This is a genomic window from Providencia sp. 2024EL-00732, from assembly GCF_044006275.1.
Taxonomy (GTDB): domain Bacteria; phylum Pseudomonadota; class Gammaproteobacteria; order Enterobacterales; family Enterobacteriaceae; genus Providencia; species Providencia huashanensis.
This window is the reverse complement of the sequence record NZ_JBIPDG010000014.1, coordinates 57,672-109,005: the sequence shown is the minus strand read 5'-3', so window position 1 is coordinate 109,005 and position 51,334 is coordinate 57,672. Positions and strand designations below refer to the sequence as shown.

Here is a 51,334-nt window from a genome sequence, read left to right as displayed (position 1 = left end):
CTTGCCGCCTTCTTGCAACTCGAATTATTTAGAGTAATTCGAGTAAGTTAAAAATTATGCTTTAAGGTGATTGCAGCGAGGCAAGGCGCACTAAAGCAAGGAGTACAACAAGCTGCAAGTGTGTTGGCCGCGCTTCGCCACCCAAGTCACATACTGGTGTATGCTCCTTGGGATAGCTCAGCTTGCCGCCTTCTTGCAACTCGAATTATTTAGAGTAATTCGAGTAAGTTAAAAATTATGCTTTAAGGTGATTGCAGCGAGGCAAGGCGCACTAAAGCAAGGAGTACAACAAGCTGCAAGTGTGTTGGTCGCGCTTCGCTACCCAAGTCACATACTGGTGTATGCTCCTTGGGATAGCTCAGCTTGCCGCCCGAATTATTTAAAGTAATACAGCGCTAAGTTGGCGCGTTGGCAAATTACCCTTTAGAATAATTACGGTGTATTTTACAGCAAGCGGCAGTGTGTTGAGTTTGTGTATAGTTGTAATGAATATAATTAATTAGGCATAAATAATATTTACGGATAAGGAATACTTTTGGACAGCCAGCTTGAAGTGACTGCAAAGAACTCGAAGATCGTGAGAATTTTACAAGTTACGGATACGCATCTTTTTGCTAACACTGAGAACACCCTTTTAGGTGTAAATACTTATGATAGCTATCAAGCAGTGCTTAGCGCTATTGCAAAAGAAAATCTCCCAATTGATTTGATTGTTGCGACAGGGGATCTGGTTCAAGACCAATCGCCACAAGCTTATCAACATTTTGCAGATGGTATTGAGCGTATTCCTGCGCCTTGTGTTTGGCTTCCTGGAAACCATGATTATCCGCCAGCCATGGTTGAAACCCTCAGGGTGGCTGGTATCTCAAGCGCTAAACAAATTTTAATTGGCGATGAATGGCAAATTCTAATGTTAGATAGCCAATTGCAAGACGTCCCCCATGGTGAACTTTCTGAGCAACAATTAGAATGGATGAAGCAGAGCTTAGATGCGCAACCTGACCGTACAACGTTAGTAATGCTACACCATCATCCATTGCCTTCGGGCTGTACATGGCTAGATCAACACAGCTTAAGAAATTCGCACATATTAGCGGATTACCTAAAAAGCTATCCAAATGTTAAAACCATGCTGTGTGGGCATATTCATCAAGAAATGGATGTGCTTTGGCATGGAATACGTTTGTTAGCCACGCCTTCAACTTGCGTGCAATTCAAACCACATTGTACTAACTTTGCGCTAGATACCGTAGCACCCGGTTGGCGCTATTTGGAACTCAGTGTGGATGAACAAGGGCATAGGCATATCAAAACGAGTGTGCATCGTTTAGAGACGAGAGAATTCAGCCCTGATTTAGACTCCGACGGTTATTAATCACCTTATGTCTACTTTACTTTATATTCACGGTTTTAATAGCTCACCTTTATCAGCTAAAGCAAATAGCTTAAAGAAATGGGTTGATGCAAACTACCCACATATCAATATGGTTGTGCCGCAATTACCGAATTTTCCTCGGCAAGCTCAAGCCATGTTAGAAGATATTGTCTTACAACATAAACAGGGGAAGATTGGCCTAGTAGGTTCCTCCCTTGGAGGGTATTTTTCTCTTTGGCTCAGTGAGCGTTATCAACTTCCTGCAGTGGTGGTCAACCCTGCTGTAAGACCCTTTGACTTACTACAAGACTATTTAGGGGAGAATACAAACCCCTATACTTACGAAAAATATGTGTTGGAAAACAAACATATTCATGAGCTAAAATCCTTATACATTGAAAAGTTAACATCTCCTCATCTTATTTGGTTACTACAGCAAATGGGGGATGAGGTACTTGATTATCGTGAAGCTGTTACCTATCTTTCTAAGTGTAAACAGACTGTAGAACCTGACGGTAATCATGCATTTGTTGGTTTTGAAGCATACTTTCCTCAAATTGTTCATTTTTTACAATTGGCAGAGAAATAGTGTCAAAACACATGAACACTGTTATTATCAACAGTAACTCACTGATTGAATAGTTCAATTAGCCACCTATTTACCGCAGAATGACAACATGACTCAATCTAGTTATAACGCAGAGGCCATTGAAGTCCTCAGTGGTTTGGAGCCTGTTCGCCGTCGTCCGGGGATGTATACTGATACCAGCCGACCGAACCATTTGGCTCAAGAAGTAATTGATAATAGTGTCGACGAAGCCCTTGCTGGGCATGCGGGGCACATCGAAGTTATTTTACATGCCGATCAATCCCTTGAGGTGATCGATGATGGGCGTGGTATGCCTGTTGATATCCACCCTGAAATGAAAGTGCCAGCCGTAGAGTTAATTTTAGGGCAGCTGCACGCGGGGGGGAAATTCTCCAATAAAAGTTACCAGTTTTCCGGGGGCCTACACGGGGTAGGTATTTCCGTAGTCAATGCGTTATCAAAACGTATTGAAGTTACAGTGCGTCGCGATAGCCAAGTGTATCAAATTGCCTTTGAAAACGGCGATAAAGTAGAAGATTTGCATGTAATCGGTACCTGTGGCAAGCGTAACACAGGGACTAGCGTGCATTTTTGGCCAGATGAAAGCTATTTTGATAGCCCAAAATTTTCAGTTTCGCGTTTAACTCATAATTTAAAAGCCAAAGCCGTTTTATGTCCTGGCGTGAAAATCACGTTTAAGGACAAGCTCAATAATACAGAGCAAAGCTGGTGTTACAGTGATGGGTTAACTGATTACTTAATGGAATCCATAGACGGGCTAGAAGCATTACCCGCAAAACCTTTCACTGGGGAGTTCTCAGGGGAAACTGAAGGTGCTCAGTGGGCGCTGTTATGGTTACCTGAAGGCGGTGAATTGTTAACTGAAAGCTATGTAAACCTTATTCCAACCGCGCAAGGTGGAACCCACGTTAATGGTTTACGCCAAGGGTTATTGGACGCGATGCGTGAATTTTGTGAATTCCGCAATATTTTACCTCGTGGTGTTAAGCTTTCGGCGGATGATATCTGGGAACGCTGTACGTATGTACTTTCCGTAAAAATGCAAGACCCTCAATTTGCAGGGCAAACGAAAGAACGCCTTTCATCGCGTCAATGTTCTGCATTTGTTTCCGGTGTTGTTAAAGATGCCTTTAGCCTGTGGTTAAACCAAAATGTGCAAGTGGCTGAGCAACTGGCGGAAATGGCAATATCGAGCGCACAACGCCGGATGCGTGCGGCGAAAAAAGTAGTGCGTAAGAAGCTAACCAGTGGCCCTGCATTGCCGGGTAAACTGGCAGATTGCAGCTCGCAAGACCTTAGCATGACAGAACTCTTCCTTGTCGAAGGGGATTCGGCGGGTGGGTCAGCAAAACAAGCCCGCGACCGTGAATACCAAGCTATCATGCCATTACGTGGTAAAATCCTAAACACATGGGAAGTGTCTTCTGACGAAGTTTTAGCTTCCCAAGAGGTACATGATATCTCCGTGGCAATTGGTATTGACCCTGATAGCGAAGACCTCAGCCAACTACGTTACGGTAAAATTTGTATTCTTGCGGATGCGGATTCCGATGGTTTACATATCGCAACGTTATTGTGTGCTTTATTTGTGCGCCATTTCCCGACTTTAGTCAAAGCGGGGCATGTATATATGGCAATGCCGCCGTTGTACCGTATCGATTTAGGCAAAGAAACTTTCTATGCCCTTGATGAAAGCGAAAAAAATGCGGTGCTAGAGCGTCTTAGCCGTAAGCGTGGTAAACCGAATGTTCAACGGTTTAAAGGGTTGGGTGAAATGAACCCACCACAATTACGCGAAACCACATTAGATCCAAATACTCGTCGCCTTGTTCAGTTAACCATCGATGATGAAAACTACCAAGAAACGCTTGCCGTTATGGATATGCTTCTAGCGAAGAAACGCTCTGAAGACCGCCGTAATTGGTTACAAGAAAAAGGCGATATGGCTGAAATTGATGTCTAACATCCGAATTGCGATGAGAAAGCGTAAGGAATTAATTAAATGAGTGAAATTACTCATGATGGTGTGGAGCGCCTACCGCTTCATGCCTTTACTGAAAATGCCTATCTAAACTATTCGATGTACGTCATCATGGATAGGGCATTACCTTTTATTGGCGATGGGCTTAAACCTGTTCAGCGCCGCATTGTGTATGCCATGTCAGAACTTGGTTTGAGCAACACAGCAAAATATAAGAAATCAGCAAGAACTGTCGGTGACGTACTAGGTAAATACCATCCACATGGTGACAGTGCGTGTTATGAAGCGATGGTATTAATGGCTCAACCGTTTTCTTACCGTTACCCACTAGTGGACGGGCAAGGGAACTGGGGGGCACCGGATGACCCTAAATCGTTTGCAGCAATGCGTTATACCGAATCGCGCTTATCAAAGTATGCGGAAGTTTTGCTGAGCGAGTTAGCTCATGGCACGGTTGATTGGGTACCTAACTTTGATGGTACGTTAAACGAACCTAAAATGTTACCGGCGCGTCTGCCAAATATTTTATTAAATGGCACAACGGGCATTGCAGTTGGGATGGCGACAGACATTCCGCCTCATAACGCCCGAGAAGTGGCAAATGCGCTAGTGGCATTGTTGGAGAAACCAACACTGGGTCTTGACGATATCATGGCGTTCGTTCCTGGTCCTGATTACCCGACCGAAGCTGAAATTATTTCTTCACAAAGTGATATCCGTAAAATTTACCAAAACGGCCGTGGTTCTGTTCGTATGCGTGCTGTGTGGGAAAAAGAAGACGGCAATGCAGTGATAACAGCGTTGCCTCATCAAGTTTCTGGCGCGAAAGTATTAGAGCAAATTGCTAGCCAAATGCGCGCGAAAAAGCTACCCATGGTTGAAGATTTACGTGATGAATCTGACCACGAAAACCCAACTCGTTTGGTTATTGTTCCGCGTAGTAATCGTGTTGATATTGACCAAGTGATGACGCATTTATTTGCGACTACCGACTTAGAAAGAAGTTATCGTGTTAACCTGAATATGATTGGCTTAGACAATCGTCCTTCAGTTAAAGGGTTAGTTGAAATTTTAACTGAGTGGATTACTTATCGTCGCCAAACAGTTCGTAATCGATTAAATCACCGTTTAGACAAAGTGTTAAGGCGTTTACATATTTTAGATGGTTTATTAATCGCTTACCTTAACATTGATGAAGTTATTGAAATTATTCGTACAGAGGACGAGCCAAAGGCTGTCCTAATGTCTCGCTTTAATATTACGGATACACAAGCAGAAGCTATTTTAGAGTTAAAACTACGTCATTTAGCGAAGCTTGAAGAAATGAAGATCCGTGGTGAGCAAGATGAATTAGCAAAAGAACGTGATGAGTTACAAGGTATCTTAGGGTCAGAGCGTAAATTAAATACCTTAATTAAAAAAGAAATTCAGGCTGATGCTAAAGCTTATGGCGATGATCGCCGCTCACCATTACATGAGCGTGAAGAAGCTAAGGCCATGAGTGAGCATGAAATTCTCCCTTCAGAGCCTATTACCGTTGTGCTTTCTGATATGGGCTGGGTACGTAGTGCTAAGGGCCATGATATAGAGCCGACGAACCTCAATTACAAAGCTGGCGATGGTTTTAAAGGCGCAGCTCGAGGCAAATCGAACCAAGCCGCAGTATTCCTTGATTCAACAGGGCGTAGTTATTCTGTTGACCCGCTTGAACTACCATCAGCGCGTAGTCAAGGCGAGCCATTAACAGGAAAACTGTCATTGCCACCAGGTGCAACCATTGAACATGTGTTAATGGCACCTGAAGAGCAAAAATATTTGATGGCGTCTGATGCTGGTTACGGCTTTATTTGTACTTTCAATGACCTAGTAACCAAAAACAAAGCAGGTAAGGCTTTAATTTCGTTACCAGATAACGCAAAAGTGTTAGCCCCCATTGAGCTACATAATGAACAAGAAGATTTGCTGTTGGCAATAACCAAAGCAGGGCGTATGTTAATATTCCCTGTTTCAGATTTACCACAGCTGTCGAAAGGTAAAGGGAATAAAATTATCAACATAGCTGGCGCTCAAGCTGCAAGTGGTGATGATTTGTTGACTTGGCTTATGATTTTACCTACAGGTGCATCAATGACTTTGCATTTTGGTAAGCGAAAATTGAAATTTAAAGCTGAAGATCTGCAAAAATATCGTTCAGAGCGCGGCCGCAAAGGGACCTCCTTGCCGCGAGGAATGCACAATATTGAACGTATTGATATTGAGCCTTTAGGTGCTGAATAATTAGTTAAGTAATAAATTCCTATTTATTCACTGCTCAGTCAGATTTGATTGGTGAATAAGTGGGTGATATTAATAGATTGGGGCTGTATGGCCCCGTTGAATTTGGGGTTAGTATGTTAGCGCTGATTAGAGCGATTATAGTTATTATCTACACGCTTGCTGTTTGTATCGGGGGCGGTATTTACTGTCTATTTAGCCCACGCAATCCAAAACATGTGATGACGTTTGGCCATATGTTTGGTCGGTTATCTGTAGTTTTTGGGATTAACGTGATCAACCGTGTCCCTGAAAAAGCCAAAGGCTATGGCCCAAGCATTTATATTGGTAATCATCAAAACAATTACGATATGGTGACCATGTCAAATGGTGTGCAGCCAAGAACGGTAACAGTGGGCAAAAAAAGTTTAGTTTATATTCCATTTTTCGGTTTTTTATATTGGATCACTGGCAATATTCTAATTGACCGCGCTAATCGTTCTAAAGCACATAATACGATTACTCAAGTGGCGGATCAGATAAAAAAACGTAAAATTTCAGTGTGGATGTTTCCAGAAGGGACGCGCAGCCGTGGGCGCGGTCTATTGCCTTTTAAAACGGGGGCATTTCATGCTGCTATCGCTGCTGGGGTACCTATCGTGCCAGTCTGTGTTTCTAGTACGCAAGGCAAGATTAAACTAAACCGTTGGAATAACGGCAATGTGATCATTGAGATGCTAGACCCTATCGATACGTCAGTGTATAGCCGTGAACAGGTTCGCGAACTGTCAGAACTCTGCCATTCCTTAATGGAAGCTAAAATAAAAGAGTTAGATTTAGAAGTCGCTGAAATGGCGAAGCAATCCCAAAAATAGTGCGTTATTAAGCCTAATATTCAATAATGCGGTCAGTAAAAATTATTGCCCGCATTATTATCCAAAACCGAGTTTGCTCATCAAACTTGAATCGCATTTCGTATAATTTTTTCCTTTTTAATTAATTAACCCTACTACTTGTAAAGCTATTAATTATATTTTTATATATTAGAAGATATTTTTAGAATTTCCCCTTTTTTCGCGATATCATGGCTGACATAATATTACGGTACTATATTGTTGTATCTAAGTAGTTATTTTACTAGCGCCAATCCAAAATTAGCCGCGTTATTGGCTGAGAGTTTCTAATATTAAATAATAAAATGCGCTGGAATTTTTGTTTAGCGGAGAATTTATGTCATTCAATCGATGCCAAACCCTTGTAGCGGCAGGGTTGGCTCTATGTATGTCCTATGTGCCAATGAATGTAAGCGCAGAGGGGGCGATAGCTTTACCTGTGCCACCGTTATTAGAATCTCGGTCTGGTCAGCCACTCTTTTTGACATTACAAAAAATCCATTGGTCTTTTGATGGGAAATACTCAGCCGATATTTGGGGAATCAATGGTTCTTCACCAGGACCAACGGTAAGAGTCAAAAATGGTGATGATTTAAAGCTAATTTATAGCAATAGATTACCTGAAGCTGTTTCAATGACCATCAGTGGGTTACAAATCCCGGGGACTCAGATCGGTGGGGCTGCAAGGCTGATTTCACCAAATGCAGATTGGTCCCCCGTGATCCCTATTCGTCAAAATGCAGCGACACTTTGGTATCATGCAAATACCCAAGGAAAAATGGGTGAACAAGTCCACAATGGGTTATTAGGCATGTGGATCATAGAAGATGATGTGACTAAAAATTTGCGTTTGCCTAAGCACTATGGTGTCGATGATTTTCCTATTATTATTCAAGACAAGCGGCTAGATAACTTTGGTGTGCCTGAATATAAAGCGAGCGAAGACGGTTTTCTTGGCGATACCTTATTAGTTAATGGTGTTCAGGACCCGTATGTCGAAGTTTCTCGCGGATGGGTGCGTTTACGGTTGTTAAATGCATCGAATTCACGTCATTATGTAATGAAAATTAGTGATGGTCGCCCATTTTCGATGATCGCATCAGACCAAGGCTTACTCACTGTGCCTGTTAATGTTCAAGCATTACCACTCGCCCCAGGTGAAAGGCGAGAAGTGCTGATTGACATGGCGAAAACTCAAGAGTTGACCATCACAGCAGGCGAGTCTGCAACATTTATGGACCGAGTAAAAGGGTTATTTGAGCCGTCAAATAGCCTAATCTCTACTAATGTGTTGACGATTAAAGCCACAGGCTTAATGTCGTTAGTGACTGATGGCTTACCAACGCAATTAGCTGAAGACAAAACGCAAGTTACATCCAGTATAATGCAACGTGAAATCCACCTTAATGACGGCTTTGGTATTAATAATGCGGTTCTTGATACTAATAGAGTCGATATGACAAGCCGTCAAGGAAATTGGGAACGTTGGGTTATTACAACAAATGTTCCGCAAGCGTTTCATATTGAAGGTGTGAGGTTTAAAGTGCTGAACCGCAATGGTCAACCGACTCCGCCTGAAGATTATGGTTGGAAAGACACCGTATGGGTAGATGGTCGTACCGAGTTGTTAGTTCAAATGATGCAACCTTCGTATAACCATTTTCCATTCTTATTCTATAGCCAAAATTTGGAAAAAGCGGATTTAGGTTCAGCGGGTCAGTTGGTGGTTTCACCACAAGAGTAGTTAAATGAAATAGCAATGTTATCAATAAGAACTATTAAGGAGGTTATTATGCCAAACACAAGAGCTAGAGCGTTAAATTGTATAATAATCATTAGTTAGAGAGGTATTTGCTTCTCTAACACTAGGAGAAGTTAATGGTAACATTGGTTGTTTTAACCCCTGAAAATTGGGAAGAGTGCGCAGATTTACAGGTTTCACCAGCGCAATCCGCATTTATTGCGTCGAACCTTTATTCTATTGCTGAAGTGCAATTTCTAACGGGGTTTGTCGTGAAAGGGATATGCCATCGTGATGAGATGATTGGGATGTTAATGTATGGTATTGACCACGATGATGGTAATTACTGGATTTATCGTTTTATGATTGATGAAAAACATCAAGGTAAGGGCTATGCAAAGCAGGCAATGGCTTTGTTGATAGCGGATATTCAGCAGGAAAATACAGCGAATATTCCCTTTTTGATGGTTGGTTATCATTCAGAAAATAATACTGCGCACTATTTTTATCAAAGCACAGGGTTTGTTTCCCAAGGCTTAGCAGATTGGGGGGAGAATTTAGCTCAATATTGCTTAGTTTAAAAATCAGCGAGCCGCATGGAAATTGCGGCTCTTTTTTATCTTGAACTATCAAAGAATAATTTATTCGGTAACACAAAGTTATGCCGTTTTAATAGTACGAAGGGTCTCCCACTCTATTAAATAGAGTGGAAGTCATCAGAAATTGAATTTGTGTTCCTTTGAAAAAGGAAAGGAATTTATAAGCTATCGTTAATCAATAAACAGTATAGACAGATAAATTAGGCTATTGTTTTTTGCATTTTATCTTAATGAACTAACTAAGCGCTACGCGGACTCCAAAAGCAATTAAAATAACCCCCAGCACTTTATCAACATATTTTTGCACTTTCGCTAACCCTTTTCTAACTGGGGCACTTTGAATTAAAAAGACTAAAATTGGCCAATAAATAACGGCGAGCCCCCAAATAATAAAAGCAAACCATAGTTTTTCGCCAACAGTTGAATTGATGTCCAATACTTGAGTAAACACAGCAAGGAAGAAAAGGGTTGCTTTCGGGTTCAGGACATTACAGAGAAAGCCTTGCATAAAGGCTTTTTTGAACGAGACAATCTCATGTTTACGAGTATTTAAATCAACTAAATGACTTGAATGTGGCAGTAGGCTTTTAATACCAATCCAAATTAAGTACGCTGCACCTGCATACTTTAAAATGTTAAATAACCAAGGGGTGGTGGTAATGAGCACTGCAAGGCCTGCGACACAGTAAGTCATATGTAATGCAATTGCAGCAATAACACCAAAGGCTGTCATGAGAGCCGCTGAACGTTGGTATCGTGCGGCATTTTTAACAATTAAAAAGAAGTCAGGACCTGGCGATAGCATCCCTAGGGTTGCTATGGTGGCAATCATAATACTAGTTTCGTACATGGGATATTCTCTTTTCTATAGCCCCTTACTAACCCAATTTTTAGAATTTGCAATACCTTGCTAAATACCCGTAAATTGAGGCAGGATGAGGTATCTCTTTTGTTTTTAAATGTTATTTTTAGTCCTAAATTTATCAATTCGAGTATAAGTGATTCAAACCTGTTTAAGGAAGCTTAAATTTAGTCGACGAAGCAATTCTCTTTCCGTATAGTGTGCTCAATTTTTATATTAGTTTCTAAGGTGAGTAGATGAATATTAGCTTAATCGCAGCAATGGCGATCGATCAGGTTATCGGCATGGAAAAAGCGATGCCTTGGAATTTGCCCGGTGATCTTGCGTGGTTCAAACGAAATACGTTAAATAGGCCCGTTATTATGGGGCGTGTCACCTATGAATCAATCGGGCGTCCATTACCACAACGCGTCAACATCGTATTAACTAGCCAGCCAGGGGCAGACTCTAACGTTGTTTGGGTGACCTCTATGGAAGAAGCGCTAGCTGCTGCACAAGCGGTAGAGAATGTTGAGGAAATCATGGTGATTGGTGGCGGTAAGGTTTACCAGCAGTTTTTACCTCTAGCGAATAAATTATACCTGACTCATGTTGATGCAGAAGTCATTGGGGATACTCATTTCCCAGTTTATGAGCCAGATGAATGGGATTCGATTTTTACCGAATATCACGAAGCGGATGAAAACAATACGCACGGCTATTGTTTTGAGATACTAACCAAAAGAGTTTAAATTTTCATTTCACAAAAATGGCGCTTAATGCGCCATTTTGTTTTTAATAGAGCCAAAACTATTCTTTACGGCTTTTTTGGTGTGATTTTTGGCGATAAAATTGTTTTGTTTCCCAGTGGTATAAGGTTAGGTCACCACCCCAGCAACAGCCAGTATCTAAAGCATAAACGTTATCTGGTGTGCATTTACCTTCAAGGGATGCCCAATGGCCAAAGAACACCGAATAATCCTCAGGAATTTGACTTGGTAAATCAAACCAAGGTTTTAATGGTGCGGGCGCTTTTTTAGGGTTTTCTTTGCAAATCATATCAAGCTGCCCATTCGGGAAGCAGTAGCGTAAACGTGTGAGAGCATTGGTACTAAAACGTAAGCGTGCTAACCCCATTAAACTACTCGACCAATTATTTGGCATATCGCCATACATTGAATCGATAAATAGCGGGTAAGCATCACTGGAAAGGACGGCTTCGACTTCCCTAGCGCACATCCGTGCGGTTTCAATATCCCACTGTGGCGTTATACCTGCATGCGTCATCACTATTTTTCTTTCTTCATCAATTTGCAATAAAGGTTGACGACGTAGCCAATTGATTAGTTCGTCTAGATCAGGGGCATGCAATAATTCATCAAGGTGATCTTTAGGTTTATTACGACTGATTTTACAGTAGATCCCGAGAAGATGGAGATCATGGTTACCGAGAACCAAACGCACCGCGGGACCTAAACTTTTAACATAACGTAAAACTTGCAGTGACCCAGAACCTCGGGCAACCAAGTCACCAGTAAGCCATAATGTGTCTTGGTTTGGATCAAAATTGACCCTGTCCATTAGTTCACGAAGTTCACGATAGCAACCGTGGATATCACCTACTAAATATGTCGACATAATTAATTAATCAATGTTGGAATTGCAAGACGAAAAGCGGGGATATCAACGTGAAAATGGTCCCCTTGAGTGCTTAGCATCACGTAATAACCTTCCATCGTTCCCATTGGTGTTTCAAGAATTGCACCACTGGTGTAACGATATTCTTTTCCAGGAGGAATGACGGGTTGTTCACCCACCACGCCTTCACCTTGAACTTCAGTTTTATGGCCATCACTGTTAGTAATGAGCCAATAGCGGCTCATTAATTGGATGGGTTCTCGCCCTAAATTGCGAATACAGATGGTATAAGCGAACACATACCTTGCAATATCGGGTTGAGATTGGCTTTCGATGTAGACACTCTGAACTTGGATGCTTACATTTGGTTCATTAAGCATAGTGCCTCCTTCAACAGACTATTCTGACCGGGTAGAAAGATAGTTTGCCATTTTGCAATATTGTTCAACAGAAATATTTTCTGCACGGGTACCTAAGTCAACACCCAAATTGGTTAACTCTTCAACACTAAATAAATCCCCTAAGCTATTGCGGATCGTTTTACGGCGTTGGTTAAAAGCTTGGGTAGTAATACGACTTAAGAATTTAATATCTTTTACTGGATAAGGGTTTTCACGATGAGGGATTAACCTCACAATCGCAGAATCTACTTTTGGTGCTGGAGTAAATGCTGTTGGCGGCACTTCGAGTACTGGAACCACATGGCAATAATATTGCGCCATGACACTTAAACGACCATAAGCCTTACTCCCAGGGCCTGCTACCAGCCGATTAACCACTTCTTTTTGCAGCATGAAATTCATATCTGCAATCGAGTTAGTAAAGGTAAATAGGTGGAACATCAATGGGGTAGAAATATTGTAGGGTAAGTTACCAAATACCCGCAGGGGTTGACCTGCTTGTTTTGCTAGCTCGCCGAAATCCACAGTCATCGCATCTTGCTGAATGATAGTGAGTTTATCTTTTAGTTGCGGATGGACGTGTAACCGTGCCGCGAGGTCACGGTCGAGTTCAACGACGGTCATTTTGTCGATTCGGCTACCAACCGGTTCTGTTAAGGCACCTAAGCCAGGGCCAATTTCGACAATGGATTGGCCCGGTTTCGGGTTCATTGCATCTACGATGCTGTCAATAATAAACTGGTCAGTTAAAAAGTTCTGCCCGAAACGTTTGCGGGCAAAGTGCCCCTGATGGACTCGATTATTCATGTATTTTTAGATGTCATTTGGATAGCTAACTTTAATGCGGTGATAAAACTCCCCGCATCAGCATGACCCGTCCCCGCGAGTTCAAGCGCAGTGCCATGATCGACAGAGGTACGGATAAAAGGCAGACCGAGGGTAATATTCACCGCTCTGCCGAAACCTTGGTATTTTAACACAGGAAGACCCTGATCATGATACATTGCTAAAACTGCATCTGCGTGATCTAAATACTTAGGTTGGAAAAGGGTATCCGCGGGTAATGGCCCAACGAGATGAACCCCCTCTACACGTAAGCTTTCAAGTGCGGGTTCGATGGTGTCAATTTCTTCGGTACCCATATGGCCACCTTCACCTGCATGTGGGTTTAAGCCACAAACATAGATTGTAGGTTTTTCAATACCGAATTTTGTTTGTAAATCATGATGTAAGATGGTGATCACTTCACGTAGACTTTGTTGCGTGATGGCACCTGAAACATCTTTAAGTGGTAGGTGTGTGGTGGCTAAGGCAACACGAAGCTCTTCGGTTGCTAGCATCATAACGACCCGCTCACAACCACTACGTTCTGCAAAAAACTCGGTGTGACCACTAAAGGGAACACCGGCATCATTAATAATGCCCTTATGCACTGGCCCCGTTACAATCGCTGAAAATTCACCCTTTAAACAGCCATCACAGGCTTGTGCTAATGTGTTAACCACATAGCTACCATTGGCCACATTGAGTACGCCTGCTTTCGCCGGGGTATTTAAGTCAACGGGTATAATGGATAGATGACCTGGAGTATGGGCTTTTACTGCCTTACTTGATTCATATTCGGTCAGAGTGAGTGGTAAGTTTAACGTTTTAGCGCGTTCAAGAAGTAAGTTTGGATCAGCGCATGCAACTAACTCAACAGGCCATGCCTGCTGAGCGAGTTGGATTAGCAAATCTGGACCAACCCCGGCAGGTTCACCGGGGGTGATAACAATAGGCTTAATTAGATTTTTCATCATTAGATTGGTTGTCACGACCATCGATGACTTTTACGTAAGCAGAAGCCCGCTGCTCTTGCATCCAGCTTTGCGCTTCTTCATTAAATTTACGGTTAAACAGTAGGCGGTACGCTTGGTCTTTTTGTGCCGCATCTGTTTTATCTACCTTACGTGTATCTTCTAATTGAATTAAGTGCCAGCCAAAACTTGAAGGAACAGGTTGGCTTAATTCACCTTTGTTTAATTTCATCAGAGCATCACGGAATGCTGGGTCATAGATATCCGGCATGTTCCAACCCAATTCACCGCCTTTTAAGGCGCTACCTGGGTCTTCTGAATTCTCTTTTGCCGCATCTTCAAATGTGATTGCGCCAGAACGGATATCTTGGGCTATTTTCACTAGTTTCTGTCTAGCTTGAGTATCATCCATAATTGGAGATGATTTAATCAAAATATGGCGTGCTTTTACTTCTGTTACAGAAATCGGTTGGCTACCACCACTGACATCATTTACGCGCAAAATATGGAAACCAACACCAGAGCGAATTGGGCCGACAATATTGCCTTTTTTCGCATTTTTTAATTGTTCAGCAAAGACAACTGGCAATTCTTGTAAACGTGACCAACCCATATTGCCGCCTTTCAGCGCTTGCGGGTCTGCTGAGTAGGCAATCGCTAATTTACCAAAATCCCCACCTTTTTTCAGTTCAGTTAAGATTTTGTCTACTAACGCTTCCGCTGTTTTTAACTGTTCTTGAGTTGGGTTCTCGGATAATGGGATTAAGATATGGCTGAGATTAACCCCCATTTCGTAGTTTGCTTGTGAGCTCATTTGTTCAGCAAGAGAATCAACTTCTTGCGGTAAAATTGTCACACGGCGGCGTACTTCATTATTACGCACTTCAGCGATCAGCATCTCTTTACGAATTTCACTGCGATATTGAGCCATATTGATGCCATCAGCAGTTAAACGCTTTTGCATTTGCTCCAGAGTTAAACCGTTCTGGCGAGCAATATCAGCGATGGTCGCATTCACGGCTTCTTCTGGAATGTTTATCTGCATCTGGTTAGCCATCTGCAAGATGATGTTATCCATAACTAGACGCTCAAGGATCTGATGACGCAGGGTTTGATCATCAGGCACCTGTTGGCGTGCGTTCTGAGCGTTCACTTTTACCGTATTGATCATATTCTGGACGTCACTTTCCAGCACAACTCCGTTGTTGACGACCGCAGCCACTTTATCCATTTGCTGCGGCGCAGCCAAGGCAGCAGAGCTTGCGAACATCAGTCCCAGAATAAGCGTTCTCCAATTCTTCATAATGGTCCTATAATATTGACTTTGATTCCGCAAAATGCGGGCTAATACGTGTTTACTCGCCATACTTCGAGTTGCAGTGTTGTTGACTGCACCTCGAAGTATTTAGAGTAAATGCATCTCAAATTATTCAGAATAAACGATGCTATTTGTTATCAGAAAGCACGTTGATAAGGCATAATACCTCGGCTCAACATTTCCTGACTACCTAAACTATGATTGTTATTTAGGCCTCTAAGTTCCACATTGATTGACCATTTATTATCATATTCGCTGCTGAACTTTTCTTTTTGCCAACCGACAATCTTACGTTCATAGCCAAGGTTGACTGCCCAACAACAGGTATTATATTGCAACCCAACCAGTTGGCTCGCGGATTGTTTTTGTTTTGTATCATAATAATATGAGCCGACAAAACCCCAGCGATCATTCAATGGCCAACTAACAACCGTACCTACCTGTGAAATACCTTGTTGATATTCAGGTAGGGTATAGGTGTAGCCACCATTTGCCACATCATCACGACGGAAGGTTGCTTGAATATAATCGCGGTCAACAAAACGGTAGTTCAACTGAACTAATCTATCTGCATCTAAACGATATTCTGCAACAGCGTTCCCCATAGTGACATTGCCTAGACGACGGTCATACTGTAAACCACCGCGCATTCCCCAATTATCATTGATGCGCCACATGGTATCAGTGGCCCATAATAAGGAACCGGTATTACTTTTATCATCAATTGGGCGGTTAGAGTCACCCGCACGAGGGCGTTCGAAATAATAAATTTGCCCAACGGAGAAATTAAAGCGCTCAGCTAAACTATCATCATAGAGGCGAGTTGTAACACCCGTAGTGAGCTGATTTGCTGAGGCTATACGGTCAAGACCACTGTATATTCTGTCACGGAACAAACCGCTGTAATCCGATTGTAATAATGAGGAATCGAAGTTATTGATATTGTCCTGATCTTTATACGGAATATACAGGTACTGTACGCGTGGCTCTAATGTTTGTATAAAATCGCTTCCTTGGTAGAGGTCGCGCTCAAAAACGACTTTTGCGTCACTTTTGAACATTGGGAGAACACGGCTTACATTTTTCTCTAAATTTTTATCAGTATTAGAGCGGGGTATGTCTTGGTCGTAATGGGTAGCATACAATTTAATGCTATTGTTCATATTTGCCCAGCCATTTGATAATGGCAGGTTCACCTCAGGTTCGAAGTGTAAACGTGTTGCATCAGGGTTGTTTTTACCCACACTAGTAAAACGAGCCGCTTGCGCATAGGTATGAAAATCGAAAGCGCCTAAATTATTTTTATAATAATTAAAGTCAACTTGCGGCTCCGCTTTATATGCGCGTTTGTTTGGGTTATCAGCAAAGATCTGGAACTGCTTATGGGTAACTTTAGCATTCCAGTTAGTATCTGAATAACCGGCACTGAATTTTTGGGTGGCATAACCATCAGTGGTACTACCGTATTGGGAACTAAAATCTGTAAAGTAGCTTGGGTCGCTTACTTTGGTATAGTCTGAGCTAAAATTCCAATGCCCTGCATAGGTACCTGAATGGCGCCAGTAGAATAACCAGCGGTCATCGCTGTCACGCTTTTCACGTTTACCACGTTCTTTATCTTTACTGTAGGCTCTGTCATGCTTCAGAAAGTCAAATGCAACGGTACCTGTTCCTGGTGTTATTAGATAACGGAATTCATTATTTAACTTAACACCACGGTGTGTCATAAACTGTGGGGTGATAGTTGCATCGTAGTTCGGTGCAATATTCCAATAATAAGGTAAAGAAAACTCTAAACCGTCATTAGTTGAATAGCTACCTGTTGGAATTAAGAAACCGGAACGACGCTTGTTACCAATAGGCAACTGCATATATGGGCTATAAAAAATTGGCACATCACCAACTTTAAAGCGCGCATGCCAAATTTCAGCGACTTCTTCTTCTCGGTCGATAATTACTTCTGAACCAGCAACGCTCCAGCTATTATTGCCGGGTAAGCAGGTGGTGAAAGTCCCATTTTCCATAATGGAATAACGGTTTTCATCACGCATCTTCATTTTTGTTGCGTCACCACGTCCCTGACGGCCTACCATCATGTAGTTACCATCATTTACATCGGTATTTTTGTTATCTAAATTCGACCATGCTGAAGGGCCTTTTAAGATAATTTGCGGATCATCGTAATGAACATTACCGGTTGCGGTCACTTCACGTACAGGAGGCTCACCCGCCGTTTCTGTTTGGGTGAGTTTGACGTTATCAGCGGTTAATGTCTGGTTCCCTTGTTGAATATCGACATTACCGTCATATTCAACAAAATTAGGGTATTCGCCACGGACATCTTCAGCAGTTATGTGAATAGGCAGGTTGTTGGGGTCACCCTTTACAATAGGTTTTGTATATACAGGGACACCCAGCATACACTGCTGTGCAAGGTCAGCATGTGCTTGCTGACTATAAATTGCCGCCCATACCATGGTGGCAAGTAGTGTTGGATAGCTTTTTTTCATCATTAAATATGCGGTTCCGTCATAATTGGCACAGCCAGCAAACGCTCAAAGACTAACTTAGCCAACCACTTTGCGCCAGTATAATGTAAAAAACTTTACGCGCGGGTAGTTATGCATAGAGCAGAATGAATAGTATGATAATGCAAAATTGCATTCTGAGCATTGAAGAATTGAGGGATATATGCACTATTGGGGTAAAATTATTGGCGTTGTACTCGCAATCGTCTCTGGATTGGGCTTTTGGGGGGCGCTAGTAGGGCTAATTATTGGGCACGGTTTTGATAAAGCATCGATACAACGTAAGTTCGCTGGGGCGATGAACAAACGTGATCGGCAAATCATTTTCTTTGCGAGTACCTTCCAAATTTTAGGTCATTTAACGAAGTCGAAAGGCCGTGTAACTGAGACAGATATTCAGCTTGCATCAAATTTGATGGATAGAATGCAATTGCATGGAGAGACCCGAAAAGCTGCCCAACAGGCATTTAGAGAAGGTAAATCTCCTGACTTCCCATTACGTGATGTATTAAAGCAATTACGTATGGCCTGCTATGGTCGTTTTGACTTAATTCAGATGTTTCTGGAAATTCAATTACAAGCCGCTTTTGCGGATGGACAGTTGCATCCGAATGAAAGAAAAGTGTTGTTTATTATCGCGGAAGAGTTAGGGATTTCAAAAGCCCAATTTGAGCAGTTCTTAGATATGATTCAAAGTGGTCGCCAATTTGGCCAAGGGTACTCTCAGCAGCAATCTGGGGGCTATTATCAACAATCAAATGGCCCAACCTTAGAAGATGCCTGTAAAGTGCTTGGTGTGTCTCCTAGCGATGACCCTACAAAAATTAAACGTGCTTACCGTAAATTAATGAGTGAACATCACCCAGATAAGCTGGTGGCGAAAGGTTTACCCCCTGAAATGATGGAAATTGCTAAACAAAAAGCCCAATCAATTCAAGCGGCTTATGATCTAGTCAAGAAGGAGCTGGGCTTCAAATAAATTTCCCTGTCATATTTCGCGCCGCAGCGTTGTTGGCTGCGCTCGCGCACCCTAGTCACATACTTTTGTATGCTCCTAGGGATTTGCTCTCTTGCCGCCTAGCTGCAACACGAACTATGTAAGGGAAATCAGGTTAACGAAGAAAAACCAAAAAACCTCGTTTTGTTGTCTTCATCCACGAACTCCTCGTCACGTAGTTATCCACGCTCTAGGGATTTCTCTCTTGCCGTCTAGCTGCAACACGAACTATTTAGAGAAAGTCAGGTTAACGAAGAAAAGCCAAAAAACCTCGCTTTGTTGTCTTCATCCATGAACCCCTAGTCACGTAGTTATCTACGCTCTAGGGATTTCTCTCTTGCCACCTAGCTGTAACACGAACTATTTAAGGGAAATTAGGTTAACGAAGAAAAACCAAAAAACCTCGCTTTGTTGTCTTTATCCACGACCCCCTAGTTACGTAGTATCTACGCTCTAGGGATTTGCTCTCTTGCCGACTAGCTGCAACACGAACTATGTAAGGGAAATCAGGTTAACGAAGAAAAACCAAAAAACCTCGCTTTGTTGTCTTCATCCACGAACTCCTCGTCACGTAGTTATCTACGCTCTAGGGATTTGCTCTCTTGCCGCCTAGCTGTAACACGAACTATGTAAGGGAAATCAGGTTAACGAAGAAAAGCCAAAAAACCTCGCTTTGTTGTCTTCATCCACGAACCCCTAGTTACGTAGTTATCTACGCTCTAGGGATTTGCTCTCTTGCCGCCTAGCTGCAACACGAACTATTTAAGGGAAATCAGGTTAACGAAGAAAAACCAAAAAACCTCGCTTTGTTGTCTTCATCCACGAACTCCTCGTCACGTAGTTATCTACGCTCTAGGGATTTGCTCTCTTGCCACCTAGCTGTAACACGAACTATTTAAGGGAAATTAGGTTAACGAAGAAAAACCAAAAAACCTCGCTTTGTTGTCTTCATCCACGACCCCCTAGTTACGTAGTATCTACGCTCTAGGGATTTGCTCTCTTGCCGACTAGCTGCAACACGAACTATGTAAGGGAAATCAGGTTAACGAAGAAAAACCAAAAAACCTCGTTTTGTTGTCTTCATCCATGAACCCCTAGTCACGTAGTTATCTACGCTCTAGGGATTTCTCTCTTGCCACCTAGCTGTAACATGAACTATTTAGGGTATGGCAGAGGGGGGATTAATCAAACGATCAAATAAATTTAGCGTTAAAAATCGGGTTGGCAGGTAAAATGCATTGGTGTGCCATATTCAGGATGAGTGATATATAACTCCTGAGCATGTAACTGTAAGCGTGGTGCTAGGGATTTTGCCTCATCGTGAGCATAGAAGCGATCACCAAGGATAGGGTGCCCTAAAGCCAACATATGTACCCGTAATTGATGGGAGCGGCCTGTAATTGGTGAAAGCTTAACGCGAGTTGCTTGCTCTTCATATTGCAAAACTTGGTATTGCGTTTGAGCTGATTTCCCCGTTTCAAAACACACCTTTTGCTTAGGGCGGTTTGGCCAATCACAAATTAGTGGTAAATCAATTAAGCCTTCTTCTTTTTCTAAATGGCCCCATACTCGAGCAATATAGACTTTTTTCGGCTCCCGTTCCCTAAATTGGCGTTTAAGCTCCCGTTCTGCGGCTTTATGCAGGGCAACAACCATTACGCCACTCGTCGCCATATCCAGACGGTGGACAGATTCTGCCGTAGGAAAATCACGCTGAATACGACTCATAATGCTGTCATGGTGCTCTGGCGCTTTTCCCGGCACAGAGAGTAGCCCGCTTGGCTTATTCACCACAATAATGTGGTCATCTTGGTATAACACAAATAGCCAAGGTTCAATGGCGGGATGATAGGGTTCCATCATAAAATATGTAGCTCCCAAAGCTCTTAAAAAATTCTCCCTCAGATGAGGGAGAAGTCAGTCATGATTTTAAATTAGGTTAGCTATAATTCAAACCGTTAATAATAATCGATATGAATGGGCTGCCGTGTATACATCTTACTGATGCGTCACCACAACTAAGCGAATAGCATCTAAACGCCATGTTGCTTGGTCAATATTAGTGATCAGTTGTTGGCGCTCTTCCTCGATAATATCCAGTTCTTCATCACGAATATTAGGGTTAACCGCTTTAAGGGCTTCTAAACGAGAAAACTCCAACGTTAGTGCTTTGTCGGCGGCTTCTTTAGCGCTCTCTATCAAGGCTTTGGCTTCTGTTTCCACCATAGGTTCAGATAAACGCAGTACAGAATGCACTTCATTTTGCACCGCATTGACCAATTTGCTCGCCATATGGCGGTTAATCGCATTTAATTGACGGTTAAAACTTTCAAACTCAACTTGAGACGATAAGTTATTGCCTTTTAGGTCAATTAATAAACGCACAGGCGTAGCGGGTAAGAAACGGCTAATTTGCAGGTGCTTAGGCGCTTGAGCTTCCACAACGTAAATTAACTCTGTCAGCAAAGTACCTACGGGGAGAGCTTTATTTTTTAATAAAGAAACCGCGCAGCTACCTGTATCGCTGGATAACACTAAATCCAAGCCGTTACGGATAATTGGGTGCTCCCAACTGATAAATTGCGTATCTTCGCGTGAAAGTGCCTGTTCCCTATCAAAAGTAATGGTACAGCCATCTTGAGGAAGGCCAGGGAAATCAGGGACTAACATATGGTCAGAAGGCGTCAGAATAATTAAGTTATCACTCTTATCTTCTTGGTTAATTCCAACGATATCAAATAAGTTTAGTGAGAAATTGACTAATTCAGTGTCATTATCACCTTCACCAATTTCTTGAGCCAATAGGTTACCAGACTCCCCGCCGTTAGAATGCATTTCCAGTAAACGGTCGCGCCCTTGTTCCAATTGTAGTTTTAAGCTGTCATGTTCTTCACGACAGGTTTTGATAAACTCATCGAAACCGTCGGTTACCGTTGGGTCGGCCATAAATTGTAATAATGGCTGATAGTACTTATCGTAAATTGCTCGACCCGTTGGGCAGGTATGCTCAAAGGCATCTAAACCCTCGTGATACCAGCGCAGTAGAACGGATTGTGCCGTATTTTCTAAATACGGGACGTTGATGGTGATATCACGGTTTTGGCCAATCCTATCTAAGCGGCCGATACGCTGTTCTAATAGGTCCGGGTTGAAGGGTAAATCAAACATCACTAATTGGTTTGCAAATTGGAAATTGCGGCCTTCAGAACCAATTTCAGAGCAGAGTAACACTTGTGCGCCTTCTTCTTCGGAAGCAAAGTAAGCTGCCGCACGGTCGCGCTCTAATAGTGATAACCCTTCATGGAATACGGCTGCACGGATACCTTCGCGTTCGCGTAAGACTTGTTCTAATTGAAGTGCGGTTGCAGCTTTCGCGCAGATTACTAATACTTTTTCATGGCGGTTAGCGGTTAAAAAGCCCATCAACCATTCAACGCGTGGATCGAAGTTCCACCAAGTTGCATTTTCACCTTCAAATTCTTGGTAGATTTGCTCTGGATAAAGCATTTCTTTGGCGCGTGTTTCGGTGTCTTTTTTTGCTCCCATAATACCTGCAACTTTAATCGCTGTTTGGTATTGGGTTGGCAATGGCATTTTTAAAGAATGCAATTCGCGGCGAGGAAAGCCTTTTACTCCGTTACGCGTATTGCGAAATAGCAGCCGGCTAGTCCCATGACGGTCCATTAACATGTTAATTAGCTCTTGGCGCGCAGCCGTACCATCTTCACTCTCAACATTTGCTGCTTTTAATAGCGGTTCGATGTCTTGCTCTTTAATTAATTCATTGAGCAAGTTTTGCTGGTCGTTTGTCAGTTTTTCACCAGAGAGCAGTAATGAAACGGCATCGGCAACAGGGCGATAATTTTCTTGTTCTGCAATAAATTCTTGATAGTCATGGAAACGGCTAGGGTCCAGCAAACGTAAACGCGCAAAGTGGCTTTCTTGGCCTAGTTGTTCAGGTGTGGCGGTAAGTAGCAGAATAGAAGGAACATTTTCAGCTAATGTTTCAATAACCTGATATTCACGACTAGGGGCTGATTCACTCCACTGTAAGTGGTGTGCTTCATCAACAACCATCATATCCCAGCCAGCTTCAACGAGTTGGTCAAAGCGTTGCTTACTGCGACGCACGAAATCGAGTGAACAAAGCACCAGTTGTTCAGTTTCAAATGGGTTATCACTATCGTGTTGTGCTTCGCTATAACGGCTATCATCAAATAAAGAAAAACGTAGGTTAAAGCGGCGTAGCATTTCGACTAACCATTGGTGCTGTAAGCTATCTGGTACAATAATTAATACACGCTCAGCACGCCCAGCGATTAATTGCTGGTGGATAATCATCCCTGCTTCGATGGTTTTTCCTAAGCCAACTTCATCGGCTAATAACACACGAGGGTGGTGGCGTTTACCCACTTCATTTGCGATATGTAATTGGTGTGGGATCAAACTGGCTCGAATGCCACGTAACCCTGTCGCTTGGTGTTTAACTTGCTCACTTTGGAATTTACGCGCACGATAACGCAAGGCAAAGCGATCCATACGGTCAATTTGACCAGCGAATAAGCGGTCTTGCGGTTTATTAAACGTGAGCTTACTGTCAAGAAACACTTCCCTAAGACTTACATCTTTTTCTTGTGTATCTAAGCGAGTGCCGATGTAAGTTAATAATCCCTTGTCTTCTTCAATGCTTTCAACTTGAAGCTGCCAGCCTTCATGGCTAGTTATGGTATCACCTTCATTAAACATTACTCGGGTAATAGGGGCATCGCTGCGTGAGTAGAGGCGGTTTTCTCCACTTGCAGGGAAAAGTAACGTGACCATACGGGCATCAATCGCCACAACGGCACCTAATCCAAGTTCGCTTTCTGTATCGCTGATCCAGCGTTGACCAAGAGTAAATGGCATAGATTTAATTTAATTCCATAAAATTGAGAGTTTATTTTTAGATTTTTTAAGACAATTTTTATCGGTATCTTCGCTCATTATTGGTATAACCCGTTATGAGTCACACAAGGAAGAGTTCGAGTTATTTTTAAAAAAAGTCAGTACCTGATGATTAATTATACACATTTAATAATTCAAATTGCAGCAATGTGAGTGAATAGACCCATATCGTTAAGTGGAAAGGCTGTTGTGGGTTTATCACAAGGCATACCATTTGAATTATAACGAGTATCGTTGATTATCGCGCATTATTTGTGCAGTCAGATGTGCGATACATCAAAGGGGCGATATATTAATTCAACCAGAGCTTATCGTCACCTGTTAAAAAAACACCAAAGCGATATTAAATTTTAAAACAAAAGTGTAATTTGCCCAGTGAGTAAGGCATCAAAGTCATCTTGTAAGAAGGGGAGAATGGCATCAGCTATTGGCTTAATTTGTTTCAAAATATAGTGTTCGTAATCTGGCTTTGCAGTGATTTTTTCAAGGGGTTCTGGCCCTGCTTGGGTAATAATATAGCTGATCCAGCCACCATTTTGGTACTGTAAAGGGCGTTGCAATTTTAAATTATAGTCATCCGCAGCGCGGGCTGCTCGAACATGGGGGGGCACATTTTTTTGGTAATCGGTTAGTTTGCGCCGTAGGCGTTTACGGTAAATTAACCGCTCGTCATACTTCCCTGTTCGAATGTTTTTTATATATTCGCGAATATACTCATGGTATGGCTGACGATGGAAAATGAGGGTGTACAGCTCTTTTTGGAATATCTGGGCTAATGGCGTCCAGTCAGAGCGGATAGTTTCCAGCCCCCTAAATACCATAGTGTCTTTACTCAACCCCGCATAGCGTTTTTTACTGCCCATTTCCGCACCACGTACAGTTGGCATTAAGAATCGGCGATAGTGGGTTTCATATTCCAGTTCTAAAACACCATTTAATTGCAACTCATCCCTTAAATGGTTTTTCCACCAGTTATTCACGTAATCACGTAAGGCAAACCCTATTTTTTGCGCTTGTTCTTCATTGTGAGCCTCACGTAGCCAGACAAATGTGGAGTCGGTATCACCATAAATAACTTGATAACCTTGGGACTCAATCAGGCGTTTTGTGGTACGCATAATTTCATGCCCACGCATGGTAATCGACGCTGTTAGCCTTGGGTCGAAGAAACGGCAACCTTCTGCGCCCAATACCCCAGCAAAGGCATTCATAATAATTTTAAGCGCTTGAGATAACGGAGCGTTATGTTCTTGTTTGGCTTTATCGCGTTCTTGCCAAATATGGCTAACAATATCAGGCAAACAATGTGTTTTACGGGAAAACCATGCTTGGCGGAAACCCGGAACCGAATGTTGTGGGTCTGGGTGTGCTAACCCTTCGATCATCCCTGCGGGGTCAATTAAAAAAGTCCTAATAATTGAAGGGTATAGGCTTTTAAAATCCAAAACTAATACGGAGTCATATAACCCAGGTTGGGAATCCATGACAAAGCCCCCGGGGTTTAGCTGGGATTTTTGTTCCATCAAATTTGGAGCAACAAAACCAAGGCGGTGTAAACGTGGAATATACAGGTGAGAGAATGCAGCCACTGAACCGCCCATTTTATCCACGGCAAGGCCTGTTACAGTTGAGCGTTCTTGCAAGAATGCCATTAAATCTGTTTTTGCAAAGATGCGATGCACTAAAATGCAGTCTTGAATATTGTAGTGAGCCAAAGCGGGTTTATCATGGGCGAAGCGGCGGTTAATTTCATCCATTCTGTCGTATGGAGTATCAATCGCTTTACCTTCACCAAGCAATTCTTGGGCAACAAATTCTAAGCTAAATGACGAAAAGCTCCAAGTGGCTGCTTTTAAGGCATCAATGCCATCAATAATTAACCGGCCTTCAGCGGAAGCGAAAAATACCCCTTGTTTAAAACCATGTTCCCGCCATTCGAGTTTTTTACCTTGCCGGCCAAGTAATAGTGGAATGCCATAACGCTCAGCATGTTTTTGTAAAACTTGTAGGTCGAATTGGATTAAGTTCCAACCGATGATGGCATCAGGGTCGTATTGTTTCAGCCATTCATTAAGTTTCTCAATTAATTGAGGCCGGCTATTCACATAGACTAGGCGGTAATCCCCCCCTCGCGCTGGCCCTTGAACTGGGCCTAACATAAACACGACGTTGTCATTGCACCCTGATAAGCCGATTGAATATAGCTCACCATGTTGGCTCGTTTCTATATCAAGAGATACTGCTTTGATAGCGGGACGATAACCTTCACAGGGTTTAAGTTGATACTCACCTTGTTGAGTCTGAGAAAACCAGACTGGCGCAGTAATAAAGCGCTCCATTAAGTAGCGTTCACAAGGGCGAATGTCTGTTTCTAATAATTCGACGCCTAATTCACTGCAATTTTTGCTGAGATTTTGTAATTGGCGGTATTGATGACAATAAATGGCATACACTTTTTCCCGTTGAAAATCGGCCAATTCAACCCGCCGATAGGTGACATTAGGTTGGCTATCTAGCAAAGGCTTTACAATAGAAAGTTTAGATTCGGGTAAAAAACCAATCGCTTTTTGATAAGGAATAGTAATTTTTTGAGGGCGTGTGTCGGTAAGCAACCAATAAGTGACCTCGACACCTTGACGGGTGTCTCGCCAGTGGCGGCTAAGAATAAAGCCTTTTTCTGCGGAGGTCATAAGTTGAGACATTTAGCTACTCGCGTGACAAAATATCCTATAAATATACGCGAATAGTGTGAATTTATACAGTATTAATTGTGAGTTCGTGTCGAGATGTTAAGTAAGGTTGAGGCAGGACTTTTACCCTGCAATAACTGTTGAGTCGTACCATCGTAGGCAATCACACCATCAGCAATGACCAATGAGCGTGGTGCTATTTGTAGCGCATCATCAATATTATGTGAAACCATTAATAAGGTGATTGATTTTTCTTCACAAACTGATTTAAGCAACAAGAGCATTTCACTGCGTAGGGCAGGGTCTAAAGCAGAAAAGGGCTCATCAAGCAGTAAGATTGGTTGATTGCGGATAAGGCAACGGGCAAGGGCAGCACGCTGACGCTGCCCTCCGGAAAGCTGTGCTGGTAATCTATCTAAACAATCGCGCAGGCTAACATGATCAGCCATCAGCTCTACTTGTTGCATTTGTGCTTGAGTAAGCCGCAAGCTAGGGTGTAGCCCCAAACCAATATTTTGCCTAACGGTTAAATGTGCAAATAAATTATTTTCTTGAAATAACATGGAAACAGGGCGTTTTGCAGGGGGGGTAAAGGTATGGTTTTCGCCATTTAATTCAATTGCCCCAGTTTTAGCAAATTGAAACCCACTGATTAAACTTAATAACGTACTTTTTCCTGCGCCACTGGGCCCCATAATAGCGACGCATTCCCCTGATTTTACTGAAAAATCAAATAACATAGTTAGGTTATCGTATTGGTAGTTCAGTTGGGTCAGTTTAATCATAATGTTTTCCTGAAATGCGTTCTAGCAAGCTAAATAAGCAAAAACAGAGCAATAATAGTAACATCGCAGTGACTGCACCATCATTTGTTCGATAAGCACCAATTTGTTGATACAGGTAATAAGGCAGGGTAAGGAAGTTTTCATTACCAAATAAGGCGACAACACCGAAATCACCGATGGAAATAACACAAGCGAATGCGAGAGCTTGTGCAATAGGTTTGCGTAATGCTTTTAATTCAATGATTTTAAAGCGGTTGATGCCTGAAATACCCAATGACTGGCATAAAGGATTATAACGTTCTGCCATATCCCGCATAGGGTTTTCGAGAACCTTTAATGCGTAAGGAATAGCGAGTAAGGCATTTGTCATAATAACTAAAGGGTAGGGTGTTTCTGGTAACCCAATCGTTTCATTGAAAAAAATGAAGAAGCCTGTTGCTAATACGATCCCTGGCATAGCCAGAATAATTAGCCCACTCAGTTCGATAGCTTGACCAAGGCGTAAGGCTTGACGTAAACGCAATTCACGGCTGCTCCATAGCAGCATTAAGGTCAATATAACACAAACAAAGCCGGCACATAGTGCGATGAATAAGGAAGTGCTGGTGGCTTGCCAAAGCGCTGATTGTTGTAAAACAGACCAAAGTTGCCCATTTAAGCCATCTAAAATAACGGCTAAAAGCGGGGGGAGTAGCAATAACATGGCCGCAATGATAAACAATGCATCACGAATACGGCGAAACCAATTATCTGTTGGGTCAACCCATTGAGCTTGTTGACTAAAACCAACTGAAAATAAACCATTAATTTTTTGGCAAATAAACATCAGGCCGACACAGAAAAAAAGCTGGATAAGCGCTAAAATAGCGGCTCTTCCTAAGTCAAAATCGTAGTTGAGTGCTTGGTAAATCGCGAGTTCAATGGTTGTGGCAGCGGGGCCACCGCCGAGGGCAAGAACTGTAGCAAAACTTGCAAAGCACAACATAAAAATTAAGGCTGCAGTAGGCAGAATTTGCCGACGCAAATAAGGCCATTCTAAAATCGTAAATTGCTGCCATTCATTAAACCTAAGTTGTGCAGCAATTTGCCGCTGCTCAATAGCTATATTTTCTAATGATTGTAATAGCATACGAGTAGCTAGGGGCATATTAAAGAATATGTGAGCCAACAGGATGCCTTTTAAGCCATAAGGGGAGAATTGGTAGTTGATACCGAATAATTGGGCTAATTTTCCTAACCAACCAGTTTGCCCATAGACCGATAAAATACCAAATACTGCAACTAAAACTGGTAATACTAAAGTCATCGCACACAAACGTAGGAATAAAGTTCTTCCTACAAAGCGGCGGCGATAAAGGGCTCTAGCCAAAAAAATAGCGGGGATCACCGAAAGAACGGCAGATAAAAAAGCCTGCCAGAAGGTGAAGCCAATCACATGCCATAAATAGCTATCGCTAATAATTTCATTAATCGATACTTCAGGCGCGAAAAACCAAAGTGCACCAAGACTAAGAAGTGCAACAGTGATTAATAAGCCGGAGGCGAGTGCCCCCGGCAGTAAGGACCGATTCATTAACGACTGACGGCGGCTTGCCATAAACGAGTCCATGTCTGACGTTGTTTGGCAACTTCTTGTGAACTAAATTGCAGCGCCTTATTAGGGAGTGGTAATTGGTTATACACTTCAGGTAATGGGGTATCAATAACCGGATACATCCAGTTTGTGGTTGGTAATGTATCTTGGAATTCAGGTGTTAAAATAAACTGTAAGAATTGCTTAGCTAGTTCAGGTTGAGGGCTGTTTTTAAGCCTTGCTGCCACCTCAACTTGCATATAGTGGCCTTCGCTAAATAATGCCGCTGCATAATTGTCTTTTTTATCATTTAGCATTTGATAACCGGGAGATGAAGTATAACTTAGGACAAAGTCACCTTCCCCTTTTAAAAACAAACCGTAAGCTTCACTCCAGCCTTTAGTGACCGTTAACGTTTTAGCCGCCATTTTTTGCCATGCATCGGCAGATTTATCACCATATAATTTTTCTATCCATAGCATTAACCCAAGCCCTGGCGTACTGGTTCGTGGGTCTTGGTAAATAATTTTCCAATTATTATCGCTAGTTAGCAGATCATCCATACTGGTTGGTGGTTGTTTTATTTTATTTGTGTCGTATATGAATGCGAAATAGCCATAATCATAAGGAATAAAGGTTGAGCTATCCCATTCAATAGGCAGTTTTAAGGCGTTGGTATTGATGTCAGCGGATGCGAATAAACCTGTTTTTTCCGCAGAATCTAACAAGTTGTTATCTAAGCCTAAAATGACATCAGCTTTACTTTTTTTGCCTTCCATTCTTAGGCGATTGAGTAAAGCAACACCATCACCTAATGCGACTATTTTTAAATCACAGTCACACTGTGCTTCAAAATTCTTCTTAATCTGTGGGCCCGGCCCCCACTGCGCAGCAAAGGAATCATAGGTATAGACAGTGAGTGTGGGTTTTTCGGCCCAAGCGAGTTGGCTAAAACTAAGTGCACTAAGCGTAAAAACTGATGCTATAATTTTGTTTTTTAACATGCTTTTTCCTGCGCTAAAAAGATAGTGACACAGGATTTGAGGGGAAACCGATGCATATCGGTAGCTCAAATCCCTACGCCGGTATTAACCGGATCAGGTTCTACGGGTTATTTCTCAGCCTAAACATATTTGGCACCCCGTTGAGACGTTCACTATTGTAGAGACTTCAGACATATCTGCAAACTGTATTGATATAGGTTTACCAGTTTGGGTATGTGTGAAACAATTAGGCATCTTTCAAATTTGGTTATTGAGGTAGTCTGTGATTGATGATGATGGCTACCGCCCGAATGTAGGAATTGTAATTTGTAATCGGCAAGGGCAGGTTCTATGGGCCCGCCGCTATGGTCAGCATTCCTGGCAGTTTCCTCAAGGAGGCATCAATCCAGGGGAATCGCCAGAACAGGCGATGTATCGTGAGTTATACGAAGAAGTCGGGCTACAGCGTAAAGATGTCAGGTTATTGGCATCTACCCGTAATTGGTTACGTTACAAATTACCCAAGCGTTTGGTGCGTTGGGATACAAAACCTGTTTGTATCGGGCAGAAACAGCGTTGGTTTTTACTTCAACTTCAATGCAATGATGCAGATATAAACGTGCAGCGCAGTAAATCGCCAGAATTTGATGGCTGGCGATGGGTCAGTTATTGGTATCCTGTCAGGCAGGTAGTTTCTTTCAAGCGGGAAGTTTATCGCCGTGTGATGAAAGAGTTTGCGCCAGTTGTTATGCCTCTACAGGAACAAAAATTACCGCAACGGCCTGTTTTTAATAATCGTAGGCGTGGGGCAAAGTAGCCGATGTTGATGCGTTTACGTGACATTGTCGAAAAAGTTGCTATGGCAACTAGTTTGGCAGATGCACTAGAAATATTGGTGAATGAAACTTGCAAAGCGATGCGGACGGATGTTTGTTCAATTTACTTAGCTGATCACCCTCGCCAATGTTATTACTTAATGGCAACCCGCGGGTTAAAAAAACCTAGCGGGATTGCTATACGCCTTGGTTTTGGTGAAGGCGTGGTTGGCGCTGTCGGGCGTCAATCTGAAATGCTCAATTTGGCTGATATCCGTGAGCACCCCCAATATAAATTCCTTCCTCAACTCAAAGAAGAACAGCTCAAAGCTTTTTTAGGTGTACCTGTGGTCTATCGGCGTCAACTATTAGGCGTTCTCGTCGTGCAACAGAGAGAGAAAAGGCTATTTAACGAAACTGAAGAATCTTTCATGGTGACGTTGTCGATGCAACTCGCGGTGATCCTATCGCAAGCTCAAACAAAAGGTGTTTTTGGGCAATATCGACAAAATAGAATTAAAGCCATACCCGTCTCACAGGGGATTTCAATGGCTTATGGTTGGCAAGATAACTCTCAGCCATCTTTTGAAAGTATCAGTCAAGCTAGTGCTATTGATATTGAAGGGGAAAAACAGCGCCTTATTACTGCCTTAGAAAGTGCAACTGCGGAATGCCGTCGTATTAGTAAACGTTTTATGGCTAGCTCTGCAAAAGAAAGCGCTGCAATATTTGATCTTTATAATCACTTGTTAAGTGATCCTCAACTTAAAAAACATCTCTTTGCAGCTATTGAAGATAAAGCAACCGCAGAATGGGCCGTAAAAACAGTCATTGAAAATTATGTCGAGCAATTTTCTCGCTTACGTGATCTGTACTTAAGAGAGCGAGGCGCAGACCTGAAAGCGTTAGGCCAGCGTTTATTATTCCACCTTGATGACTCATTAACACTGAACGAACAGTGGCCAGAACGTTTTATTTTAGTTGCGGATGAACTCAGTGCTAGCGTACTTGCTGAATTACCGATTGAGCAACTAATGGGGGTAATAGTGCGTGATGGGGCAACACACTCACACTCTGCTATTTTGATCCGCGCAATGGGGATACCTGCGATTATGGGGGCAGATATTGAGCCTTCGTTATTGCACAATCGCCATTTAATTTTAGATGGTTATCGTGGTGAAGTCTTCATTGAGCCGGAAAACCTGATTATTCAGGAATATCAGCAAATCATTGAGGAAGAAAATGTTATTAGCCGATTGGCGGAAGGCACCCTTGAGCAAGATGCAACACTGAAAGATGGTGAACAGGTCTGTATTTATCTCAATGCAGGTTTAAGCCCCCGTTATGAGCAACAAATTAATACTGGTGTTGATGGTATTGGCTTATATCGTACTGAACTTCCTTTTATGCTACATAATGGGTTTCCTTCAGAAGATGAACAAAAACAGCTGTATAAGGAAGTACTACAACTGTTTCCCTCAAAGCCTGTGGTACTAAGAACTTTGGATATTGGTGCAGATAAACAGTTACCTTATATGCCAATTAGTGAAGAGAACCCGAGCTTAGGTTGGCGAGGGATCCGGATCATGCTAGACCAGCCAGAAATATTTTTGATCCAATTAAGGGCGATGCTGCGAGCTAACGCGCTTTCAGGCAATTTGCGTATTTTATTGCCGATGGTAACCAGTATAAATGAAATTGATGAAGCTATTGTCTTGATCAAAAGAGCAAAAGAAGAAGTGAGCCTGTTGCTAGGAACACCTATCAATATGCCGCAAATAGGGGTAATGCTGGAAGTTCCCTCCCTATTATTTTTACTACCAGAAATAAAAAAGCGGGTTGATTTTATTTCGATTGGTACCAATGACTTTACACAATATTTACTTGCTGTTGACCGCAACAACACACATGTGGCGGCACTATATGATAATCTTCATCCCGCGGTCGTGCGTTTTTTAGCGAAAGTGAGTGAAGAATGTCAACGTATTCAGCTGCCTGTAAGTGTTTGCGGTGAAATGGCGGGGCAGCCACTTAGTGCCATGATATTGATTGCGCTGGGGTATCGTTCTTTAAGTATGAGCGGGCGTAGCGTTCCTCGTATGAAATACTTAATCCGTCAGCTAGACCCAGCCTTGATGTCTGAGCTAGTGCCAAAACTATTGGCCGCAGAAACCTGTGATAGCATCAGACAGGAGGCAAGTGAGTTTATGGAGAAACATCGTTTAGGTGGCTTTGTACGTGGTGGAATTTAATTCAGTCATCATGTCTGGACTAACGTCAATGATGAGTGCCTCTCTGCTATTGGCGCTTATGAAGCCAAGGGAGCGCTATTTTAATTAAGTGTTTAAATTAGGTGGGAGCAAATAATTTTGAGTATAAATTACTATACTTTTTATTGTATGCTTTCGTGTGCTTCGAATAAATTGAAGTCTATTGAATATTTTATAGCCGATGACTGATTGGCTTAATTATTAAAAGTGGGGAACGATGAGTAACAGCTACTTAGCATTTCCGGAAATTGATCCTGTTATGTTCTCAATTGGGCCAGTATCGCTGCACTGGTATGGTTTTATGTACCTTGTGGGTTTTGTTTTTGCACTATGGTTGGCTGGGCGACGTGCCGCAAAGCCTAATAGTGGATGGACAAAAAATGAGGTTGAAAATTTACTCTATGTTGGGTTCGTAGGTGTATTCGTCGGTGGCCGACTTGGTTACGTTTTCTTTTATAATCTTCCTGTTTTTCTTGATGATCCCCTTTATCTGTTTAAAGTTTGGGATGGCGGGATGTCATTCCATGGCGGTTTAATTGGTGTAATATGCGCCATGATGTGGTTTGCCCACCGTACACGCCGCCGTTTTTTACAAGTTTCAGACTTTGTTGCTCCATTGATCCCATTTGGTTTAGGTATGGGTCGTATAGGTAACTTTATTAATGGGGAGCTATGGGGACGAGTGACACTGGATACGCCATGGGCATTTTTATTCCCTCATTCGCGCAGTGAAGATATTCAACTTGCAGCCCAAGACCCGTCATTATTACCTATTCTTGAACAGTATGGTGTGCTACCAAGGCACCCGTCTCAGCTCTATGAGATGTTCTTAGAAGGTATTGTCCTATTCCTTATTCTTAATTTATTTGTTCGTAAACCTCGCCCAATGGGGAGTGTTTCCGGGCTATTTTTAATTGGTTATGGTGCATTTAGGATCATAGTTGAGTTCTTTAGGCAACCAGATGCCCAATTAGGGTTATTTAGTGGGATCAGTATGGGGCAAATTCTATCAGTTCCAATGATTATTGTTGGTATTTTGATGATTGTATGGGCTTATAAATATGGTAAAAACATCCCAGCACACAAGCCATTAAAAGAGCCTAAAAATAGTTAATTAACCCGATTGTAAGGGCTAGCTGTACACCTTAAAACGACTCTTTTATTAAAGGAAAAGGGTAGGGTGCTAGCTAGCCACTTAAGTTATTTTGAATAAGAGAGTGACTATGAAGCCGTATCTTGAGTTATGCCAACGTATTATTGATAAAGGACAGTGGGTTGAAAACGAGCGGACAGGTGTTCGCTGCTTAACGGTTATCAATGCTGACCTTGAATACGATGTTGGCAATAACCAGTTTCCTTTGATTACGACTCGTAAAAGCTTTTATAAGGCTGCAATTGCTGAGCTCCTTGGGTATCTACGCGGTTATGATAATGCAGCTCAATTCCGCGAAATTGGTTGCAATACTTGGAATGCTAATGCCAATGAAAACCAAGCATGGTTAAATAACCCCCATCGTAAAGGGGAAGATGACATGGGGCGAGTATATGGTGTTCAAGGTCGCTCATGGCAACGTCCCGATGGTACGTATTTAGACCAACTGAAAAAAGTCGTTAATAATTTAAAAAATGGCATTGATGACCGCGCGGAAATCATCACTTTTTATAACCCCGGCGAATTTGAAATGGGTTGCCTGCGTCCTTGTATGCACACTCATACGTTTTCACTGCTAGGTGACACCCTTTATTTGACATCCTATCAACGTAGTTGTGATGTTCCGCTTGGTCTTAATTTTAATCAAGTTCAATGCTTTGTTTTACTTGCATTAATGGCTCGTATTACTGGTCATAAAGCAGGTAAGGCTTACCATAAAATTGTAAACGCACATATTTACGAAAATCAGTTGCCTTTAATGCGAGATGTTCAGCTAAAACGTGAACCTTTTGCGTCTCCTTCATTGGTTATTAACCCTCAAATTAAGTCATTGGATGATATTGAAACTTGGGTAACCACAAATGATTTTACTTTGGAAGGGTACCAATGCCATGAAGCAATTAAATACCCTTTCACTGTGTAATAAATAAATTGTTTGATAGCTAAGGTGGCCTGAAAGTAAAAGTCACCTTAGTGTTTTTATTCGTGCATACCACATTTCCCTCCTTTGGTTGTTTCTATCCTTTCGTTGAATCCAATCTTGTCTGGCTATCAAAATTTTTTCTTGTGTTTATTTCTACATGACTACTTTTTTGCGAAAAGCTTCGCAAACATGGCTAAACATTGTGTGAATTCCATATGAGGTTGCGAAGCTCTACGCAAGATGGATCAACCTAACTCGCTATATAGTTTTTTTTCGCCAATATCCACTTTGTGTATAAAACATGGAAGAAAAGGCGATGAAACAGAAGCAAAGTCATACCCAACATGGGTTCACTTTAATTGAAATCCTCTCAGTGTTATTTATTTGTTCTTTAACAACTTTATCTGGTATGCATCAGTGGAAACAGCATCTAGAAAAGCAACGGTTAATTGATGCTGCAAGGCAACTATCTGAGTTTATTTATAGTCATATGATGGAAGGTGTTTACTTAAATAGGCATCAGTTGTTATCAATCAAGATTGGTAAGGAGGGCTGGGGGATATCTGTAAAGGATGCTAATACCCGCCAAGAAATAGGGAAAATAACAGCGGATAAGTATCAAGGAATTGAACTTATTAGGGCTAGTCGTCACTCAGTCGATTTATATGGCAAGCAAGGTACAAGCCGCGCGTTTAGCTTCGAATTAAGAAATAAAGATACTGATATTTCTATTTATATTTCGGCCTTAGGGCGGATTAGGGCTTGCAGTAAGAAAAATATTGTTGGGTTACCCAAATGTTAAACAGGGCTAGCATTGATGGAAATAAAACACCAGATAAAAACCAAGGTGGTTTTACATTAATTGAAATGTTAATAGCAATAGTAATAAGTAGCTTTGTATGTGTTGCTGCTATGAATAGTATCCCCGCCATTTTTAAGCAAACTTATCGCGCTTATTTCCAATATCAACTTGATAGAGAAGTTAGGCAGGTCTTGCTGAATATGGAAAAAGACTTCAGGCGTATTGGTTACTGTAGCAGTGCTCATTGTACTGGTGAGCCAATAAAAATTAGTGCTAAGTTCCTGAGTAAAATTAATAACTCGTGCATAATTTTTGCTTATGACCAAGACCTGTCTGGGCAGTGGGAAAATATTAAATCAAAAAAGACAGAGACTGATTATTTTAGCTATCGTTTTAATGGTGAGAAATTAGAATCTAACCGAAACGTTAGAAACTGTGATGGAACTCGTTGGCAATCATTGTTCGACCCTAATGTTGTTAAGGTCAAACGGCTATCGTTCAATTTGTTGAAAAACAAGCGAATATTAGAAGTGTTTTTAGCAGTAGAAACTCGGTTGTTACCTAATCAAGTATTTAATTACCAGTTTGCTGTATTTCTTAGGAATCTATAATGGGGCTAATAAAGCAGCAAAATGGGAGTGTCGCTTTAGTGATGGTGGTTGTGCTAATGACCATGGGGTTGATACTCATTAAATCACTGCATTTTTACCAAGAGCGGGCTTTCGAAGAATGGCGCAAAGAAGTTCGGTATTTTAGCGGGTTTAATCGAGCAGAATCGGCACTTGCTTGGGGGGCTACACTATTGTGGGATATCCATTCACGTAACTATAAAACTTGGTTTTGCCAGCAAAATACAAACCGGAAATGGAAAAGTTGCCTAAAACATTACAAAGGTTCAAATTTTATTTTATCGGGGCAAAGTGATTATCAGTTTGGTTTAGAAATAAAAGTTTATCGTTGGGTTATATTGGATGTTAATAAGCAGCAAGTTATACCGCGTTCGAAGGGCTGGTTAGACTATTGCCCTGTGACAAAAAAAGGGTTTTGCCAGTGAAAATAGAACAGCAAGGCTTTGCATTAATACAATCAATCATTGCAACCGCAGTTTTTGCTATCTTATTAATAGCTTTGCTAAACTATACGCAATATATCGTATTGAATTTTAATCAATTGTATAAAGATTCAACGGCGGTAAGGGTCTTGCATAGTCGATTAGAAAAGCAGGGGGCAGTCGGTGATGAAACCTATTCTGAGGAAATCTCTTCCATTGGGGCGGTTTTACGTTACCCTGAATGGAAAATAGAGCAAACTCTTACGCACCCTGTTAAATATTGTACAGAGTCGATGGCTTCACTACTAATTTCAAGGCAGCGATTTTCGTTAAGCCGCTGGTACTGCTCAATAGGAGAGCATCATGTTTCAGGTTTATCATTCTAATCAATTAGATTTATTAAAAGAGTTAATTGCTCATTTAATGAAAAATGAACCACTTCCTCACCCTTTTGAGCAAGAAATTATTTTGGTGCAAAGCCCTGGTATGTCTCAGTGGCTACAAATCGAGTTAGCAAAGCAATTTGGCATTGCTGCAAATATTAATTATCCATTGCCAGCAACATTTATTTGGGACATGTTTAGGCGGGTACTCCCTGATATTCCTAAAGAAAGTGCATATACGAAACAAGCAATGACATGGAAATTGATGACAATATTGCCAACCGTGATTGATGAAGAAGAGTTTGAACCTTTAAGGCATTATCTTCAGCAAGATACAGACAAACGCAAGCTGCATCAGCTTGCAGGGAGAATTGCTGATTTATTTGACCAGTATTTAGTTTATCGTCCTCAATGGATTGAAAAATGGCAGCAAAATGAAGAGATTGAAGGGTTAAGCTCGAATCAATTATGGCAAAAGCGCTTGTGGCAATGCCTTGTTGATTATTCAAACGAATTAAAACAACCGCCTTGGCACAGGGCAAATTTATACCAAAGCTTCATTAATAAGCTGTTAGAAGTGCCTGATTTAGGAAAAATGCTACCAAAACGTATTTTTATTTGTGGCATTTCATCACTTCCACCTACGTATTTGCAGGCTCTTAATGCTATTGCAGAACATACGGACGTTCATTTAATGTTTAATAACCCCTGCCGCTATTATTGGGGGGATATTCAAAGTGCATCATTTTTAGCTAAGTTACAGCAGCGTAAGCTACGCCATTATCTTGATAAACATGAAATTTCTCGGTTTAAGGCCGAAGAACATAGCCCGACCTTATTTAATGAAAATGGTGAGCAAAATATTGCTAACCCATTGTTAGCGTCGTGGGGGAAACTTGGTAGAGACAATTTATATTTTATTGCCCAACTTGATAACGCCAATGAAATTTCTGCGTATGTAGATACAAAGCGTGCAAATTTATTAGAAAATATACAGCAAGATATCTTAGATCTGGAAAATCATGCACAGCTAGGAACGACATTAGAAAGTTATGAAACGAGTTCAGGCAAACGTCCAATAAGTGAGCTGGATGAATCTATAACATTTCATTCGTGCCATAGTGCGCAGCGGGAAGTTGAAGTATTACAAGACCGGTTATTAGCACTTTTTGAGCAAGACCCGACATTAACTCCGCGTGATATTATTGTGATGGTTGCGGATATCGATAGCTACGCACCTTATATTCAGGCTGTTTTTGGTAATACGGCATCTTCTCGCTATATTCCATTTTCAATTTCAGATAGAAAAGCACTACAAGCTCACCCAATCTTACAAGCATTTATTACGCTACTCGATTTACCTCAAAGCCGTTTTTCGACGGAACAGGTGCTTTCTTTGCTTGAAGTCTCCTCTTTTTCCCGCCGATTTGGGATCGATGAAAGCGAGTTAAGTTTATTGCGTCGATGGGTTAATGAATCGGGGATCCGCTGGGGGCTTGATGATGATAATGTACGCTCTTTTGCTCTCCCTGTTATTGGCCAGAATACTTGGGAATTTGGCTTAAGCAGGATGTTGCTTGGTTATGCAATGGATAGCCGAAATGGTCCTTGGAATGGTATTTTACCATATGATGAATGTAGTGGGTTAGCCGCGCAACTTGCTGGCAAACTCGCATTATTAATAAATACATTAAGGGAATGGCGAACCTTATTAGAGCAAGAACGTTCACTGAGTGAATGGAAGGAGCTTTGTCAGCCATTACTGGATAGCTGTTTTATGGTTGATAGCGAAACTGAGTTGGTATTAACGTTATTAACAGAACAATGGCATCAAATTATTGATAATGCGATAACATCAGGATACGACAAGCTCATTCCACTTCGTTTAATCCGTGATGAGCTCTCAGTGCGTTTTGATGACGAGAAGATAAGCCAGCGTTTTTTAGCAGGTTCGGTTAACTTTTGTACTTTGATGCCAATGCGCTCAGTCCCATTTAAAGTTGTTTGCTTATTAGGCATGAATGATGGTGCTTATCCTAGAAATATTCCACCGCTAGGCTTTGATTTAATGGCTGAAAAATCAGTCCGAGGGGATAGAAAACGGAGGGACGATGACCGTTATCTATTTTTAGAGGCATTGAACTCAGCAGCTAAACAACTCTATATTAGTTATATAGGGCTATCTATTCGTGATAATCAACCTTGTAATCCATCAGTATTAGTGACGGAATTGCTTGATTATATTTGCCAAAGTTTTTGTTTGGTAGGCGATGAGTCGCTTACCATCGATGAAAGTGCTAAGCGTTTAAATCAAAGGTTAGTTATTCAACATAATAGAGTACCATTCGCAAAAGAAAATTTCCTCCCTAAAACACCTTACCAAAGCTTTGCTAGTGAGTGGTTACTCGCAGCAAAAACAGCCAATAGAGTTGATGAACCATTTTGTTCTGTACTTGAAACTCGAGAACCTATTACGGATATTTCTCTCGAACAATTATTACGATTTTATCGTCACCCAATTCGGGCGTTTTTCCAACAACGGTTAAAAGTGCATTTTTCAATTGAAGAAACAGAGTTGCCAGAAGAAGAGCCATTTACCCTTGGTCGGTTACAACGTTATAAAATTAATGATCAAATTTTAGATTTGCTTGTCAAAGATGAAAGCCCTGATCCATTTTATTTCGCTTTGAAAGCTTCAGGTCAGTTACCGGCTAAGCAATTTGGCCAGCTTTTTTGGGAGCAGCAGTTAACTGAGATTTTACCATTAGCTGAAAAAGTTAAAGAATATGACAGGCAACTTTTTGACTATCCTATTGATTTTGAAATAAATAGGGTAAAAATTACTGGGGTACTTAAAAATGTTCACGAGACAGGTTTATTACGCTATCGACCAGCTTACTTAACCGCTAATGATGGGGTCCAGTTATGGATTGAGCATTTATTATTTAATTCGCAAATTGGTGAAGGGGACAGCCTATCACTAGGTAGGGATAATAGTATTTGGCAATTTTCATCTATTAGCAAAGAAGATGCTTTGGGGTATCTACAAGACTTAATAACAGGGTACTGTGAGGGTTTTGATTCACCCCTCATCCTTCTAAATCAAAGTGGTTGGAATTGGATAACGGCTTGTTTTGATAAAAAGACAAAGCAGTATGATTTTTCAAATGAAGAAACACAACAAAAAGCACTGTCGGCTTTGCTTCAAAGTTTGCAAGGAAGCCAAATGAAAAAAGGTGAGATGGAAGATGATTATGTGTTGCGAGCATGCAGAAATATTGATAGCGCTATGATCCAATCGCTTTTATTAAACACTCAGCGGTTCTTATTGCCGATGACAAAATACTTGAAATAACGGGAGAGCACCATAGGATGCAATATTTATCCAAAAAAATCGCTCATTTGTTCTTATTATTCACCATCTTGGTGTGTGGTAGTGCATTAGCAGCGCAACCACTCTGGGAATTACTACCAGAAACGATTAATAAGAGTGAAAGTGATCCTAGGGAATATAAAGCAATAAAATTAAGCAATGACATGACTGTCTTGTTGGTTTCAGATGCCAAAGCAACGAAATCGCTAGCTGCTGTATCGATACCTGTTGGTAGTATTGAAAACCCAGATAGCCAGTTAGGGCTAGCTCATTATTTAGAGCACATGGTCTTAATGGGGTCTAAAAAATATCCAGAGCCAAGTAGTTTCTCGGAATTTTTACAAAAGCATGGTGGCAGCCACAATGCGAGTACTGCACCTCACCGTACTGCGTATTATTTTGAAGTTGAAAATGGGGCATTGCAGGAAGCGACAGATAGACTAGCTGATGCTTTAGCAGAACCACTTTTAGACCCTATAAATGCCGATAGAGAACGTAATGCGGTCAATGCAGAGCTTACAATGGCGCGTTCTCGTGATGGCATGCGTCTATGGCAAGTGCGCTCGGAAACATTAAATCCCCAACACCCAAATTCACGCTTTTCTGGGGGGAATCTTGATACATTAAAAGATAAAGCGAATAGTAAATTACAAGACGAATTAGTGGGCTTTTATAAGCACTATTATTCTGCAAATTTAATGAATGGTGTTCTTTACGGTGATCAATCTATTGAATCATTAGCTAAAATTGCCCAAGACACATTTGGTCGTATCCCTAATTTTAATGCGAGCGTACCGGTTCTTGATATTCCAGCAGTAACAGATAAAGAAAAGGGCATCATTATTCATTATGTCCCCGCACAACCACAAAAAGCGCTACAAATTGAATTTAGCATCAAAAATAATATGGCAGACTTTCGTAGCAAAAGTGATAGCTATATTAGTTACTTGATCGGGAATAGAAGCCCTGGGACATTAGCGGACTGGTTGATATCACAAGGCTTTGCTGAGGGTATTAGTGCATCAGCCTCACCAAATGCAGATAGAAATTATGGTTCTTTTTCCATATATGTCACATTGACTGATAAAGGCTTAGAGAACAGAGACGAAATTATTGCCGCTATTTTTGCCTATCTTGATCTGATCAAGAAAGAGGGGGTCAATAAAAATTACTTTGACGAAATAGCAAACGTGCTCAATTTGTCATTTAAGTATGGGTCGATTGTAAGGGATATGAATTATATTGAATGGCTCTCTGACCAGATGATTGATGTTCCAGTTAAACATGTTCTTGATTCAGACTATATTGCAGACAAATATGATCCAGAAGCGATTAAACAACGCTTATCGGGGTTAACTGCACAAAATGCACGAGTTTGGTTTATTGGCCCGGATGAGCCTAGTAACAAAAAGGCTTACTTTGTTGATGCGCCTTATCAAGTTGATAAAATCACACAAAAACAATTTAATCATTGGTCTAATTTAGAATCTAAAATGGGTTTTAAATTACCGGTTTTAAACCCATATATTGCGGATAAATTGACGCTAATAAAAACAGATAAAGCCTATAAACACCCTGAGTTTATTTATCAGGATGGGAATACGCGTGTTTTATATATGCCAAGTCAATATTTTGCAGATGAACCCAAAGCGAGCATTACCTTATCATTACGCTCAAACCAAGGTGACAAGGATGCTAAAGAACAAGTTACAGGGGCCTTGTTGCAATATATTTCATCATTAAAAATGGATGAACTGCAATATCAGGCGTCTGTTGCAGGTATGTCTGTCTCTGTTTCTCAGGGCGTTGGATTGCAGTTAAATGCGAGTGGCTATACGCAACACTTACCTGAGCTCTTTTTGTCAATGACTAAGCTGTATCTTAGCTTTGAACCGACTGAGCAGGAATTAGCTCAAGCAAAATCTTGGTACAAAGAGCAAATTGCGGTTGCTAACAATGCTAAAGCTTATGAACTGGCAATGCAGCCCCTGCAGCGCATCAATAGCGTACCATATTTTGAGCAAGAACAGCGTCTTGCTGAATTAGATAAAATTACGCTTAAAGAAATTACTGATTATCGTGAGATGCTGGTTAAGAGTGCTGCATTACAAGCACTTGTTTTCGGTAATATCACGGAAGAAAAAAGTATTGAGACCATTAAAGATGCTAAACAGCTACTCAAAAGCGAAGGAACAAATTGGTGGCGTGGGGATATCGTTGTTATTGATAAAAGCTATTTAGCTGATTTTCATAAACAAGGGAATAGCTCCGATAATGCATTAGCGGAGATCTTTATTCCAGATGGTTATAATCGCATTGATGGCGCTGTTTTTGGTGGCATTCTCGCGAAGGTGATCCAACCTTGGTTTTATGACCAACTGAGGACAAACGAACAGCTTGGTTATGCCGTGTTTGCTTTTAAAGCGGGCCTGGGCGATCAGTGGGGAATTGGCTTTTTATTGCAAAGTAATGCTAAAACGCCGAACTACCTGAATACTCGTTATCAGGAATTTTATACCAATGCCTTGGAAAGGTTGAAAAAATTACCAACAGATGAGTTTAATCAGTATAAACAATCGATGATTACTGAAATGAAACAACCACCACAAACGTTCTATGAGGAGGTTGGTCGCTATTCTTCCGATTTCTCACGTAATATTTTCAGCTTTGATACTCGAGAAAAAGTAATAGCTACGCTTGGTTCTGCGACTAAACAACAGGTAATCAAATACTATGAAGATGCAGTTATCAAACACAAAGGGTTAGCACTTAGCTCTCAGGTTATAGGGCATGGTGTTGATGGAAAAGCAGGGTACGCTAAATTGAAAAATTGGCGGCTGTACCCAACAGCTTCAGAATTACAAAAGAGTTTACCAATAAAGGAAGATGCTGAGTGAATAACGCGCAGATAGGGTCCCAATTACTGAATGTTTTTTCATTACCGTTGCAAGGGCAGCGTTTAATTGAAGCATCGGCAGGAACCGGTAAAACATACACAATAGGTATACTTTATCTGCGTCTTTTATTAGGTTTAGGGGGGGCGAATGCTTTCTCTAGGCCTTTGAGTGTTGAGGAAATTTTAGTTGTAACCTTTACTGAAGCAGCAACGAATGAGCTACGCGGTCGTATTCGTCAGCGGATACATGAAATGCGCTTAGTGTGTTTAAGAAATGGCGTTGGTTTTGAATCACAGCCAGAATATCTTGAGCTATTAAGTGAACTTCCCGAGGGTTTACAAAGGGAATTTGCCCAAGAATGGCTATTGGCGGCAGAAAGGCAAATGGATGAAGCTGCTATCTACACTATTCATGGTTTTTGCCAAAGAATGTTGGTTCATAATGCATTTGAATCAGGTGTGTTATTTGAGCAAACAATGGTTCAAGACGAATTTCCGATTCAAAAGCAAGCTTGTGCAGATTTCTGGCGTCGTCATTTTTATCCGTTAAATTATTCGATGACGAAAGTCATTCAGTCATTGTGGAACAGCCCTGAGTCATTGTTAACAGAGATAAAACCTTTTTTGCAAGGTGATATTCCAGTTATTATTAATCAGCCTCAACAAATAGAAACACTAGAGGAACGACACCAGCGGTTAATCTCATTAATTGATTCAGTTAAAGCATCTTGGCTAGAACATTCCGCTGATTTCGAAAAGCTGATTACAGATTCTGATGTTGATAAACGAAGTTATAGTTCCCGTTTCTTACCTTCTTGGTTGATAAAAATAGCTCAGTGGGCGCAAGAGCCTACTGAGGATTATCAGTTACCAAAGGATCTCGTTCGTTTTTCACAAACTACATTGCATGAAAAATCTAAAAGCGGTTCTGGGCCAGAACATATTGTTTTTCAACATATAGACAACCTACTTTCTCAATCATTAACACTTAAAGACCTTATTATTCCACTCGCGATTTCTGAAGTTAGGCAAACTATTACTCGAGAAAAACACAATCGGGGAGAAATGGGGTTTGATGACCTATTAACTCGTTTAGATAGTGCTCTTAGCCAAGAGAGTGGGAAATTTTTAGCTCATGCTATTAGCCAGCGTTTTCCTGTGGCAATGATTGATGAGTTTCAAGATACAGATGCACAACAATACCGTATTTTTCAACGGATTTACCAAGGTGTTGAAAACAGCGCCTTACTTTTTATCGGTGACCCTAAACAGGCTATTTATGCCTTTCGTGGTGCAGATATTTTTACTTATATTGAAGCCAAAAAAGAAGTTAGTGCTCACTACACATTAGAGACTAATTACCGTTCATCTCAAAGTATGGTTGAGGCCGTTAACCATATCTTTAGTCATTGCGAATCTCCGTTCATATTTGATCAAATACCTTTTCAACCAGTTAACTTTGCCCCACAAAATAGTGGGAAAAAATTGGTCCATAATGGTGATGAAGTTAACGCTCTCACTTTTTGGCAATTGGGTGCTGAGGGGGGTTCTGTCGCGGAATATGAGCAAGCAATAGCGTCACAATGTGCGGCACAAATAGCTCAGTATTTACTAGGTGGGCTGCGAGGGGATACTTATTTTGATAATAAAGGTAAGTGTACTCCTGTTGCAGCTTCAGATATTACCGTCTTGGTACGTAGCCGGCGAGAGGCCGTATTAATTCGCGATGCTTTAAATCAACTGAATATAGCTTCTGTTTTTCAATCCAATAGGGAAAGCGTATTTTCCACCCCCGAAGCTAGGGATCTGTTGTGGTTATTGCAGGCGGTATTATCCCCTGAAAAAGAACGTGTTTTGCGTAGTGCATTAGCCACAGGGATATTAGGTTTATCAGCAAAGCAAATAGATGACCTTAATCACGATGAGAAAGCGTGGGAACAATTAGTAGATGAATTCGCTCGTTATGCACAAGTGTGGCAAAAACGTGGTGTACTCCCAATGCTTCGCATGGTGATGGCTCAGAGGCATATCGCTGAAACATTATTATCTGGAATTGATGGCGAACGCCGATTGATGGATGTAATGCATATTGGTGAACTGTTGCAAGAAATGTCACTACAACTTGAAGGTGAGCACACACTTACTCGATGGTTAGCGCAGCAGATTGCACACCCAGACCATCAATCAGATGCGCAACAAATGCGCCTTGAAAGTGATAAACATCTGGTTCAAATTAGTACAATTCATAAATCTAAAGGTCTTGAATACAAAATTGTTTGGTTACCTTTTGCCAGTAATTTTTTACCTCAGTCCAAAGGGTTATATCACGACAGAACAGATTTCGGTACAAGGCTAGACTTGTCTGATGGTGAAGATACCGTGGCCTTGGCTGATGAAGAGCGATTAGCTGAAGATTTGCGTTTATTATACGTAGCCTTAACTCGGGCTATCTATCACTGTAGTGTGGGGGTTGCGCCGCTGATCAAAGGGAATAGAAAGAAAAGTGGTGAAACGGACTTACATTTATCTGCGCTTGGATACGTCATACAAAAAGGGCAGGCAGGAGATAGCCAACTGTTAAATGAGATGCTCGATGAACTCAGTAACGATGTAATTAATGTTACTGTCATTGATGTACCTGAATTTGAACGTTTAACTCTTGAGTCAAATCATGATGAAAACTTAGCGGCAAGGGAAGTCACTCGCTATTTTGATGACCACTGGCGTGTTACCAGCTATTCGGGGCTAAGTTATGGTTCTAGCCATTCAGAAGACGGGCAAGCGGTATCCGCTCTACAATTTGCAAATTCACTAGCACCAAATATGGATACTGAAGTCAGCGTTGATGTTGAGCAACAAGAAGGTGAAAATTCGGCTGAATTTTTAACGCCCCATCAATTCCCTAGAGGGGCATTGCCGGGGACCTTTTTACATACTCTGATGGAAGAGATTGATTTCTCTGAAGCAATTTCGGTTGAATGGTTAACTGAAAAATTAGAAGCGGCAGGGTTTGGTATTCAATGGGCACCTATGTTGCAAGAGTGGTTAAATGCGATTGTTCAGGCTCCGTTAGCAGATGATGGCTTATGTTTATCTGCATTACAGCCACAAGATCAGTTAGATGAAATGCAATTTTATATCCCTATAGAATCGGAACTCACGGCTAATCATTTAGATAAAATTGCCCATCAATATGACCCGCTATCTCAGCGTTGCCCTCCGTTGAATTTTGAAAAGGTACAAGGGATTTTAAAAGGGTTTATTGATTTGACTTTTTTTTGGGGTGGCAAATTTTATCTTCTTGATTATAAATCAAATTACCTGGGTGAGGATGCTAGCTTTTATACTCAAGAAGCAATGGCCGAAGCCATGATCGATCACCGATATGATTTACAATATCAATTATATTCCTTGGCACTACACCGCTATTTAAAACAAAGGTTACCTAATTATGATTACGAAACGCATTTCGGTGGTGTGTATTACTTATTCCTAAGAGGGATTGATAAGGTAAATTCGCATAATGGAGTCTTTTTTTATCGGCCTTTAGAAGCTTTTATTGGGGAATTGGATCTCCTTTTTCAAGGTAGGCAACAAGGGGAGGTGCTGAATGAAAGCACTATTTAATCGGGGAATTGAAGAACGTATTTTTACTCCACTTGATGTGCAATTTGCCTATAGCCTATCAGAGGATGAAAACCCAATACTACTGATGGTTACTGCTATTCTTAGTGCGGAAACGATGGCAGGGCATGTTTGCTTAGCGTTATCTGACATCATGCCTGAAAAGTTATTTGCAGGTCGGCATCCTGAACTGGCCGCGGAGTTTTGGCACAAAATGGGGCAGCCAGATGAGCAAACGGTTTATCAAACTTTGCTGCAAGCAAATGCAGTTTCGTTAGGAAATGAAAATAAAACTTCACCGTTGGTTCTGTCGGGAGATTACTTATATTTTCAACGAATGTGGCAATATGAGCAGTATGTTGCGCATTATTTTTCTAACACCCCAATAGATGATAAACATAACCAACAAATCAAGGTGGTTTTAGATAATTTATTTCCGATCTCAGATGAGATTGATTGGCAGAAAATTGCAGCTGCTGTTGCCGTGACGAGTAAAGTCTCCATAATTTCTGGGGGGCCGGGAACAGGGAAAACAACAACGGTCGCGCGTATCCTCGCTGCATTAATTAAACTGGAAACTAAGCATGAGTATAGGGTCAGAATTGAGCTTGCGGCGCCTACAGGTAAAGCGGCTGCAAGGTTAACCGAATCTTTAGGAGAGGCAATGAAACATATGCCTTTAACCGATGATGAGAGGGCGTTATTACCACATCAAGCGAAAACACTTCATCGTTTACTTGGTGCTCAGCCTGAAAGCCAAAAATTTCGCTATAACCGAGATAACCGATTATCGCTAGACATTTTAATTGTTGATGAAGCATCAATGGTCGATTTACCGATGATGGGTAAATTACTTGAGTCGCTGCCTGAAAATGCAAAACTTATTTTTCTTGGTGATAAGGACCAACTTGCATCTGTTGAAGCAGGGGCTGTACTCGGGGATATTTGCCAGTTTGCAGATAATGGCTACAGCCTTGAACGAGCGGCTCAGCTTTCTGAAATATCGGGTTATTCTATCGAACAATACTCTTCGACAACAGGTCCGATAATTCGCGATAGTTTGTGTTTATTGCGCAAAAGCTACCGTTTTTCTGCTGATTCAGGAATTGGGAAACTTGCTTTTGCTGTAAATGCGGGAAATGTACTTGGTGTTCAAAAGTTATTAAAGCAAGGCTGTTTTGATGTGCATAATTATGTGCAAGAAACGGCAGATGATTATGCACAAATTTTATTAAATGCCTCTGAAAATTATAAAGATTATTTATTGGCTGTAAAATCAAAGGAAACGCCGGCTCAGGTTTTAAAAAAGTTTAATCAATATCGTTTATTAACCGCTTTACGGGAAGGCCCTTTTGGGGTAGTAGGCCTGAATGATAAATTAGAAAAATTATTACATCGGCAAGGGTTAATAAACCGTCCCTATAATTTATTAAATAAACACTATGCTGGCCGGCCAATCATGATTAGCCGCAACGATAGTCCACTAGGGTTATTCAATGGGGATATTGGGGTCATATTACCTGATGAAAATAATAGCCTGAGAGCTTACTTTCAATTTCCAGATGGCACTATTCGTGGAATACAACCGAACCGCCTACCACAGCATGAAACCGCTTATGTGATGACGGTTCATAAATCACAAGGTTCGGAGTTTGCTCATACCGCATTAGTGTTACCGCAGGTATATTCACCTGTTATTACACGTGAACTCGTCTATACCGCAATAACCCGAGCAAAAAAAGAATTGTCCCTTTATGGGAGCCCAAAAGTATTACGTCGAGCAATTGAAACGCCGACAAAACGGCGCAGTGGTTTGGCGATACAATTAATGTGACTAAGATATACTTAAGTGACAGTTATATTTAAATAATTTATAACCATAGATTAAAGGTAATAAGATGGATAACCAGCAAGAAATGACCACAATAACCCTAACATTAAATGCAAGGCTTGAGCCGATTAGGCGTGCAGATTTAGAAGATGCATTTGATGAAGTCATGAAAAGCATGGGGAAAGATATCCATGTTACTGGTGGTGGTACGTCACTTGATGATAATGGTGAGGCACAAGAATGCGATATAGAAATCGCTATTGCGGATGCTAGTGACGAAAATATCAGCTTAATTATCCAGCTATTTACTTCAATGTTAGCGCCGAAGGGCTCTCGTTTATTTATTCATGGTGAAGATGTCCGGATTGATTTTGGTACAGATGAAGGGCTGGCAATTTATTTTAATGGAACAGAATTAGCCGATGAGGTTTATGAAAACGGAGATATCAATGAGGTCTTTGACATACTTGATGAAGCAGTTGAAGATATTGGTAGTATCCATGGTGTTTGGGATGGGCCAACAGAAACAGCATTTTACTTTTACGGCACTTCTTTTGCTGAAATGGAAGCTGCATTAAAACCCCATTTAGATACAATCCCATTATGCCAAAAGGCAAGGGTTGTACAAATAGCTTAACTGTGTAATTTATTCCTAGCTAGAGTTAAAGTTGTAAAAGTGCCCACCCAAATTATACATCCATATGATTTGGGTGGGCGAGGATAATTAACCAGCTATGGTTTCAAATAGTGTCGAAATAGTTATTTATCTGATTGGGTTTTTAAATCTAATATTAAAATCTTAGAACGCCGCTGGTAGTTATATAATGCTTGTTTCTTCAATGGTAGCATTTCAATTTCAGCAGGGGTAAAGCCACGTTCTTGGAACCAATGAATGCTGCGTGTTGTTAATACAAACAATCTGTCTAAGCCAAATTGTTTTGCTTGAGCTGCCACTCGATTAAGTAGTTCTTCCCCTCTGGCAGAGCTGCGGTAGTCAGGGTGAACTGCAACACATGCCATTTCTCCAAGTTTTTCTTCTGGGTATGGATAGAGAGCCGCACAAGCAATCACCAAGCTATCACGTTCAATAATGGTAAATTTGTCGATTTCCATTTCAAGCTGCTCACGTGAACGCCGTACTAAAATGCCTTGCTGCTCGAGTGGGCGAATAAGTTCTAAAATGCCCCCAATATCGTTAATATTTGCGCGGCGGATTTGCTCTGCACTTTCCATTACTATTTGGGTACCAATACCATCGCGGGAGAACAGCTCTTGGATTAAAGACCCATTTTCTTGGTAGCTCAATAAGTGGCTACGGCGAACACCACGACGGCAAGCTTTTGCTGCACCGCGTAAAAAGCGTACAGTTCCTGAGTAATAATCCCCTTCAGATTCTAGCTGTTGAATGAGGTTTTCCGCTTCATTTGGGAATAACTCAGACAGGATATTACCGTTCTTATCAGCAACCCCTTGCGAAGAGCAAAAACCGATAAGTTTCTCAGCCTTCATTTTTACAGCGAGTTGGGTGGCTATCTCTTCTGAGGTGAGATTAAAGCTTTCCCCAGTAACAGAAACGGCAACAGGGCCAATGAGTACAATGGAACCGTTATCGAGTTGGTTATTAATCGCTTCTTCATTAATACGGCGTATCCTACCACTATGGCAATAATCAATACCGTCATCGACACCTAATGGTTGAGCAATAACAAAATTACCACTAACTACATTAATATGCGCGCCTTGTAACGGAGTGTTACCTAAGCTCATGGATAACCGAGCTGTAATATCTAATTGTAAAGCACCTGAGGCTTGTTTGACATATTCAAGTGTATTGGCATCAGTTACGCGAGTATGTTTGTGATAAACAGCGTCATAGTTATGCTCTGCTAGGATATCTTCGATTTGAGGCCGAGCGCCATAAACGACGATAATCCTTATGCCTAAACTATGTAATAACCCTATATCATTGACAATACTAGGGAAATTTTCATGGGCAATTGCTTCACCACCAAGCATAATAATAAAAGTTTTGCCGCGGTGGGCGTTTATATAAGGGACCGAATGGCGAAACTCATCAACCAATTCGGTACTGCGCTCTTTCATAACGACCCTCTTAAATGAATTTTTATTCGCTAATAATGTATTTTTATTCTTTTTGGCGCAGAATATCAAGTAAAAGATGGTATAAAAAAAGTAACAATTTTATTTTTGACGTTTACATATCTCTAAATTTAACTATATATACTCTACGGAAATTAAATTGCTTAA

Annotated in this window: 36 protein-coding genes and 1 riboswitch; of the genes, 22 read left to right on the top strand and 14 right to left on the bottom strand. The window is 41.3% G+C overall.

What is annotated here, in order from left to right:
- Positions 1–535 precede the first annotated feature (535 nt).
- The 7 genes from cpdA to ACHB7C_RS18065 all read left to right on the top strand — a co-directional run bounded on the left by cpdA (position 536) and on the right by ACHB7C_RS18065 (position 9,434).
- Positions 536–1,375: a 3',5'-cyclic-AMP phosphodiesterase gene (gene cpdA, locus ACHB7C_RS18095; RefSeq protein ID WP_210831327.1), complete on the top strand. Its 840-nt coding sequence runs from the start codon at positions 536–538 to the stop codon at positions 1,373–1,375.
- A gap of 7 nt (positions 1,376–1,382) precedes the next feature.
- Positions 1,383–1,964 (top strand): esterase YqiA, encoded by a 582-nt coding sequence (gene yqiA, locus ACHB7C_RS18090; RefSeq protein ID WP_042846025.1) that lies wholly within the window; start codon positions 1,383–1,385, stop codon positions 1,962–1,964.
- Between the two features lie 88 nt (positions 1,965–2,052).
- On the top strand, positions 2,053–3,948 hold the full coding sequence (parE, locus tag ACHB7C_RS18085) for a DNA topoisomerase IV subunit B (protein WP_042846024.1): 1,896 nt from the start codon (positions 2,053–2,055) through the stop codon (positions 3,946–3,948).
- Between the two features lie 39 nt (positions 3,949–3,987).
- Positions 3,988–6,243, top strand: a complete 2,256-nt coding sequence (gene parC, locus ACHB7C_RS18080) for a DNA topoisomerase IV subunit A (protein ID WP_105880881.1) — start codon at positions 3,988–3,990, stop codon at positions 6,241–6,243.
- A gap of 113 nt (positions 6,244–6,356) precedes the next feature.
- Positions 6,357–7,094, top strand: a complete 738-nt coding sequence (locus tag ACHB7C_RS18075) for a 1-acylglycerol-3-phosphate O-acyltransferase (RefSeq protein WP_210831332.1) — start codon at positions 6,357–6,359, stop codon at positions 7,092–7,094.
- A gap of 355 nt (positions 7,095–7,449) precedes the next feature.
- Positions 7,450–8,856 (top strand): cell division protein FtsP, encoded by a 1,407-nt coding sequence (gene ftsP, locus ACHB7C_RS18070; RefSeq protein ID WP_042846021.1) that lies wholly within the window; start codon positions 7,450–7,452, stop codon positions 8,854–8,856.
- Between the two features lie 134 nt (positions 8,857–8,990).
- Complete coding sequence (locus ACHB7C_RS18065) at positions 8,991–9,434, top strand: GNAT family N-acetyltransferase (RefSeq protein ID WP_166686097.1); 444 nt, start codon at positions 8,991–8,993, stop codon at positions 9,432–9,434.
- 253 nt (positions 9,435–9,687) lie between these two features.
- Here ACHB7C_RS18065 and ACHB7C_RS18060 read toward each other — a convergent pair whose 3' ends face one another.
- The gene (locus ACHB7C_RS18060; RefSeq protein ID WP_042846017.1) at positions 9,688–10,302 is read right to left on the bottom strand and encodes a LysE family translocator; all 615 of its coding nucleotides are present in this window, start codon (positions 10,300–10,302) and stop codon (positions 9,688–9,690) included.
- 248 nt (positions 10,303–10,550) lie between these two features.
- On the opposite strand from ACHB7C_RS18060, the gene folA reads away from it, so the two are divergent.
- Positions 10,551–11,045, top strand: coding sequence for a type 3 dihydrofolate reductase (gene folA, locus ACHB7C_RS18055; RefSeq protein WP_042846016.1), 495 nt, complete (start codon positions 10,551–10,553; stop codon positions 11,043–11,045).
- 58 nt (positions 11,046–11,103) lie between these two features.
- On the opposite strand, the gene apaH is transcribed toward folA, so the two are convergent.
- The 6 genes from apaH to lptD all read right to left on the bottom strand — a co-directional run bounded on the left by apaH (position 11,104) and on the right by lptD (position 17,956).
- Positions 11,104–11,931: a bis(5'-nucleosyl)-tetraphosphatase (symmetrical) ApaH gene (apaH, locus tag ACHB7C_RS18050; protein ID WP_042846014.1), complete on the bottom strand. Its 828-nt coding sequence runs from the start codon at positions 11,929–11,931 to the stop codon at positions 11,104–11,106.
- 2 nt (positions 11,932–11,933) lie between these two features.
- Positions 11,934–12,311: a Co2+/Mg2+ efflux protein ApaG gene (apaG, locus tag ACHB7C_RS18045; RefSeq protein WP_042846012.1), complete on the bottom strand. Its 378-nt coding sequence runs from the start codon at positions 12,309–12,311 to the stop codon at positions 11,934–11,936.
- A gap of 18 nt (positions 12,312–12,329) precedes the next feature.
- A complete protein-coding gene (gene rsmA, locus ACHB7C_RS18040) occupies positions 12,330–13,139 on the bottom strand; it encodes a 16S rRNA (adenine(1518)-N(6)/adenine(1519)-N(6))-dimethyltransferase RsmA (RefSeq protein WP_166686096.1) in 810 nt (269 codons plus the stop codon).
- Positions 13,136–14,131 carry a 4-hydroxythreonine-4-phosphate dehydrogenase PdxA gene (pdxA, locus tag ACHB7C_RS18035; RefSeq protein WP_166686099.1) on the bottom strand — a complete coding sequence of 332 codons (996 nt, stop codon included), beginning with the start codon at positions 14,129–14,131 and terminating at the stop codon, positions 13,136–13,138. Before pdxA ends, rsmA begins: the two co-directional genes overlap by 4 nt.
- Positions 14,112–15,494: a peptidylprolyl isomerase SurA gene (surA, locus tag ACHB7C_RS18030; protein WP_071548576.1), complete on the bottom strand. Its 1,383-nt coding sequence runs from the start codon at positions 15,492–15,494 to the stop codon at positions 14,112–14,114. Before surA ends, pdxA begins: the two co-directional genes overlap by 20 nt.
- 89 nt (positions 15,495–15,583) lie before the next feature.
- A complete protein-coding gene (lptD, locus tag ACHB7C_RS18025; RefSeq protein ID WP_048606335.1) occupies positions 15,584–17,956 on the bottom strand; it encodes an LPS assembly protein LptD in 2,373 nt (790 codons plus the stop codon).
- A 181-nt stretch (positions 17,957–18,137) separates the two neighbouring features.
- Here lptD and djlA point away from each other — a divergent pair, with 181 nt between their 5' ends.
- Positions 18,138–18,953 carry a co-chaperone DjlA gene (gene djlA, locus ACHB7C_RS18020; RefSeq protein ID WP_042846004.1) on the top strand — a complete coding sequence of 272 codons (816 nt, stop codon included), beginning with the start codon at positions 18,138–18,140 and terminating at the stop codon, positions 18,951–18,953.
- 1,227 nt (positions 18,954–20,180) lie between these two features.
- Here djlA and rluA read toward each other — a convergent pair.
- The 6 genes from rluA to thiB form a co-directional block, all read right to left on the bottom strand.
- A complete protein-coding gene (gene rluA, locus ACHB7C_RS18015) occupies positions 20,181–20,834 on the bottom strand; it encodes a bifunctional tRNA pseudouridine(32) synthase/23S rRNA pseudouridine(746) synthase RluA (RefSeq protein WP_166685719.1) in 654 nt (217 codons plus the stop codon).
- A gap of 135 nt (positions 20,835–20,969) precedes the next feature.
- Complete coding sequence (gene rapA, locus ACHB7C_RS18010; RefSeq protein WP_129466391.1) at positions 20,970–23,876, bottom strand: RNA polymerase-associated protein RapA; 2,907 nt, start codon at positions 23,874–23,876, stop codon at positions 20,970–20,972.
- Positions 23,877–24,265: 389 nt separating this feature from the next.
- Positions 24,266–26,617, bottom strand: a complete 2,352-nt coding sequence (locus tag ACHB7C_RS18005) for a DNA polymerase II (protein ID WP_210855077.1) — start codon at positions 26,615–26,617, stop codon at positions 24,266–24,268.
- A gap of 62 nt (positions 26,618–26,679) precedes the next feature.
- Positions 26,680–27,390 carry a thiamine ABC transporter ATP-binding protein ThiQ gene (gene thiQ / locus ACHB7C_RS18000; RefSeq protein WP_042845998.1) on the bottom strand — a complete coding sequence of 237 codons (711 nt, stop codon included), beginning with the start codon at positions 27,388–27,390 and terminating at the stop codon, positions 26,680–26,682.
- Positions 27,383–28,987, bottom strand: coding sequence for a thiamine/thiamine pyrophosphate ABC transporter permease ThiP (thiP, locus tag ACHB7C_RS17995; protein ID WP_210855079.1), 1,605 nt, complete (start codon positions 28,985–28,987; stop codon positions 27,383–27,385). Before thiP ends, thiQ begins: the two co-directional genes overlap by 8 nt.
- Positions 28,963–29,967 (bottom strand): thiamine ABC transporter substrate binding subunit, encoded by a 1,005-nt coding sequence (thiB, locus tag ACHB7C_RS17990; RefSeq protein WP_272678335.1) that lies wholly within the window; start codon positions 29,965–29,967, stop codon positions 28,963–28,965. The genes thiP and thiB overlap by 25 nt, the downstream gene beginning before the upstream one ends.
- 52 nt (positions 29,968–30,019) lie before the next feature.
- A riboswitch (TPP riboswitch) is annotated at positions 30,020–30,117 on the bottom strand.
- Positions 30,118–30,229: 112 nt separating this feature from the next.
- On the opposite strand from thiB, the gene rppH reads away from it, so the two are divergent.
- From rppH to ACHB7C_RS17925, 13 genes are all read left to right on the top strand, one after another.
- The gene (gene rppH / locus ACHB7C_RS17985) at positions 30,230–30,763 is read left to right on the top strand and encodes an RNA pyrophosphohydrolase (RefSeq protein WP_042845994.1); all 534 of its coding nucleotides are present in this window, start codon (positions 30,230–30,232) and stop codon (positions 30,761–30,763) included.
- A 3-nt stretch (positions 30,764–30,766) separates the two neighbouring features.
- Positions 30,767–33,013: a phosphoenolpyruvate--protein phosphotransferase gene (ptsP, locus tag ACHB7C_RS17980; protein WP_395348097.1), complete on the top strand. Its 2,247-nt coding sequence runs from the start codon at positions 30,767–30,769 to the stop codon at positions 33,011–33,013.
- 235 nt (positions 33,014–33,248) lie between these two features.
- Entirely contained in the window at positions 33,249–34,145 is an 897-nt protein-coding gene (lgt, locus tag ACHB7C_RS17975; protein ID WP_042845990.1) for a prolipoprotein diacylglyceryl transferase, read from the top strand.
- A 109-nt stretch (positions 34,146–34,254) separates the two neighbouring features.
- Positions 34,255–35,106: a thymidylate synthase gene (locus tag ACHB7C_RS17970; RefSeq protein WP_042845989.1), complete on the top strand. Its 852-nt coding sequence runs from the start codon at positions 34,255–34,257 to the stop codon at positions 35,104–35,106.
- Positions 35,107–35,422: 316 nt separating this feature from the next.
- The gene (locus ACHB7C_RS17965) at positions 35,423–35,908 is read left to right on the top strand and encodes a prepilin-type N-terminal cleavage/methylation domain-containing protein (protein ID WP_225833046.1); all 486 of its coding nucleotides are present in this window, start codon (positions 35,423–35,425) and stop codon (positions 35,906–35,908) included.
- Positions 35,902–36,519: a prepilin peptidase-dependent protein gene (locus ACHB7C_RS17960; RefSeq protein ID WP_048606299.1), complete on the top strand. Its 618-nt coding sequence runs from the start codon at positions 35,902–35,904 to the stop codon at positions 36,517–36,519. The genes ACHB7C_RS17965 and ACHB7C_RS17960 overlap by 7 nt, the downstream gene beginning before the upstream one ends.
- Positions 36,519–36,962, top strand: coding sequence for a DUF2509 family protein (locus tag ACHB7C_RS17955; protein ID WP_129466384.1), 444 nt, complete (start codon positions 36,519–36,521; stop codon positions 36,960–36,962). The genes ACHB7C_RS17960 and ACHB7C_RS17955 overlap by 1 nt, the downstream gene beginning before the upstream one ends.
- Positions 36,959–37,345 (top strand): prepilin-type N-terminal cleavage/methylation domain-containing protein, encoded by a 387-nt coding sequence (locus ACHB7C_RS17950; protein ID WP_129466383.1) that lies wholly within the window; start codon positions 36,959–36,961, stop codon positions 37,343–37,345. The genes ACHB7C_RS17955 and ACHB7C_RS17950 overlap by 4 nt, the downstream gene beginning before the upstream one ends.
- Positions 37,323–40,697 (top strand): exodeoxyribonuclease V subunit gamma, encoded by a 3,375-nt coding sequence (recC, locus tag ACHB7C_RS17945; RefSeq protein ID WP_131680209.1) that lies wholly within the window; start codon positions 37,323–37,325, stop codon positions 40,695–40,697. Before ACHB7C_RS17950 ends, recC begins: the two co-directional genes overlap by 23 nt.
- A gap of 17 nt (positions 40,698–40,714) precedes the next feature.
- Positions 40,715–43,612: a pitrilysin gene (gene ptrA / locus ACHB7C_RS17940; RefSeq protein WP_395348092.1), complete on the top strand. Its 2,898-nt coding sequence runs from the start codon at positions 40,715–40,717 to the stop codon at positions 43,610–43,612.
- Entirely contained in the window at positions 43,609–47,238 is a 3,630-nt protein-coding gene (gene recB, locus ACHB7C_RS17935) for an exodeoxyribonuclease V subunit beta (RefSeq protein WP_395348090.1), read from the top strand. Before ptrA ends, recB begins: the two co-directional genes overlap by 4 nt.
- Entirely contained in the window at positions 47,222–49,069 is a 1,848-nt protein-coding gene (recD, locus tag ACHB7C_RS17930) for an exodeoxyribonuclease V subunit alpha (RefSeq protein ID WP_166685714.1), read from the top strand. Before recB ends, recD begins: the two co-directional genes overlap by 17 nt.
- Before the next feature lie 64 nt (positions 49,070–49,133).
- Positions 49,134–49,703, top strand: coding sequence for a hypothetical protein (locus ACHB7C_RS17925; RefSeq protein ID WP_395348087.1), 570 nt, complete (start codon positions 49,134–49,136; stop codon positions 49,701–49,703).
- A 122-nt stretch (positions 49,704–49,825) separates the two neighbouring features.
- On the opposite strand, the gene argA is transcribed toward ACHB7C_RS17925, so the two are convergent.
- On the bottom strand, positions 49,826–51,169 hold the full coding sequence (argA, locus tag ACHB7C_RS17920) for an amino-acid N-acetyltransferase (protein WP_042845975.1): 1,344 nt from the start codon (positions 51,167–51,169) through the stop codon (positions 49,826–49,828).
- Positions 51,170–51,334: the final 165 nt, after the last annotated feature.

What these genes read in the sequence shown, in the direction of transcription:
- rsmA (WP_166686096.1), bottom strand. Translation starts at nt 13,139, where the DNA reads ATGAATAATCGAGTCCATCAGGGGCACTTTGCCCGCAAACGTTTCGGG.
- djlA (WP_042846004.1), top strand. Translation starts at nt 18,138, where the DNA reads ATGCACTATTGGGGTAAAATTATTGGCGTTGTACTCGCAATCGTCTCT.
- folA (WP_042846016.1), top strand. Translation starts at nt 10,551, where the DNA reads ATGAATATTAGCTTAATCGCAGCAATGGCGATCGATCAGGTTATCGGC.
- ACHB7C_RS17960 (WP_048606299.1), top strand. Translation starts at nt 35,902, where the DNA reads ATGTTAAACAGGGCTAGCATTGATGGAAATAAAACACCAGATAAAAAC.
- apaG (WP_042846012.1), bottom strand. Translation starts at nt 12,311, where the DNA reads ATGCTTAATGAACCAAATGTAAGCATCCAAGTTCAGAGTGTCTACATC.
- ACHB7C_RS18065 (WP_166686097.1), top strand. Translation starts at nt 8,991, where the DNA reads ATGGTAACATTGGTTGTTTTAACCCCTGAAAATTGGGAAGAGTGCGCA.
- recD (WP_166685714.1), top strand. Translation starts at nt 47,222, where the DNA reads ATGAAAGCACTATTTAATCGGGGAATTGAAGAACGTATTTTTACTCCA.
- ptsP (WP_395348097.1), top strand. Translation starts at nt 30,767, where the DNA reads ATGTTGATGCGTTTACGTGACATTGTCGAAAAAGTTGCTATGGCAACT.
- ACHB7C_RS18075 (WP_210831332.1), top strand. Translation starts at nt 6,357, where the DNA reads ATGTTAGCGCTGATTAGAGCGATTATAGTTATTATCTACACGCTTGCT.
- ACHB7C_RS18060 (WP_042846017.1), bottom strand. Translation starts at nt 10,302, where the DNA reads ATGTACGAAACTAGTATTATGATTGCCACCATAGCAACCCTAGGGATG.
- apaH (WP_042846014.1), bottom strand. Translation starts at nt 11,931, where the DNA reads ATGTCGACATATTTAGTAGGTGATATCCACGGTTGCTATCGTGAACTT.
- ACHB7C_RS17970 (WP_042845989.1), top strand. Translation starts at nt 34,255, where the DNA reads ATGAAGCCGTATCTTGAGTTATGCCAACGTATTATTGATAAAGGACAG.
- thiB (WP_272678335.1), bottom strand. Translation starts at nt 29,967, where the DNA reads ATGTTAAAAAACAAAATTATAGCATCAGTTTTTACGCTTAGTGCACTT.
- ACHB7C_RS18005 (WP_210855077.1), bottom strand. Translation starts at nt 26,617, where the DNA reads ATGTCTCAACTTATGACCTCCGCAGAAAAAGGCTTTATTCTTAGCCGC.
- ACHB7C_RS17925 (WP_395348087.1), top strand. Translation starts at nt 49,134, where the DNA reads ATGGATAACCAGCAAGAAATGACCACAATAACCCTAACATTAAATGCA.
- parC (WP_105880881.1), top strand. Translation starts at nt 3,988, where the DNA reads ATGAGTGAAATTACTCATGATGGTGTGGAGCGCCTACCGCTTCATGCC.
- thiP (WP_210855079.1), bottom strand. Translation starts at nt 28,987, where the DNA reads ATGGCAAGCCGCCGTCAGTCGTTAATGAATCGGTCCTTACTGCCGGGG.
- lgt (WP_042845990.1), top strand. Translation starts at nt 33,249, where the DNA reads ATGAGTAACAGCTACTTAGCATTTCCGGAAATTGATCCTGTTATGTTC.
- parE (WP_042846024.1), top strand. Translation starts at nt 2,053, where the DNA reads ATGACTCAATCTAGTTATAACGCAGAGGCCATTGAAGTCCTCAGTGGT.
- yqiA (WP_042846025.1), top strand. Translation starts at nt 1,383, where the DNA reads ATGTCTACTTTACTTTATATTCACGGTTTTAATAGCTCACCTTTATCA.
- pdxA (WP_166686099.1), bottom strand. Translation starts at nt 14,131, where the DNA reads ATGATGAAAAATCTAATTAAGCCTATTGTTATCACCCCCGGTGAACCT.
- surA (WP_071548576.1), bottom strand. Translation starts at nt 15,494, where the DNA reads ATGGCGAGTAAACACGTATTAGCCCGCATTTTGCGGAATCAAAGTCAA.
- lptD (WP_048606335.1), bottom strand. Translation starts at nt 17,956, where the DNA reads ATGAAAAAAAGCTATCCAACACTACTTGCCACCATGGTATGGGCGGCA.
- recC (WP_131680209.1), top strand. Translation starts at nt 37,323, where the DNA reads ATGTTTCAGGTTTATCATTCTAATCAATTAGATTTATTAAAAGAGTTA.
- ptrA (WP_395348092.1), top strand. Translation starts at nt 40,715, where the DNA reads ATGCAATATTTATCCAAAAAAATCGCTCATTTGTTCTTATTATTCACC.
- ftsP (WP_042846021.1), top strand. Translation starts at nt 7,450, where the DNA reads ATGTCATTCAATCGATGCCAAACCCTTGTAGCGGCAGGGTTGGCTCTA.
- rapA (WP_129466391.1), bottom strand. Translation starts at nt 23,876, where the DNA reads ATGCCATTTACTCTTGGTCAACGCTGGATCAGCGATACAGAAAGCGAA.
- ACHB7C_RS17955 (WP_129466384.1), top strand. Translation starts at nt 36,519, where the DNA reads ATGGGGCTAATAAAGCAGCAAAATGGGAGTGTCGCTTTAGTGATGGTG.
- thiQ (WP_042845998.1), bottom strand. Translation starts at nt 27,390, where the DNA reads ATGATTAAACTGACCCAACTGAACTACCAATACGATAACCTAACTATG.
- ACHB7C_RS17965 (WP_225833046.1), top strand. Translation starts at nt 35,423, where the DNA reads ATGAAACAGAAGCAAAGTCATACCCAACATGGGTTCACTTTAATTGAA.
- argA (WP_042845975.1), bottom strand. Translation starts at nt 51,169, where the DNA reads ATGAAAGAGCGCAGTACCGAATTGGTTGATGAGTTTCGCCATTCGGTC.
- rluA (WP_166685719.1), bottom strand. Translation starts at nt 20,834, where the DNA reads ATGATGGAACCCTATCATCCCGCCATTGAACCTTGGCTATTTGTGTTA.